44 protein-coding genes and 1 pseudogene (2 of these 45 cut by a window edge) are annotated in these 57,671 nt (G+C 62.3%); 25 read left to right on the top strand and 20 right to left on the bottom strand.

The window, feature by feature from the left end; translation table 11 throughout:
- From NPX02_RS03275 to aceB, 4 genes are all read right to left on the bottom strand, one after another.
- Positions 1 to 615: the 5' portion of a substrate-binding periplasmic protein gene (locus NPX02_RS03275; RefSeq protein ID WP_260291777.1), read on the bottom strand. Its footprint begins 174 nt before the window's first position; only the first 615 of its 789 coding nucleotides appear in the window; its start codon is at positions 613 to 615; the stop codon falls past the left edge of the window.
- A gap of 187 nt (positions 616 to 802) precedes the next feature.
- Positions 803 to 1,297 carry a ribonuclease E activity regulator RraA gene (gene rraA / locus NPX02_RS03270; RefSeq protein ID WP_260291776.1) on the bottom strand — a complete coding sequence of 165 codons (495 nt, stop codon included), beginning with the start codon at positions 1,295 to 1,297 and terminating at the stop codon, positions 803 to 805.
- A 288-nt stretch (positions 1,298 to 1,585) separates the two neighbouring features.
- On the bottom strand, positions 1,586 to 2,896 hold the full coding sequence (gene aceA / locus NPX02_RS03265; protein WP_260291775.1) for an isocitrate lyase: 1,311 nt from the start codon (positions 2,894 to 2,896) through the stop codon (positions 1,586 to 1,588).
- Between the two features lie 96 nt (positions 2,897 to 2,992).
- Positions 2,993 to 4,624, bottom strand: a complete 1,632-nt coding sequence (gene aceB, locus NPX02_RS03260) for a malate synthase A (RefSeq protein ID WP_260291774.1) — start codon at positions 4,622 to 4,624, stop codon at positions 2,993 to 2,995.
- Positions 4,625 to 5,032: 408 nt separating this feature from the next.
- Between aceB and aceK the strand changes: the two genes are divergently transcribed.
- Complete coding sequence (gene aceK, locus NPX02_RS03255) at positions 5,033 to 6,787, top strand: bifunctional isocitrate dehydrogenase kinase/phosphatase (RefSeq protein WP_260291773.1); 1,755 nt, start codon at positions 5,033 to 5,035, stop codon at positions 6,785 to 6,787.
- Positions 6,788 to 6,950: 163 nt separating this feature from the next.
- On the opposite strand, the pseudogene NPX02_RS03250 reads toward aceK, so the two are convergent.
- The 5 genes and pseudogenes from NPX02_RS03250 to NPX02_RS03230 form a co-directional block, all read right to left on the bottom strand.
- Positions 6,951 to 7,124: pseudogene (locus NPX02_RS03250) on the bottom strand (REP-associated tyrosine transposase); the annotation flags it as partial.
- Positions 7,125 to 7,150: 26 nt separating this feature from the next.
- Complete coding sequence (locus NPX02_RS03245; RefSeq protein WP_260291772.1) at positions 7,151 to 8,329, bottom strand: pyridoxal-phosphate-dependent aminotransferase family protein; 1,179 nt, start codon at positions 8,327 to 8,329, stop codon at positions 7,151 to 7,153.
- 247 nt (positions 8,330 to 8,576) lie between these two features.
- Complete coding sequence (locus NPX02_RS03240) at positions 8,577 to 9,293, bottom strand: type 1 glutamine amidotransferase (RefSeq protein WP_260291771.1); 717 nt, start codon at positions 9,291 to 9,293, stop codon at positions 8,577 to 8,579.
- A 282-nt stretch (positions 9,294 to 9,575) separates the two neighbouring features.
- Positions 9,576 to 12,701, bottom strand: a complete 3,126-nt coding sequence (locus NPX02_RS03235; RefSeq protein WP_260291770.1) for an EAL domain-containing protein — start codon at positions 12,699 to 12,701, stop codon at positions 9,576 to 9,578.
- A gap of 11 nt (positions 12,702 to 12,712) precedes the next feature.
- Complete coding sequence (locus tag NPX02_RS03230; RefSeq protein ID WP_260291769.1) at positions 12,713 to 15,142, bottom strand: extracellular solute-binding protein; 2,430 nt, start codon at positions 15,140 to 15,142, stop codon at positions 12,713 to 12,715.
- A 766-nt stretch (positions 15,143 to 15,908) separates the two neighbouring features.
- On the opposite strand from NPX02_RS03230, the gene NPX02_RS03225 reads away from it, so the two are divergent.
- The 9 genes from NPX02_RS03225 (at position 15,909) to NPX02_RS03185 (ending at position 24,404) form a co-directional block, all read left to right on the top strand.
- Positions 15,909 to 18,080, top strand: coding sequence for a TonB-dependent receptor (locus NPX02_RS03225; protein ID WP_260291768.1), 2,172 nt, complete (start codon positions 15,909 to 15,911; stop codon positions 18,078 to 18,080).
- 12 nt (positions 18,081 to 18,092) lie between these two features.
- Positions 18,093 to 18,923, top strand: coding sequence for a hypothetical protein (locus NPX02_RS03220; RefSeq protein WP_260291766.1), 831 nt, complete (start codon positions 18,093 to 18,095; stop codon positions 18,921 to 18,923).
- Entirely contained in the window at positions 18,920 to 19,972 is a 1,053-nt protein-coding gene (locus tag NPX02_RS03215; RefSeq protein ID WP_260291765.1) for a 4Fe-4S binding protein, read from the top strand. The genes NPX02_RS03220 and NPX02_RS03215 overlap by 4 nt, the downstream gene beginning before the upstream one ends.
- Positions 19,969 to 20,721 (top strand): urease accessory protein UreH domain-containing protein, encoded by a 753-nt coding sequence (locus NPX02_RS03210; protein WP_260291764.1) that lies wholly within the window; start codon positions 19,969 to 19,971, stop codon positions 20,719 to 20,721. The genes NPX02_RS03215 and NPX02_RS03210 overlap by 4 nt, the downstream gene beginning before the upstream one ends.
- On the top strand, positions 20,718 to 21,392 hold the full coding sequence (locus NPX02_RS03205; protein WP_260291763.1) for a MotA/TolQ/ExbB proton channel family protein: 675 nt from the start codon (positions 20,718 to 20,720) through the stop codon (positions 21,390 to 21,392). Before NPX02_RS03210 ends, NPX02_RS03205 begins: the two co-directional genes overlap by 4 nt.
- On the top strand, positions 21,382 to 21,783 hold the full coding sequence (locus NPX02_RS03200; RefSeq protein WP_260291762.1) for an ExbD/TolR family protein: 402 nt from the start codon (positions 21,382 to 21,384) through the stop codon (positions 21,781 to 21,783). The genes NPX02_RS03205 and NPX02_RS03200 overlap by 11 nt, the downstream gene beginning before the upstream one ends.
- Positions 21,780 to 22,484 (top strand): energy transducer TonB, encoded by a 705-nt coding sequence (locus NPX02_RS21450; protein WP_260291761.1) that lies wholly within the window; start codon positions 21,780 to 21,782, stop codon positions 22,482 to 22,484. Before NPX02_RS03200 ends, NPX02_RS21450 begins: the two co-directional genes overlap by 4 nt.
- Before the next feature lie 246 nt (positions 22,485 to 22,730).
- Positions 22,731 to 23,225 carry a TlpA family protein disulfide reductase gene (locus NPX02_RS03190; RefSeq protein ID WP_260291760.1) on the top strand — a complete coding sequence of 165 codons (495 nt, stop codon included), beginning with the start codon at positions 22,731 to 22,733 and terminating at the stop codon, positions 23,223 to 23,225.
- Between the two features lie 240 nt (positions 23,226 to 23,465).
- On the top strand, positions 23,466 to 24,404 hold the full coding sequence (locus tag NPX02_RS03185; RefSeq protein ID WP_260291759.1) for a hypothetical protein: 939 nt from the start codon (positions 23,466 to 23,468) through the stop codon (positions 24,402 to 24,404).
- A gap of 108 nt (positions 24,405 to 24,512) precedes the next feature.
- Here the strand turns inward: NPX02_RS03185 and NPX02_RS03180 are convergent, their stop codons facing one another.
- From NPX02_RS03180 to NPX02_RS03165, 4 genes are all read right to left on the bottom strand, one after another.
- Entirely contained in the window at positions 24,513 to 28,094 is a 3,582-nt protein-coding gene (locus tag NPX02_RS03180) for a hybrid sensor histidine kinase/response regulator (RefSeq protein WP_260291758.1), read from the bottom strand.
- A gap of 172 nt (positions 28,095 to 28,266) precedes the next feature.
- Positions 28,267 to 28,986, bottom strand: a complete 720-nt coding sequence (locus NPX02_RS03175) for a response regulator (RefSeq protein WP_260291757.1) — start codon at positions 28,984 to 28,986, stop codon at positions 28,267 to 28,269.
- Positions 28,987 to 29,072: 86 nt separating this feature from the next.
- On the bottom strand, positions 29,073 to 29,936 hold the full coding sequence (locus NPX02_RS03170) for a DMT family transporter (RefSeq protein WP_260291756.1): 864 nt from the start codon (positions 29,934 to 29,936) through the stop codon (positions 29,073 to 29,075).
- 105 nt (positions 29,937 to 30,041) lie between these two features.
- Positions 30,042 to 30,950, bottom strand: a complete 909-nt coding sequence (locus tag NPX02_RS03165) for a sulfurtransferase (RefSeq protein WP_260291754.1) — start codon at positions 30,948 to 30,950, stop codon at positions 30,042 to 30,044.
- A 266-nt stretch (positions 30,951 to 31,216) separates the two neighbouring features.
- On the opposite strand from NPX02_RS03165, the gene NPX02_RS03160 reads away from it, so the two are divergent.
- Positions 31,217 to 32,137 carry a pentapeptide repeat-containing protein gene (locus tag NPX02_RS03160; protein WP_260291753.1) on the top strand — a complete coding sequence of 307 codons (921 nt, stop codon included), beginning with the start codon at positions 31,217 to 31,219 and terminating at the stop codon, positions 32,135 to 32,137.
- 137 nt (positions 32,138 to 32,274) lie between these two features.
- Here the strand turns inward: NPX02_RS03160 and amrA are convergent, their stop codons facing one another.
- The 3 genes from amrA to NPX02_RS03145 form a co-directional block, all read right to left on the bottom strand.
- A complete protein-coding gene (gene amrA, locus NPX02_RS03155; protein WP_260291751.1) occupies positions 32,275 to 32,856 on the bottom strand; it encodes an AmmeMemoRadiSam system protein A in 582 nt (193 codons plus the stop codon).
- Positions 32,843 to 33,631, bottom strand: a complete 789-nt coding sequence (amrB, locus tag NPX02_RS03150) for an AmmeMemoRadiSam system protein B (protein WP_260291749.1) — start codon at positions 33,629 to 33,631, stop codon at positions 32,843 to 32,845. The genes amrA and amrB overlap by 14 nt, the downstream gene beginning before the upstream one ends.
- 369 nt (positions 33,632 to 34,000) lie before the next feature.
- The gene (locus NPX02_RS03145; protein ID WP_260291748.1) at positions 34,001 to 34,399 is read right to left on the bottom strand and encodes a PilZ domain-containing protein; all 399 of its coding nucleotides are present in this window, start codon (positions 34,397 to 34,399) and stop codon (positions 34,001 to 34,003) included.
- Between the two features lie 248 nt (positions 34,400 to 34,647).
- Between NPX02_RS03145 and NPX02_RS03140 the strand changes: the two genes are divergently transcribed.
- The 4 genes from NPX02_RS03140 to rdgC all read left to right on the top strand — a co-directional run bounded on the left by NPX02_RS03140 (position 34,648) and on the right by rdgC (position 38,996).
- Positions 34,648 to 35,319, top strand: coding sequence for a response regulator transcription factor (locus NPX02_RS03140; protein WP_260291747.1), 672 nt, complete (start codon positions 34,648 to 34,650; stop codon positions 35,317 to 35,319).
- 67 nt (positions 35,320 to 35,386) lie between these two features.
- Positions 35,387 to 36,838, top strand: coding sequence for a PAS domain-containing sensor histidine kinase (locus tag NPX02_RS03135; RefSeq protein WP_260291746.1), 1,452 nt, complete (start codon positions 35,387 to 35,389; stop codon positions 36,836 to 36,838).
- 74 nt (positions 36,839 to 36,912) lie between these two features.
- Entirely contained in the window at positions 36,913 to 37,998 is a 1,086-nt protein-coding gene (gene amrS / locus NPX02_RS03130) for an AmmeMemoRadiSam system radical SAM enzyme (protein WP_260291745.1), read from the top strand.
- 86 nt (positions 37,999 to 38,084) lie between these two features.
- Positions 38,085 to 38,996: a recombination-associated protein RdgC gene (gene rdgC / locus NPX02_RS03125; protein ID WP_260291744.1), complete on the top strand. Its 912-nt coding sequence runs from the start codon at positions 38,085 to 38,087 to the stop codon at positions 38,994 to 38,996.
- A gap of 288 nt (positions 38,997 to 39,284) precedes the next feature.
- On the opposite strand, the gene queF is transcribed toward rdgC, so the two are convergent.
- Positions 39,285 to 39,674 (bottom strand): preQ(1) synthase, encoded by a 390-nt coding sequence (gene queF, locus NPX02_RS03120; protein WP_260291743.1) that lies wholly within the window; start codon positions 39,672 to 39,674, stop codon positions 39,285 to 39,287.
- Between the two features lie 211 nt (positions 39,675 to 39,885).
- Between queF and smc the strand changes: the two genes are divergently transcribed.
- From smc to ihfB, 7 genes are all read left to right on the top strand, one after another.
- Complete coding sequence (gene smc, locus NPX02_RS03115; protein WP_260291742.1) at positions 39,886 to 43,392, top strand: chromosome segregation protein SMC; 3,507 nt, start codon at positions 39,886 to 39,888, stop codon at positions 43,390 to 43,392.
- A gap of 103 nt (positions 43,393 to 43,495) precedes the next feature.
- Positions 43,496 to 44,326, top strand: a complete 831-nt coding sequence (locus NPX02_RS03110; protein ID WP_260291741.1) for a cell division protein ZipA — start codon at positions 43,496 to 43,498, stop codon at positions 44,324 to 44,326.
- Complete coding sequence (ligA, locus tag NPX02_RS03105; protein WP_260291740.1) at positions 44,323 to 46,338, top strand: NAD-dependent DNA ligase LigA; 2,016 nt, start codon at positions 44,323 to 44,325, stop codon at positions 46,336 to 46,338. The genes NPX02_RS03110 and ligA overlap by 4 nt, the downstream gene beginning before the upstream one ends.
- Before the next feature lie 363 nt (positions 46,339 to 46,701).
- The gene (gene aroA, locus NPX02_RS03100) at positions 46,702 to 48,027 is read left to right on the top strand and encodes a 3-phosphoshikimate 1-carboxyvinyltransferase (RefSeq protein ID WP_260291739.1); all 1,326 of its coding nucleotides are present in this window, start codon (positions 46,702 to 46,704) and stop codon (positions 48,025 to 48,027) included.
- Positions 48,028 to 48,693, top strand: a complete 666-nt coding sequence (gene cmk / locus NPX02_RS03095; protein ID WP_260291738.1) for a (d)CMP kinase — start codon at positions 48,028 to 48,030, stop codon at positions 48,691 to 48,693. It abuts the gene before it with no gap.
- 103 nt (positions 48,694 to 48,796) lie between these two features.
- Positions 48,797 to 50,473: a 30S ribosomal protein S1 gene (gene rpsA / locus NPX02_RS03090; protein WP_260291737.1), complete on the top strand. Its 1,677-nt coding sequence runs from the start codon at positions 48,797 to 48,799 to the stop codon at positions 50,471 to 50,473.
- A gap of 79 nt (positions 50,474 to 50,552) precedes the next feature.
- On the top strand, positions 50,553 to 50,861 hold the full coding sequence (gene ihfB, locus NPX02_RS03085; RefSeq protein WP_260291736.1) for an integration host factor subunit beta: 309 nt from the start codon (positions 50,553 to 50,555) through the stop codon (positions 50,859 to 50,861).
- A 337-nt stretch (positions 50,862 to 51,198) separates the two neighbouring features.
- Here ihfB and NPX02_RS03080 read toward each other — a convergent pair whose 3' ends face one another.
- Positions 51,199 to 51,369, bottom strand: a complete 171-nt coding sequence (locus NPX02_RS03080; protein ID WP_260291735.1) for a hypothetical protein — start codon at positions 51,367 to 51,369, stop codon at positions 51,199 to 51,201.
- 843 nt (positions 51,370 to 52,212) lie between these two features.
- On the opposite strand from NPX02_RS03080, the gene NPX02_RS03075 reads away from it, so the two are divergent.
- From NPX02_RS03075 to NPX02_RS03065, 3 genes are all read left to right on the top strand, one after another.
- Positions 52,213 to 54,549, top strand: coding sequence for a Tex family protein (locus tag NPX02_RS03075; RefSeq protein WP_260291734.1), 2,337 nt, complete (start codon positions 52,213 to 52,215; stop codon positions 54,547 to 54,549).
- 340 nt (positions 54,550 to 54,889) lie between these two features.
- Complete coding sequence (locus NPX02_RS03070) at positions 54,890 to 55,732, top strand: polysaccharide deacetylase family protein (RefSeq protein WP_260291733.1); 843 nt, start codon at positions 54,890 to 54,892, stop codon at positions 55,730 to 55,732.
- 335 nt (positions 55,733 to 56,067) lie between these two features.
- Positions 56,068 to 56,409 (top strand): SET domain-containing protein, encoded by a 342-nt coding sequence (locus tag NPX02_RS03065; protein ID WP_260291732.1) that lies wholly within the window; start codon positions 56,068 to 56,070, stop codon positions 56,407 to 56,409.
- A gap of 223 nt (positions 56,410 to 56,632) precedes the next feature.
- Here NPX02_RS03065 and lexA read toward each other — a convergent pair whose 3' ends face one another.
- Complete coding sequence (gene lexA, locus NPX02_RS03060; protein ID WP_260291829.1) at positions 56,633 to 57,238, bottom strand: transcriptional repressor LexA; 606 nt, start codon at positions 57,236 to 57,238, stop codon at positions 56,633 to 56,635.
- 82 nt (positions 57,239 to 57,320) lie between these two features.
- A protein-coding gene (locus NPX02_RS03055; protein WP_260291731.1) for an ATP-binding SpoIIE family protein phosphatase crosses the window boundary here: on the bottom strand, positions 57,321 to 57,671 show its end. 1,374 nt of this gene lie beyond the right edge of the window; 351 of the gene's 1,725 nt are visible here — the last part of the coding sequence; its start codon lies off the right edge, out of view; it ends in the stop codon at positions 57,321 to 57,323.

Raw genomic sequence — 57,671 nt, 5'->3', positions numbered from 1 at the left:
CTCGCGTAGCGAGTAGGCGGCCAGGTCACGGGCGGTGAACCAGGCCTGTACCCGGCCGGCCCGCAGCATGCGGATCGGGATCGGCGCGGCGCTGGAGGTGACCACCAGGTTGGTGAACCCCTGCTGCCGCAGATACTGCTCGAACGGGGTGTCCTGCTGCACGGCGATGGCGCTGAGCCGGCGCGCTTGGGCCAGGTCCAGGCGCCGGCCGTTCAGGGTGACGAATACCAGGTGAATCGGTGCCACCTCAATGGCCCAGTCGAAATGAGGCTCCCGTTCGGGGGTGCGGGTGAGGGGGAAGATGACGTGATTCGGCGACAGGCGGGTGTTGCGGATCGCCCGTGACCAGGGCAGGAAGCGCACCGGCCGGTTGCTCCCCAGGCGCCGCTCGATCTCCCGCACCAGCTCCACCATGAACCCTTGCTCCCGCCCCTCCTGGATGCTGTAGGGCAGCAGGTGGGCCGTTACCAGGGCGATGGTCGGGTTGTCGGTCACGCTCCTGGCATGCCCCGTTGCGGGGGTGCTCTCCCCGGTCAGGGGATAAAGAGAGAAGGCCAGCGAGAAGGCCAGTGCAATGGCCTGAATTCCCTTCAGCGCCCTGGGGTGTCGCGGCATTGCGGATCTCTTGTTGCGATAGGGTAGCGGACCGCCGCGGCAGTCCGCCTGTTGAACAGGTAGGGCAAGTGTAGTGTGTCAGGATTGAAGTTGCTAGAGGGTTGTCTGAAGGTCGCTCTCCCTGACCAGACTTGACGGCTGGTCGGGTCAAAAACCCTTCGCAGTATGCCTGGCGGTGGCTGCGTGGTCACGCCCCGGCCGGCAGCACCACTACCCCGTCTTCATCGGCATACAGCCAGTCGCCGGGTTTGAAGGCGACCTGGGCGAAGGTGACCGTCAGGTCCGATTCGCCGGCGCCTTTTTTGATACTCTTTTTCGGTATAGTGGCCAGCGCCTTGACCCCCAGGGACATCTCGGCAATATCGCATGCATCGCGGATACAGCCGTACATCACTACCCCGTTCCAGCCATTATCGACCCCTTTTTGCGCCAGGATATCGCCCAGCATGGCGCAGCGCAGCGAGCCGCCGGCATCGACCACCAGTACCCGGCCGTTGCCAGGCTCGCCCAGCCGCTGCCCGACCAGTGAGTTGTCCTCATGGCATTTGAGGGTTGCGATTGGGCCGCTGAAGCGACGCTTGCCGCCGTAATCCCGAAAGATCGGTTCGCAAACCTGTATCTGCTGCTCGAACTGGTCGTAGATGTCGGCGGTTTTTTCCAAGGTGGTTGGCGCTTGGGTCATGTTTTTCTCCTCCTGGTAATTACTCACTCGGTCTGTAAGTGATTGTCCTGCCTTGCCGGCCTCACATGATGGCTTGCTTCCTCGAATCCGGCCCCTTTTTCAGCGCCTGCCCAAACTCGCTTCGCTCAAACAAGGACAGGCTTGAATCTGAAAAAGGGACCGGATTCGAGGCGCCATCAAGATCGGCCAACAAGGCAGGCCAATCACATCGTGAGTAGTTACCCAATTCCTAAGTAAAAACGGCCACACCCTTGCGGGAGTGGCCGGTCACGCTGTCATGAAAGTCGCTTAACCTTCAAACTGCTCCTCTTCGGTGGAACCGGTCAGGGCGGTCACGGAAGAGGCGCCACCCTGGATGGTGGTGGTCACGTCGTCGAAGTAGCCGACGCCCACCTCCTGCTGATGGGAGACGAAGGTGTAACCCTTTTCGCGGGCCGCGAATTCGGGTTCCTGTACCTTTTCGACATAGTGCTTCATGCCTTCGCCGCGGGCGTAGTCATAGGCCAAGTCGAACATGTTGTACCACATGTTGTGGATACCGGCCAAAGTGATGAACTGGTACTTGTAGCCCATGTCAGACAGCTCGTCCTGGAACTTGGCGATGGTGGCGTCGTCCAGGTTCTTCTTCCAGTTGAAGGAGGGCGAACAGTTGTAGGCCAGCAGCTTGCCGGGGTTGGCTTCCAGTACCGCCTCGGCGAACTCGCGGGCAAAACCGAGATCCGGGGTACCGGTCTCGCACCATACCAGGTCGGCATAGGGGGCGTAGGCGATACCGCGGGAGATGGCCTGCTCCAGACCGTTCTTCACGTTGTAGAAGCCTTCCGGGGTGCGCTCGCCGGTGACGAACGGCTTGTCGTTGGGATCGAAGTCGGAGGTCAGCAGGGTGGCCGCCTCGGCATCGGTACGTGCCAGCAGCAGCGTGGGTACACCGCAGACGTCGGCCGCCAGACGCGCGGCAATCAGCTTCTGTACCGCTTCCTGGGTCGGTACCAGTACCTTGCCGCCCATGTGGCCGCACTTCTTCACGGCTGCCAGCTGGTCTTCAAAGTGCACGCCGGCGGCGCCGTTGGTGATCATGTTCTTCATCAGCTCGAAGGCGTTGAGGACGCCGCCGAAACCGGCCTCGGCATCCGCCACGACGGGCAGGAAGTAGTCGATATAGCCCTGCTCCTCCGGGCCGATGCCACGCGACCACTGGATCTCGTCGGCCCGCTTGAAGGCGTTGTTGATGCGCCGCACCATGGTGGGCACCGAGTCGTAGGCGTACAGCGACTGGTCGGGGTACATGGTCTCGGAGGTGTTGCCGTCGGCGGCCACCTGCCAGCCGGAGAGGTAGATTGCTTCAATGCCCGCTTTAGCCTGCTGCATCGCCTGGCCGCCGGTGATGGCGCCCATGCAGTTGACATAGCCTTTCTTGGCGCTGCCGTGGACCAGGTCCCACAGTTTGTCGGCGCCACGCTTGGCGTAGGTGTACTCCGGCTGGACCGAGCCGCGCAGACGGACCACGTCCTCCGCCGAGTAGCCGCGCTTGACGGTTTCCCAGCGGGGATTCTCTGCCCAGTCTTTTTCCAAGGCTTCTATCTGTTGTTTACGGTTCATATCACAATCTCCTTCAGTATTGCTCTCATCGAACCTCCTCCGTTCAATCCTCCCGCCGGGTGGCAGGGGACCAACGGTTTTGGCTATACGGTTGTCTCAGGCCAGCGTTTGGTACGCAGGCAGTGTAAGGAACTCAACAAAGCGATCATTGGCGATTAGCTCGCTGAACAGGTTGGCCGCCGCCGGGTAGTGGCCGGCCGCGAAGGCCGCCGGCCCCACCTCCTGGCGGATCTGTTCCAGTTCTTGCGCAACGCCCTCGCTGAACAGCTCGAGGGTGATGTTGCGTCCATCTTCCAGGATCCCTTTGGGGTAGCGTATCCACTGCCAGATCTGGGCTCTGGCAAACTCGGCGGTGGCGACGTCTTCCATTAGATTGTGGAGCGGTACGGTGCCCCGTCCGTCCAGCCAGGCAGCCAGGTAACGCAGGCCAGCACTGATATTGTAGTCAAGACCCGCCGCGGTGATGCGGCCCGTCGGCGGCTCCAGCAGATCGGCTTCGCTGACGCTCAGTTCATCCAGCTGCCGGTCCAGCTGATTCGCCCGCGGCATGATCCGGTCGAATACCGCCTTCGCCAGCGGAACCAGGGCCGGGTGGGCCACCCGGGTGCCGTCGTGGCCGTCGTTCGCCTCGCGCGCCGTGTCGGCGCTGGCTTGGTTCCTGGCCGCGGCGGCCGGGTCATCCTTGAGCGGAATCCGCGCGGCCATGCCGCCGATGGCGTGGGCGCCGCGGCGATGGCAGGTCTTGATCAACAGCTGCGAACAGGCCCGCAAAAAGTCCGATTCCAGGGGGATCTGGCTGCGCTCCGGGAGTACCCACTCGGGGTGGGCGTGGAGTCGTTTAATGCAGCTGAAGAGGTAGTCCCGGGGGCCGCTGGCCAGCCCGACCGCGTAATCCCGCAAGGTGTAGAGCATCTCCTCCATCTCGAAGGCCGCCGGCAGGGTCTCGATCAGCAAGGTGCAGCAGATGCTGCCGTGATTCAGGCCCAGGCTCTCTTCGGCATAGGCGAAGACATCGGCCCACAGCTGGGCCTCGATGTAGCCCTCCAGCTTGGGCAGGTAGAAATAGGGGCCGCTGCCCTGTTCCAGCAGTTGCACACCGTTATGGAACATGAACAGACCGAAGTCGAACAGGCTGGCGGAGACCGGCTGGCCATCCACTTCCAGGTGTTTCTCCTCCAGGTGCCAGCCCCGGGGGCGCACCATCAGGGTGGCGCGTCGCTCCTGCAGCCGGTAGCGATGCCCGTCCGGCTCCTGGTCTGGCTCAGGGTCCGGCTCAGGGTCGCCGAGGGTGCCACGCACCGCCTGGTACAGGTTGAGCTGGCCCTCGATCGTGCCGCGCCAGGTGGGGGAGTGGCTATCCTCGAAGTCGGCCATGAAACAGTTGGCCCCGGAGTTGAGGGCGTTGATCACCGACTTGCGCTCCACCGCGCCGGTGATCTCCACACGACGGTCCTGCAGATCGGCCGGCGCCTGCTTGACGCGCCATTCGCTGGCCCGCAGTTCCGCGGTCTCTACCCGGAAACCGGGCAGCTCGCCGGCGTTGAGCCGGCGTTGCCGATCCGCGCGCAGCCCCAGCAGCTGTTTGCGTCGCTTGCCGAAACGGCGCTCCAGATCGGCGACCAACTGGAGGGCCTCCGGGAGCAGAATCCGCTCGTGGCCCTCGGCCAGTGGGGCGTTCACTCTGATGCGTTGACCGGTCGTCTGGGTACTGAGCTGAACCGCTGTCATGGTGGTATCTCCCCTGATGCTTATTAGGGAAATACCCAAGGAATCAGGTAAAACCTTAGAAATAACAAGCAAATAGATGGTTGGAACGGCATAGAGCATACGCAATTGTGAACTATTAAGAACCATAAATACTTTAATAGTTTGTATTGAAATTCTTTATGCTGCGATGCGGAAGAAAATAGGGTAGTAATAAAACCGTAACCACCATGCAATCTCTCTTTCAGATCGGCAATAGAGTGATTTACCCGAGAGTCTGTCGGGCTTGACCGGGCAGGTTGGGCGTCGGGGCGCTACCCCTGGCGGCGCGGTTTTTTCATGGATCGGGGGGCTGATAAGTTAATGTATTGAATTTGAAAGCTATATTTATATCAAATTGATCCGAGACCGCGTTTCCAGGAGTATGGGTACATGACAGATCTGGCACAGCAGCTTGCCCGCACCATTTTTACCGGCTTCGAACGCCACTTCTCCTTTTTTCAGGAGATCACCCGCCAAGTGCGCCAGAGTTACGAGCAGGCTGACTGGGAGGCGATCCGGCAGGCCTCGGTGGACCGGATCAGTTTCTATGACCGACGGGTGCAGGAGGCGATCGATAAGGTGCGCTCCACCTTCGATGTCTCCCAGGTGGATGATGCCCTGTGGCAGCGGGTGAAGACCCAGTATCAGCAGTTCCTGGTCAACTACCGGCGCCCGGAACTGGCCGAGACCTTCTACAACTCGGTCTTCTGCAAGATGTTCGCCCGCCAGTATTTTGATAATGACAAGATCTTTATCGAGTCCGGGGTGGACCGGGAGGAACTGACCCGGCGCGACCGGGTGTTCATGTCCTTTCATCTCAAGGACGGCGGCCTGGAGACCTGTCTGCGGGAGATCCTCTCCGGCTTCTATTTCCGCATCCCCTATCAGGATATGGAGCGCGATATCCAGCATGTCGCCCACGCCTTCCGCACCCGTTCCCCCTTCGGCCAGTTGGCGGATGACGGGCTGCGCATCGACGTACTGGAGGCCCCGTTCTATCGCAACAAGGCGGCCTACCTGATCGGCCGGGTGGTGAGCAGCGAGGGGGTGCGGCCGCTGGTGCTGCCGCTGCTGAACTATCGCGGCACCATCTTTGTCGACAGCCTGCTCACCAGCCACGAGGAGGTGGAGGCGCTGTTCAGCTTCGCCCGCGCCTATTTCATGGCCAACAACTCGATTCCGGCGGCCACGGTCAGTTTTTTGCAGAGCATCATGCCCAACAAGCCGCTCGCCGAGCTCTACATGAGCATCGGTTTCCACAAGCAGGCGAAGAACGAGTTCTACCGCGACCTGCTGCGCCATCTGAACAACAGCAACGACCGCTTTATCGTAGCGCCGGGCGTGCGTGGACTGGTGATGATGGTGTTCACGCTCCCCTCCTATCCGTTCGTCTTCAAGGTGATCCGCGACCGCTTCGCGCCGCAGAAGAACATTACCCACGCCCAGGTGAAGCAGCGCTACCTGCAGGTCAAGCTGCACGACCGGGTGGGGCGCATGGCGGATACCCTGGAGTTTTCCAAGACCGCCTTTCCGCGGGATCGCATCGACCCGGAGCTGCTGGCGGAGCTGGAGGCATCAATCCCGTCCCAGTTGGAGCGGGACGGCGACAAGCTGATCATCAACCACCTCTATATCGAGCACCGCATGACCCCGCTGGATATCTGCCTGGCGGAGGGATCAGCGGAGACAGTACGCAACATGCTCGACGACTGGGGGCTGGCGGTGAAGCAGCTGATGGCGGCCAATATCTTCCCCGGCGACCTGCTGTTCAAGAACTTCGGCGTCACCCACCAGGGCAAGGTGGTGTTTTACGATTATGACGAGATCTGCAAGATGACCGAGTGCAATTTCCGCCAGATCCCGCCACCGCGCACCCCCGAGGACGAGATGAGCAGTGAGCCCTGGTACTCGGTGGGGGAGGCCGATGTGTTTCCCGAGGAGTTCCTCACCTTCCTCAGCGCCAGTCCGCTGATCCGCAAGACCCTGCTGGAGCTGCACCCGGAGCTGTTCGACGCCCACTACTGGCGCGAACGCCAGCAGGAGATCGGCCGCGGCATCCACGCCGACGTATTCCCCTATTCGCAGGATATCCGCTTTATCAACCAGTATCGCGAAGCGTTCGAGAAGAGCACGGCCACGGCTTGAGGTTTGCCACGCGAGCGCTGGCGTGGAGGGCGGTTGGTGCGGTTCGCAAGCTCACCGGCACCCTACGTGGTGCGGTTGACGCGGCTCGCCGCGCTTACCGGCACCCTACATCGGGGTGTATCGCCGCCGATGTCGTAGGATGCGGTGAGTGGTGCGAACCGCATCATTCATAAGCTTCCCCTGTCTCCATTTCATCCAATGAACTGCCTGCCCAGTCGATGGGATACACTCCTTTCTCGACATGGCGATGGAAGCTCGAGTATGGCCAATCGGAAACCCGTGGTACCCAGCCATGTTTTACCGGGTTCCAATGGATATAGTCGGTGTGATGGGCGTAGCGAACCGCAGCAACGGGCGTGGCGGTCAGGCCAGCACCTCCTCCAGGGCGGCCTGGGGGGCCGCCCGGCCGGTGTCGGCGCCCAGGTCGGAGAGGATGGTCTCCAGGGCGCCGGCGCAGAGCAGGATGTTCTCCGCGCGGCTGGCGTGACCCATCAGGCCGATGCGCCACACCTTGCCCGCCAGGGCACCGAGGCCGGCGCCGATCTCCAGGTTGTACTCATTGAGCAGGCGGTTGCGCACCTCGGCGTCATCGATACCCGCCGGAATGGAGACGGCGTTGAGCTGGGGCAGGCGGTCCGCCTCGTTGACGATGAAGGTCAGACCCAGCGCCTCCAGACGGGCGCGCAGCGCCAGGTGGTTGTTCATGTGCCGCCGCCAGGCATTCTCCAGTCCCTCCTCCCTGAGCATCAGCAGCGCCTCGTGCAGACCATACAGGGCGTTGATCGGCGCGGTGTGGTGGTAGGCGCGCTTGGCGCCGCTGCCCCAGTAGCCCATCACCAGGTTCAGGTCCATGAACCAGCTCTGTACCTTCTGCTTGCGGTTGCGGATCTTCTCCAGGGCGCGCTCGCCGAAGCTGACCGGAGACAGGCCCGGGGTGCAGGAGAGGCACTTCTGGGTGCCGGAGTAGATGGCGTCGATACCCCACTCATCCACCTTGACCGGGGTGCCACCCAGGGAGGTGACCGCATCCACGATAGTCAGGCAGTCGTACTGGTGGGCCAGTTTCACCAGGGTCTCGGCGTCCGATTGGGCGCCGGTGGAGGTCTCGGCCTGGACGAAGGCGACGATGCGCGCCTCCGGGTTGGCCTTCAGGGCCTCCTCCAGCTTGTTCGGATCGATCGCCTCGCCCCAGGTGTCCTCCACCATGATCGCGCTACCGCCGCAGCGCTCCACGTTCTCCTTCATGCGCCCGCCGAAGACGCCGTTCTGGCAGACGATTACCTGGTCACCCGGTTCCACCAGGTTGGCGAAACAGGTCTCCATGCCGGCGGAGCCGGGGGCGGAGACCGGCATGGTCAGCTCGTTTTTGGTCTGGAAGGCGTACTGCAGCAGTGCCTTCACCTCCTCCATCATCTGCACGAAGGCGGGGTCCAGGTGGCCGATGGTGGGCCGGGACATGGCCTCCAGGATGCGCGGGTGGACATCGGAGGGGCCGGGGCCCATCAGGGTGCGAACGGGGGGGTTGAAGGAGCGAAATTGCATAGCTGTAGTCCTGACTGGTTATCACTGATTGGGTAAGCCGCCGTCGGAAGACAGGCCTGTTGCAGGCGCGGCAAAGCCGCATTCTAACCGAAACTGCCGGTCTGTCGCGCCCCGTTGGAAGATTCCTATCGGGGTCGGAGTCAAATTTGATGGATATTGTCGTATCAAATGCTCCGTTTCCTTGATCAAATTTGACTCCGACCCCTGTCCTGCGGTGCGCACCGCCGGGAAGAAGTGTCTGTGTCGTTTATCGAGAATTGTTCGTCAGGCCCACCTGGCCAAGCCACCAGTCGAACAGGTTGTCGGCCATCTGGCGCATGGCGGCGAGTTTCAGCGGCAGGTCCAGCAGAATCTCCTGCGGGTCCTGTACGCAGACGGTCGGCTTGCCGACACAGGCCTCGTAGCGGGCCACCCACTCGTGGATGATCTCCTCGGTGACCTCGGGGTGGAACTGGACCGCCAGGCAGCCGCGATGCAGGAAGCCCTGGTTGCCGATGCAGTCGCCGTTGAACAGGGGCACGGCGCCGGCGGGCAGGGTGAAGCTCTCCTCGTGCCACTCGAAGGCGCTGAAGTGTTCCGGCACCGGGGTGCCGTTGAACAGGTGCCGGGTCTGCTCGGTGATGGTGATCGGGTGCCAGCCGATCTGCATCGCGGGGGCGGCGAACACCTCACCGCCGAACGCCTTGCTGATCAACTGGCCGCCGAAGCAGATGCCGAACACCGGTATCGCGCGCGCGGCGCAGTCGCGGATCAGCCCCAACTCCTGCTCGATCCAGTGCTGGTCGCTGTTGACGCTCACCGGGGCGCCCAGCAGCACCAGTCCGGACAGTTCGTCGGGAGAGGGCAGCGCTTCGCCGGATTCGATGCTGAAGCGCCGATAGGCCACGGACTGCCGGTCCAGGTAGTCACACAGATAACCGGGACGGCTGCAGGCGACGTGACTGACGATGAGTAGCGGTTTCATGGCTTCGGTTACTTGTGGGCCAGGATACAAGCTCCTGGAGTCTCATCAGTGTATCAACAGGCTGGCTGGCCATCTACCCACCTGTTTTTCTTCACGCCCAGGTTCGTAGGTTGGGGTGAGCTTGCGAACCCCAACGGGGGTTCATGGATGTGCGTGATGATGTTGGGGTTCGTTCCTCACCCCAACCTACGGGCTTTTTTTGTACCCGCGCGGGCGGTGCGGCACCGGGCAAAAAGGTGGGCACGGACGAAGTACCCACCCTACGCGACTGAGTATCCCAGGCTATGTGTATTCGCGCCCCAGGTATTTTTCCGCCAGCAGGGCCGGGATCTGCTCCGCCGGCACGGGGCGGGCGTAGAAGTACCCCTGGACCTGATCGCAGCCGGCCTCGGTCAGGATGTCGGCCTGACGCTGTTCTTCGACGCCCTCGGCAATGACGCGCAGGCCGAGGGCTTGTCCCATGGCGATGATGGCCCGCGCGATCGCCTCGTCGTTGGGATCCACTGCCAGGTCGCGCACGAAGGAGCGGTCGATCTTCAGCAGGTGGATCGGCAGTCGCTTCAGATAACTGAGGGAGGAGTGGCCGGTGCCGAAATCGTCAATCGCCAGGCTGACGCCCATGGCGCGCAGGTTGTCGAGCATGCGTACGGTCTGTTCCGGCTGATGCATGATGAAACCCTCGGTCACCTCCAGTTCCAGGTGGTCGGCCGGCAGGCCGGTTTCTGCCAGGACCCGGGTAACCACCTGTTCCAGATCGCCGCGGGTGATCTGCTGACCGGACAGGTTGACCGCCACGCGGCCGTCCAGCAGGCCGGCATCGAGCCAGGTACGCGCCTGTCTGCAGGCGGTGCGCAGGACCCACTCGCCGAGGGGGAGAATGAGTCCCGCATCCTCGGCGATGGGGATGAAGCGGTCCGGGCCGACCGTTCCCCAGTCGGGGTGGGTCCAGCGCAGCAGTGCCTCCAGGCCGGTGATGCGTCCGCTCAGGAGATCACACTGGGGCTGGTAGTGCAGCTCGAACTCCTGACGCTCCAAGCCCTGGCGCAGGCTGTTCTCCAGGGCGTAGTGCTCGATGGCGGTGGCGGTCATCTCCGAGGTGTAGAAGTGGAAGCCATTCCTGCCGTGCTCCTTGGCGCGGTACATGGCGGTGTCGGCGTTCTTGATCAGCTCGTCGACACTGTTGCCGTCGTCCGGGTAGAGGCTGATGCCGATACTGGCACTGAGGAAGAAGCGACGCTTTTCGATGACGATCTCCCGGGCCAGCACCTCCAACAGCTTCTGCGCCACCAGGCTCACCTCCTGCAAATGGTGCACCCCTTCCATTATCACCATGAACTCGTCGCCGCCCAGCCGGGCAACCGTATCCTGCGCGCGCACGCTCTGCGCCAGCCGCTCCGCGACCTTGCGCAACACCTCGTCACCGACACCGTGGCCGAGGGTGTCGTTGATGTTCTTGAAACGGTCCAGATCGAGGAACAACACGGCGATGCGATGCGCCTCGCGTTGTGCCCGCTCCATGGCATGAGCGAGCCGGTCGTTGAGCATCATGCGGTTGGGCAGGTCGGTGAGCGGGTCGTGGTGCGCCAGGTGGTAGATGCGCGCCTGGGTCTCCTTGATGGCGCTGATGTCGGAGAACACACCGACATAGTGGCTGACCCGCCCGGCCTCGTTTTTCACGCTGCTGATGGTGAGCCACTCTGGATAGGGCTCGCCATCCTTGCGCTGGTTGAACACCTCGCCCTGCCAATGGCCGCTCTCTTTGAGACTCTGCCACATGTGCTCGTACACCGTGGGTGACTGGTGGTCGGCCTTGAACATGCGCGGGTTCCGGCCGATTACCTCGTCCGGCTTGTAGCCGCTGATCTCGCTGAAGGCGGGATTGACCGCCTGGATGTTGGCGGCGTCGTCGGTGATCAGGATACCCTCGTTGGTGTTTTCGAACACGATCGCCGCCTGGCGCAACGCCTGTTCACGCCGCTGCAGCGCCTGGATGGTGATCAGGGCGATCAGCTTGATCAGCAGCAGGCCCACCAGGCCGACAGAGTACAGGATCCAGCTGCTGGTGGTGCGGTTGCGCTCCACCTCGCGCGACAGCTGGCCGGTCTCGCCCTGCATGCGCTCCACCAGCTCCTGGGTCAGCCCGGTCAGGCGCGCGGTCAGTTCGCGCTGGGTGTTCAGCAGCTGGCTGATACGCCGTTCCAGCTCCAGCTCCCGGTGGCGCAGGCGGAACGGGTTCTGGTCGCTTTCCCTGGCTTGGGGCAGGTAGCCGGCGATACGTTGCACGTTGTCCGCCAGCACCGGATTGCGTTGCGCCAGGGGGATATGGCTGAACGCTCGGGTGGCATTCTGGAAGGTCTCCAGGGAGCGGTTGTAGCGCTCCTCCAGAATCACCAGTTCGTTTACCGCCGTCACATCCTTTACCGCGCTCAGCAGGGCGAACAGCAGGTTGCCCTCCGACTTGATGTCGATCGCCACGCCCAGTTCTCGGGTGGTGTTCTCCACCAGCCGCGCGGGGGAGCCGCTGAGTTCCACGGCGATGTCCTGCAACGCCTCGGCATGCGCCTCCTGCGTCGCTGTGAGGGCGTTTTCGGCCAGAAGGTGCAGCTGCTGCCATTCCGCGGGCAGGCTGTCGTCCCGCTGCAGGAGCGCCAGACCGGTTTCGCTCAACTGTCGCCACTCTTCGCCAAGCAGCGGGTGCAGCCGCTCAAGTAACCGGCGCAACGCCTCCCGGCGCCCGGGCGGGGCGCCGTCGCCGGTGGTCAGGGGGATGAGCTCGATCAGCCCCTGGATCAGCGGCTGCTCCCGCTCCAGCAGGCGGCTGAGGCTGGCCTGGAAGCGGCGTTCGAAGCGCCGCGCGAACAGCTGGTTCAGGGAACTGACGCCGTACACCACCGGGCTCACGGTGTCGATCAGCTCGCTGTGCGCCCGCTGCAGCCGTACCAGTTCCCCCTGTTGCCGCAGTCGCAGCTCGATCCGCTCGGCATGGGCCGCGGTCAGCTCCAGCAGGGCCTGGCGCATCAGTTGCACCTGGTCGCGTATGCGGCCGGTAACCGATTCCCGGGTGCCTGCGCTAAGCCGGTTCAGCTGTTGCTCCAGGTCCACCAGCAGTTGTCGCAGGTGGCGGTCGATGCCGGCCAGCTCCTCCCCGCTGGTGGTGCCACTCAGCAGCGGGGCCGCCGCCGTCAGCTGGGCGCTGCGTTCGGACAGGCGCAGGGTTGCCAGCAGCTCGGGAAGCAGTTCGCCGCTGGTGCGCTGTACCGATCCGGCCATCCGACCGTGGGTGTAGAGCGCGGTGCCCACCGCGGCCGCCAGGATGGTAGCCACGCCGATGAAGGCGATGCCCAGGCGGCGCTTGAGGGCGGCGCCGCCGAGGGTGCGTGTATTCAGCAGGCGATCCAGCAGTCGCATCGCCTATCCCCCTAATCCAGTCCGTGGCGCTGCAGGATCTGGTTCGCGTTGCCGCGGTCGATGGTCAGGGTCGGCAGGGTGAGCCGGGCTGGCACCGCCTCGCCGCCCAGGTAGCGCAGTGCCTGCCGCACCCCCTCTTCGCCCGGGGGCTTGTAGAGGAAGGTGGCGGTCAGCTTGCCCTCTTTCACCCAGCGCACCCCCTCCGCCGGGATGCCGTCGATGCCAAGAAAGAAAATCTCCTGTTCACGCCCCACCTCGCGTGCCGCCAGGTGGGCGCCGTGGGCCATGGGATCGTTGTGGGCGTAGACCAGATCGATCTTCGGATAGTGGGTCAGCGCCTCGGCCATGAGGTCGTAGCCCAGGTCCTGTTTCCAGTCGCCATCCTGAGGAGGGTTGAGGATGCGGATGCCGGGTTCGGGTCCGACGATCTCCATGAATCCCTGGTGCCGCTCGTGGGCCGGAGTGGAGGCCATGCCGCCCCAGATCTCCACCAACTGCCCCTTGGCATTTCCGGTGCCGCCGAGCAGCCGCACCGCGTAGCGGCCCGCTGCCCGGCCGATCGCCAGGTTGTCACCACCAATGAACTGGGTGTAGCGGTCGCTGGAGACGTCACGATCCAGCACGAACACCGGGATACCGGCATTGAAGGCGCGGTTCACCGCCGGTGTCAGGGCCTCGGCCACCTTCGGTGAGATGAGGAGGGCGTCCACCCGCTGGTCGATCAGTTCGATCACGTCGGCGGCCTGCTTGTCGGCCCGGTCCATGCCGTCGCGCACCAGTAGCTTGATCTCCGGGTGGCGCGCCGCCTCCTCGCGCAGCTCCTTATTGAACAGCCGCCGCCACGGCTCGGTGGTGGTGGCCTGGGAGAAACCGATGACCAGCTGCTGTTTGCCCCGGCCGCCACCAGGGCGGGGGCCGGCCGGCTGCGGGTCCAGCCCCATGGCGGTACGGTAGAGGGCGAGTTGGCGCTTGCGGCCCAGGCTGTCGGTTATGCCTTCCCACGCCTCGGCGACCCGGCGCAACGTCGCCTCGACCTCGACCTCGACCTCGACCTCGACCTCGCCGCGCAGCAGTTGCGCCAGCCCCGCGTCGAGTGCCGCCGTGTACCGATGGAAGCCGGGCAGACGCAGGTCCGATGCAACATGAGGCGAGTCCAGGCTGGTGCGCAGCACCTCCAGGTATTCAGAAGCCGCGCCCTGGGGAAAGGCCCGGTTCCAGGTGTCGATCTCGCTGAAGTGGGTCAGCCGGTAGGGGTTGATGCCGGTGCCGGCGGTGACCACGTCATGCAGCGAGTTCTCCGCACTGCCCAGCCACAGGATGTAGTCCCAGGCCGCTTCGGGGTGGCGGCTGTTGGCCGGCACGCTGGCCACCCAGCCGCCGAAGGCGAGGAAGGGGGCCTTGTGGACCTCGTCCGTCCGCTCCCAGCGCCAGTCCCGGCCGTTCCAGACCTGCCGGGTACCGGGCAGCACGAAATATCCCACCTGCCCCCTGATGCGGGAGAGTTCGGGGTCGTTGGCCAATTGGGCGGTATCGCCCCAGTCCAGGATCATCGCCGTCTGCCCGGAGAGGAATGCCCGGCGCGCCTCGACGATGCCCTGGTCGCGGCTGTCCGGCGGACAGAAGGTGCGGATCTCAAGATACTCCCGTACCGCCCGCACCCAGCCGGGGCTGTCGATCTGCGCCTGCATGGTGTCCGGGTCGAAGAACTGGGCGCCGGGGAAGGTCGGCGGGTTGGTATAGGCCGAGGCCCGGCTGAACACATTCCAGAACTGCTGGCCGCCGCTGGCGAAGGCCTCGGCGGTGCCGTACAGCGGTCTGCCGTCGGCGTCCTGGCGCCCGGTGAAAAACTCGGCGATGTCCCGGTACTGCCCCCAGGTGTCCGGCGGCGCCAGCTCGTAGCCGTAGCGGGCGCGGAACTGTGCCCGGTGGGCGGGATCGGCAAACAGATCCTTGCGGTAATAGCCGCTGAACAGGTCGCCATCGATGGTCACAGCGATCCACCTGTCGTTCCAGGTCATCAGCCGTTCGCGGTAGGTGGGGTGGATGTCGTCGAGGCTCTCGTGCCCGGAGATGCTGCGCGGCAGCTCCCTGAGATAGGGTGCGAAATCGCCCGCCCAGGCCGGGGCGTAGAGGATCACGTCATACACCGGCTCCGTGGCGGTCAGGGATTCCAGGTAGGCTTCAAACAGCTTGCCGAAGGGCTTCTGTATCACCCACGCCCGCCCGCCGGTGCGCGCCTGCCAAGTAAGGGCATGGGCCTTTGCCGGAGCACCGATGGCCGAAACGTCTTGTACCCCGACAGTGATCTCGGTACCGGTGAAATCGGCGGGTGGGGTGGCGGCCGAGACCATTGAGCCGGCCAGCCAGGTTCCCAGCCACATCCCCAGCCACATCCCCAGAAAGCGCAGCCAAACGGATAACCGGAAATGGCGGGTAGTCATGAACGATACCTTTTGTCGCATGGATTCAAGTGCGCGTCACTTGCCGAAATAGCGGCAATCCATGCCGGCCTCGTTAAGGGCTCGCGCAAAAATAAGTTTCGGTATTCGGTCGCCACTGGACCCCGCTGGCGGCGTTACGCTTTTTGGCAAGGGAACAGCCATTGCCTGCAAAGCGTGCCTTGCCAGCGTGGCCCAGTTACGCCCTCGGTACTGCGAAATTATTCTTGCGCGAGCCCTAACCAGTGTAACGGCTGAAGTGCGGAACAACTTGATAGACGCCTGTTAGAAAGGCGGGTTTGCCGTTCCCCCCGTTCCGGGATCCGCCTGATCCGGGTGGATTGGACCTGTGGCGGCGCTGTTGGGCGGCTGTGCGTTGCCGGCCTGGTCCGATTTACTGGGGCAATTAACGCACAAATTGTGTTGTTTCGCCCAGCTGATCGTCTGGTCCGGCTCGTCGGTATTTATTAACTTATTGAATAACAACGCTTATCTGTATGGTTGCCTCTCTCGGGCGGTCGCCTGGCCCTGAACATTTCGCGGCGGCGGGGATACCATTCTACCGCTCCAATCCCAAGGGATTTTTACCGTCGCCGGTTACTGGCGTCCGTATGTCCAGGGATGGACGTATGTCGCGAAAGCCATGAGGAGTGGTACAGGGAAGTACCGTCTACGGAGCCGGGGATGCAATGGCCGGGAGCGGCGCTGCCGGGGACAACACGTTTGCCGGCCTCTCCTTTTGTCCAGACTGACAGGTTGCAAAGCAGTTATGCATCTTAATAAATATAACAGTGTCATCAGAACAACTCTCGCCACTTCCCTATTGATTATCAGCCCGGCTCTGCTGGCGGAGGATGCCGTAGAGGCGGAGCCGGTGTCCGCCGAGTCGGTCGACACCATCAGTGTCACCGCCTCGCGGATTGCCCGCGGCACCCGGGAGGTGCCGGCGGCGATCAGCGTGATCGACACCAGGCGCATCGATGCCGAACAGATGCAGAACATCAAGGATGCGATCCAAGGCACCCCCGGGGTGCTGATCGAATCGAAAAACGGTGGCTATGACGCGCGCCTGATCATCCGCGGTGCCGGACAGAAGGCCAATTACGGCGTGCGGGAGATCATGGTCCTGCGCGACGGCGTGCCGATGACCGACCCCGACAGTTTTTCGCGCTTCGATTTCATCGACACCCAGGATATCGAGCGCATCGAGATTACCAAGGGGCCCGGGTCGCTGTATGGCAGCGGTTCGGCCGGCGGCACCATCCAGATCATCTCCAAGTCGGTATTCGATGTGGACGGCAACCGGGTCAAGATCGGCGTCGGCGAGGCGGGGCAGGAGAACCTGCATTTCCGCTACAGCCAGGAGCTGAACGACAGCAACAGCGTGCTGCTGACCGGCTCCCATCGGACCGCCGAAAACAGCTGGCGCGAGTGGAACGAATTCGATACCCAGCAGTTGAGCCTGAAGCACGGTCTGCTGCTGGATGGCGGCGCGACGCTGGAGACCGAGCTGAGCTACTCCCGGGCGGACCTGCAACTGCCCGCCTCGTTGACCGAGAGCGAGTTCGAGGCGTACCGCGACAGCGGCAAGCAGCGCGATACCAGCAGCCAGTGGCAGCACAGCGGGCGCTACTCCACCATCTGGTTCTTCAACAGTCGCTTTGAGCAGGCGTTCGGCGACCTGGTGTTCAAACCGCGCGTCTATTTCAACCGCTGGGACCACTACCATCCGGTCACCGGCGCGATCAACGACAACCCCGGCACCAACGTGTTCGGCAGCGACCTGGAATTCGCCTACAGCCACCGGCTGTGGGGCGACAGTACCCTGGTGGGCGGCGTGACCGCGCGCCTGGACAAGACCGACGGGGCGGAGAAGTACCAATACGCGGATCTCACCACGACCCTGTTTGATCCCCCCGGACCCACGCCGCCGGTCAACCGGATCGTCCGCACCCTCTCCGACCGCAAGGGTGACCTGCTCTCCACCGAGGACGCCGCCAACACCCTGTACGGCCTGTTCCTGCAGGAGACGCTGCGACCGAACGATCGGCTGACCATCGATGCCGGTTTCCGCTTCGACCGGATGAATTTCGATATCGAAGAGATTGCCTATGGAGAATACGACTGGGGCACCAGGAGCTACGACACCTTTGCGGCTCCGGTGACCACCCGGACCGACACCACCTTTGACCTGTTCTCCCCCAAGCTCGGGCTCAGCTATGCCCTGAACGACACCTTCAGCCTCTACGGCATGCTGGCGCAGTCCGGCCAGGTGCCGTCGGAATCGGAGATCCAGAGCAACCCGGACCTGGACGCGGCCAACGCCCGCAACCTGGAGGTGGGACTCAAGGCGCGGGCCCGGGCGTGGAGCCTCGATCTGTCGCTCTACCAAACCCGCGTCAGCGACGAGATCGTCTCGGTGCTCCAGCCCAGCGGCGAGAGCGAGTTCCAGAATGCGGGAGCGACGCTGAAAAAGGGCCTCGAACTGAGCGGCAAGCTGGCCTTGGGCCGGCATCTCTGGCTGGGCGCCAACTACGCCTACAGCGACTACCGGTTCGAGGAGTTCGAGGAGCTGGTGCGCAGCGGCGCCACCCTGACCGCGGTGGACCGTTCGGGCAACCAGACCCCGTTCGTGCCCAATCACCAGTTCAGCCTGAGTCTGGACTACGACCACCCATCGGGCTTCCGGGCGCGTCTGCAGGCCGACAGCTGGGGGAGTTATTACATGGACAACGCCAACACGGAGAAGTATGACGGCTACGACTTCCTCACCAGCCTGATGCTGGGCTACGCATCGAGCCCCCACAGCGTCTCGCTGAACGTGGACAACCTGTTCGACAAGCGTTACGCCACCGAGGTGAAGAAGGACACCAGCGGCACCAAGACCTATTACGCCGGGGCGCCACGCGCCGCCATGCTTACCTACACCTACAGCTTTTGAGCGGAGCGTCGAATGATCAGCTTCAATTGTCGTCCAGCCACTTGGCTCTTTTCGCTACTGCTGTTCGCTGCCACCGGTCCGGCGCCGGCCGGCGCGCAAACCGGAGTCCCCGCCGGCACCGAAGCGAACAAGCCGCCAGTTCCGGCCATGCAACACGGGCGCGGGCCCAAAAAACTCGCGCTGTCCAACGCGGAGGGCGCGCTGGTCACGCTCTGGAAGCCCGATCTGAGCCGGCGTGAACTGGTGCCGAAAATGGGCATGGTCAGCATTCCGCCAACCGGGGTGGATAACTACCACGCCGTCGTGGTGGAGCGTGACTGGTGCAACGTGCGGGAGGCCATCGTGCGCTACGAGTACCTGCGGGGCAAGCCCAGCGGGGAGAGCCCGGGCAAGCTTGCCGCGGCCATCAAGACCCCACTGGAGATCGTGCCGGATCCGATACCCCGGGAACATCATCGCTACTACGCCCGGGCCGAGGCGGGATTCATCGTGCGTTACCGGGACCGGGTGCTGCCCGGCCATCCGGTCGAGCTGACCACCAGCAACGGCACCTCCCTGCACGGGATTTCCGATGGCGACGGACGCGTGGTGTTGCGCATACCGGACGATTTTCCCGACATGGTTCCCGGTGAGCGGGACCGACGCAGCGCCGAACTCAGCATTGCCACGGAGTACCAGACCGGGGGCGTCCGCTACCAAAGCGCCCTGACTGCGGCGTACCGGGTCTCGCCAGAGCACTGGCAGTCGCAGGGCTGGGGCCTTGCCGTGGCCGGTGTCGGTTTCGCCTTCGGCGGCCTGTTGAGCGGCCGGCTCTCGCGTGACCGGAAAGGGGGTGCGAAATGAACCCGCTGAAAAATGTCTCGGTGATTCGCAAGCTGGTCCAGCTCGGCGCCTTCCTGCTGCTGGTCTATGGCAGCACCCTGGGCACCTTCTACCTGGCCGACAAACTCAGCGGCGCGCTGCCGGCCCTGAGCTGCGCCTTCGACATGAACGGTGCCGATATCTGCGCCCTGATCCCGTTTCAGCACCAGATGGACCACCGCCTCGGGCCGGTGATCAGTGCGGGCGGGGAGATTCTCCAGGGGCTGCTGCCGACGCTGATCACCCTGGGTACCTTCCTGCTCTTTTTCGTGGTGCTGAACAAGGCGTTCTGCGGCTGGATCTGTCCGCTCGGCACCTTTCAGGAGCTGCTGCAGATCGCCGGACAGAAACTGGGGCTGCGGCGCAGCGAGTCGCTGGCACCCGGCGTGGTGCAGCGCATGCGACCGGTGAAATGGGCGATCCTCGGTCTGCTGGTGTTCGGTTTTCCGCTACTGACCGGCCTGGGCTACCTCAATCACGACCTGGGGGACCCCTACTGCAGGATCTGCCCCAGCCGTCTCCTCACCACCCTGGCCAACGGCGACAGCAGCGAGCTGGTGGTGGATACGGCGAGCACCACGACCCTCATCCTCTCGCTGATCGCGGACTTCCTGTTCGGGCTGATGGTGGCCCTGGCGCTGACGTTGCGCCAGCCGTTTTGCCGTGTTTGCCCCATGCTGGCGCTGCATGCCGTGTTCAGGAAGCTCGGCCTGCTACGGCTGGTCAAGCAGGCCTCGCCACGCTGCGGCAAATGCGGGTTCTGCGCCAAGGCCTGTCCGATGGATATCCGCGAGATCCACACCGAGATGGAGCAGCGGGATGTCACCTTCGAGGATTGCACCCTGTGCGGTCGTTGCGTGGAGTTTTGCCCTGACCGGGGGGTGTTGCAACTCAAGTACGCCGGGTTACCGCTGTTCCGGGCCGATTCGCACTACTTCAAGCAGCGCAAGAAGGCGCAGGGTGCCTGGGAGAAGGGCAACCTGCGCGCCCTGCTGGCGGCGAAAAAACCGCGCCGGGAGAGCGGCTCATGATGCCCCTGGAGCCGGTGGTGCTCAGCTTCGGCGCCGTGCTGCTGCTCGGCCTGGGGTTCGGTGCCGGGCCGTGCAATATCGCCTGTCTGCCCTACCTGGGGCCGGTGTTCGTGGCCACCGGCAGCGGGCCGCGTAACGCCTGGCGTATCCTGCTGCCGTTCACCGCCGGGCGCCTGAGCGGCTACACCCTGCTGGGGGGCGGCTCCGGCCTGCTCGGCCTGATCGTGCAGGAGTGGATCGCCGCCCCCTGGGTGCGCTGGCTGCTGGGGGCGGCCACCGTGGCGGTGGCGCTCTCCCTGTTGTGGCGCCGCCGGCGCCGCGGGGGAGGGTGCGTCGCCCACCCGGCGAGCGCCGGCCCGACCCGGGTCGCACCGCCGGAAATCCGGATGACAAACGGGGTGGCAACCGGGGCGTCCCTCGGGGCGGCATCCGGACAGGCACAGGCGTTGCTCCCCGGCGGGCTGTTCCTCATGGGGACGGGCATGGCGCTCAATCCCTGCGCGCCGCTGACTACCGTCATCCTGGCGGCGGCGACCAGCGGCAGCGCGTCGGCCGGCCTGCTGCTCGGCTTCGGTTTCGGCAGCGGCGCGGTACTGGTGCCCTCCCTGGTCTTTGCCCTCGGGGTGGCGCATTTCAGTCAACAGCTGACACAGCACATGAATCGCTGGGGCAGCGCGCTGGAGCATGCCAGCGTCGGCCTGCTGTTGCTGATGGGCATGGGCACGGCATTGGGGTGGATCGCACCATGAATATGAGTGAACTGTTGACCCGGGGCGGGCCGGTGGTCTGGGTGCTGGTCGCCTACTCGGCCGTTGGACTGGCCATCGTGCTGGAACGGACACTGCTGTTCCTGCGCCAGCGCGGCCTGCCGCGGCCGCTGCGGGAGCGGCTGCCACGGCTGCTCGAACAGCCGGCGGAACTGGTGGCGAATCGGGTGGCCGCGGATGCCGGACAAGGGCCCGAGTCGCGGATCGTCGAGGCGGTCGTGCTCGCCGACGCCCAGGGTGTGGACGACCTGCGCAGCGTCGGCAATCGCGTACGCGGCCAGGAGTTGCAGCGGATGGAGTTCGGCCTGCGCACCCTGGGCATCCTCGGCAACACGGCGCCTCTGCTCGGACTGCTCGGCACCATCACCGGCATGATCAAGGCCTTCATGGTGATCGAGCAGGCGGGCGGCAAGGTGGATGCCCAGGCGCTGGCCGGGGGCATCTGGGAGGCGATGATCACCACCGGTGTGGGGCTGGCGGTGGCGATACCGCTGCTGATCCTGCTGCATTTCCTGGAAGGCGCGGTGGAGCGACGCAACCAGTCCATGGAGCGGGTCATCGCGCTGCTGCTGGAGCGCCGCGGCGAGGCGTTGCCGGGTGCAACCAGCAGCGAACAGCCGCATCGCTGGGAAGGCATCACCGATGGCGTATGAGCCGCGGCGCCACTCCAGCGGTGTGCTCAACCTGACCCCGCTGATTGATATCGTGTTCCTGCTGCTGGTGTTCTTCATGCTGACCGCCCACTTCATCGAGGAGGAGCGAATCGATATCCGCTTGCCGCAAGCGAGCAGCAGCGATCCGCTGCCGGATGAGCGCTACGTCACGGTGACCCTGGCGCCGGACGGGCGGCTGCTGGTGGACGGAATCGCCACCGACATGGCGGAGCTTGCGGAGGTACTGCGCGGTGCGCTGCACTCGCTCGGGAAGCAGTTTGTGCGGCTGAAGGGGGACCGGCAGGCGGATTTCGGCCAGGCGGTACAGATTATCGATGCCGCCCGCCTGGCCGGCGCGGAGGCCCTGGATATCCAGACCGAGAAGCCGTGATCGCGGGGGATATCAACTGGCGGCTGCTGGCTATTGCCGGTTCCCTGCTGATCCATTTCCTGGTGTTTGGGGATATCTGGCGGAGCCAGGTGATCAGCGCCCCGGAGAACTCCGCGCTGCCCGAGCCCACCACGGTCAGAATCCGTTTCGCCTCAGCGGAGTCGGCTGTGGAACCGGTGGCGGCCGAGCCCGAGCCCGAGCCAGAACCAGAACCGAAACCCGAGCCGAAACCCGAGCCGAAGCCGAAGCCAAAACCGAAGCCGAAGCCCAAACCTGAAGCGGAGCCGGAGCCGCCAGCGGAACGGGCACGGCTGGTCGAGAGTGTCCCAGCGGACGCGGCGCCGCCCGCCCGGTCTGCGCCGCCGGCACCGACCGTCGCGGACCGGCCCGATCCGTCCGCGTTGCGGGAGCACTACATCGCCCGGCTGTTGCGGCATATCGAGAAATACAAACACTATCCGCTGCCGGCGCGAAAGCGCGGTATCGAGGGGCTGGTCCAGGTGAGTTTCACCCTGTCGGCGAATGGCCGGATCGATGACCTGCGGGTTGAGGGCGAGCACAACCTGCTCAACAAGGCGACCCGGCGCGCCCTGCAGCAGGCGCTGCCGCTGCCCGAGTTGCCGGCGGCCCTGGCGCTGCCGGTGCGGCTGGGTTTCAACCTGAAATATTCGCTGTCGCGTAACTACTTATCCGGTCGGTAAGTGATTGGTCTGCCTTGCCGGCCTCACACGATGGCTTATCCCCTCGAATCCGGCCCCATTTTCAGCGCCTGCCCAAACTCGCTTCGCTCAAACAAGGGCAGGCTTGAATCTGAAAAAGGGACCGGATTCGAGGCGCCATCAAGATTGGCCAACAAGGCAGACCAATCACCCCGTGAGTAGTGACGCTGTCGCTATGAAGGGGGAGGGGCGGCCCGGCGTTTGGAACCGAACTCGGAGGCTTGAGTGATGAGACGTGTCAGAGGTATTTTTCGCCGTGCCCGCATGCTGCTGGCCGGCCTGCTGTTGCCGCTCGCCGGCCAGGCGGCCGAGCCGAGGTTCCACGACCTGCAGGGAAACGAGCGCCATTTTGGCGAATTCCGGGACAAGTGGGTGCTGGTCAACTACTGGGCCACCTGGTGCGCGCCCTGCCTGGAGGAGATCCCCGAACTGGCCCGTTTCCATGCGCGACACCAAGACAGGGATGCGCTGGTCGTCGGCGTCAACCAGGAGGGGTTTGACCCGGAGACCCTGGCCACCTTCATGCGCGAGCAGGGCATCAATTATCCCGTCTGGACCTCGACCCCTTCACCGCGGACCGCGCTGGGCCCGCTGTCCGGATTCCCCACCTCGTTCCTGATCTCGCCCCGGGGCAAGGTGGTTGCCAGGCAGGCCGGTGCGGTCTCCGCGCGGATGATCGAGCGCTTCATCGAGCAATACGATTCCTCTACACCCGGCTTCTGAGCCGACGCCGATTACCCGGTTATGGGCCGACCAAACCATTATCGCGGGTGCAGCCACTGGGGCAACAGAGTGTAGAGATCCAGGCCATCGGCGCCGCTGACCGGAGCGCCATGCCGGAAACATAACGATACAAAGCGACAACTCAATATCAACCGGCCGGAAACGTCACGGCGTTAACCTGTTCCTCGCTGAATCTGTAAACGGGCGAAGGCCCATAATCGAGTGACAAGGAGATCCATCATGGAAACCGCAGTGGCAGAACAGATTGAAAACGGGCGTTATGCGCAGTGTATCGCGGCATCGAAAAAGGTCTATTGGGATATCGATAATGATGTGATTCGCGGACGCGAATTCGATTTTTCCAAGCGCTTCCTGCCGGATACCCTGTCGAAGGTCGATGAGCTGGAATTTCTGGGCGAGGACGAGAAGCGCTTCATGACCCAGGTGCAGGGGCGAACCTACGCCAACACCTTCGGCTTGGTGGAACGCTTCATCAGCGCCAAGGTACTGGAGGTTAGCCGTGATCACTGGCTGGGTGACCAGACGGCCCTGGAGGCGCTGGTCCGTTTCAGCAATGAAGAGCTGAAGCACCAGGAGCTGTTCCGCCGCATCGAGCGGATGGTGGGACGGGGTATGCCCGCGGGCTACTCCTACCGGCCGCAACCGAACGATGTCGCCGGGGCGGTGCTGAGCAAGTCCACCTGGTCGGTGCTGGCGCTGACCTGCCACATCGAAATCTTCGTGCAGGCGCATTATCGGGAGAGCATCGATCCGGTGCAGCAGGTCGATGGCCTGTTCAAGGATGTGTTCCGCTATCACTGGATGGAGGAGGCCCAGCATGCGACCCTCGATGAGCTGGAGTGGCAACGCGAGGATGACAAGCTGAGCGCGGCCGAGCGTGACCAGGCGGTGACCGATCTGATCGCGCTGGTGGGGGCCGTAGACGGCATCCTGCAGATGCAGTCAAAGGCCGACACGGAATATTTTGTCGCTGTCAGCGGTCGTATGTTCAGCGCTGACCAGCGGCAACGTATCGAGGATACCGTGCTCAAGGCGTACCGCTGGCAGTACATCGTCTCCGGCGTGCAGCATCCGCGATTCGCCGCCAGGCTGGGTAGCCTGATCAGCGAGGCGCAGATGCAACGCATCGGCGAGGCGTTGGCCGGTATCATGGGCTGAGAGCGGTTTGCCGGGTGCCGGGCACCCGGACGAAGCAAGACGGGAGGCGCTGCCTCCCGTCTTGCTTCGCTATGCCAGGCGACGCCGCCGCTGTCGCAGCGCGGGCCCTTAGTGCTGCAGTATTTCCTGGATCATCTCCAACAGCTCACGCTGATCGACCGGTTTGTTGAGCAGACCGTCCACCCCCAATTCGGCAGGCGTTTTTCCCGTCAGGATGTCGCTGAAACCGCTGAACAGTATGACCGGCAGGCCCGGACGGGTGGCCTTGAGCCGGTAGGCGAGTTCCATGCCGGTCATTTGCGGCATGATCTGATCGGTGATCACCAGATCGCAGCCCAGGTTGTCGTCCTGGAGCAGATGCAGCGCCTGGACCCCATCGCGGACCTCGGTGACATCGAGTCCGCGGATTTCCAACAGCTCGCGCATGAACTCCCGCACGCTCGCTTCGTCATCGACCACCATTACCTTGCCCCGCAGGCCCCGGGTGGCCGCTTCGTCCGCATCCTCAGCGTCGGCGGCGGGATTGGGGATCGCGCCAGTTGCGGCAGGGAACAGTACGCGAAACCGCATCCCGCCCTCGGGCCTGTTCTCCACCATCAGGTGGCCGCCGTGGTCGTGGACGATACCGTGGGTGGTCGACAGGCCCATCCCGCTGCCCTGGCCCACCTCCTTGGTGGTGAAAAAGGGCTCGAACATCCGCTCCAGCACCTCCGCGGAGATACCGGGTCCGGTGTCGGCGACCGCCAGCTCGACAAACCGTCCCTGCAGGTCCTGGCGGCACGAGGCGCAGATCGCGTGGTGTTCCAACCGCTGGCTGATGCCGATGCTGATCTCGCCGACGCCCTGCATGGCATCGCGGGCATTGATACAGAGATTCATCAGCACCTGTTCGAATTGAATCGGATCGATCATCACCGGTGCCACCCCGGTGTCGGCGTTGATATGGATGCGCACCGACGACGGGAAGGTGGAGCGGAACAGATTGACCGACTCCTCGACCAGGCGCGGCAGCGCCAACGGGCGTGGTTCCCCGCGCTGGCCGCGGCTGAAGGTGAGCATCTGGCGGATCAGATCGCGTGCCCGTTCCCCGGCGGTGAGAATCTGCCGCAGATATTTCCCCAGTTTCTCGTCGCCGGCCGGTGCGGCGTGCTCCATGCCGATCTGCGCGTAGCCGAGAATGCTGGTGAGAATGTTGTTGAAATCGTGGGCGATGCCGCCGGTGAGATGCCCGATGGCCTCCATCTTTTGCGCCTGACGCAGTTGTTGTTCGAGCCGGGAACGGTCGGCTTCGGCCTTGCGCTGCTCGGTGATGTCGCGCAGGTAGCCGACAAAAATATCCCCATCCGCTCCCTGGGCGACCGCGATGGCCAGTTCGGCGGGGAATTCGCTGCCGTCGGCGCGCAGCGCGTTGACCTCGACCCGCCGACCCAGAAACGGTCCGCCACCGGATTCCCAGTAGCGCTGCAGCCCCCGCTGGTGCGCCTCGCGGTGGGCCGGCGGGATCAGCAGTTCCGCCAGCGGTTTGCCGATGACTTGCGCACGCGGATGGCCGAAGCAGCGCTCCGCTGCCGGGTTGAACTCGATGATGCGGCCCTGGGAATCCATACTGATGATGCAGTCCAGTGCCGCCTCCACGGTGGCGCGCAGCCGGTCCTCACTCTTGCGTATTGCCGCCTCGCGCAGTTTCCGCTCGGTGATGTCGCGTTTGATCGCCAGTACATGGGGCGTGCCTTGATAATCCATGGCCACTAGATGGGCCTCCATGTCCAGGACCCGTCCGTCCTTGGTGATCTCGCGGGTCTCTTCTATATGGTCCTTGCCGGCATTGGCCGGTTCTGCATACCAGCCGCTGCGCACGCGGCTGATAAAACGCTCCAGTACCGGGTGGGCATCCGGGTGAAAGCGCTGGTGCGGATCCATATTGAGGAGCTCCTGTTTGGAGTAGCCGTAGAGGTTGACGAAGGCCGGATTGATGTCGACGATGCGGCCTTGAGAACTGTACAACACCATGCCGTCAGCGGATGCCTTGAAAATGGCGCGATACTGCTCCTCGCTGGCGCGCAGCGCGTCTTCGCGCAGCTTGCGTTCCGAGATATCGCGTACAAAGGCCAGCAGATGCGGTTGGCCTTGATACTCCATCGGCACACCGTTGACCTCCACGTCAAACAGCGTGCCGTTCTTGCGCCGGTTGATGGTGACGACATGAAACGGCTTGTCGGCTTTTACCGTTTCGATAAATCGATCGAACTCCTGGCGATGGTTGGGATGAATCAGCAGGCGTGGATCGAGCGCCAGCAGTTCTTCTTTCGAATAGCCGTACATCCGCATGAAGACCGGATTGACATCCACCAGCTGCCCCTCCGCGCTCCACAGCGTGACCCCGTCCACCGAGGCATTAAAAATGGCGCGGTACTGCTCTTCGCTGGCGCGCAGCGCCTCCAGTGCCTGCTTGTGTTCCGATACATCCCGTGAAAAGGCGAGAATGCGTCGCTGCCCGGCAAGCACCGCCGGTTTCAGCACCACATCATCCCAGTGCAGGCTGCCGTCCTTGTTGCGCCGGTGCCATTCGAAACGTACCGTCTCATTCCGTCTGGCGCACTCAATCAGACGCAGGGCATCTTCCGGGGTATACGGCGGTTCGCCGGAGCTGAGCATGCCGATATCGATCTGCCGCATCTCTGCGCGGCTGTAACCATAGTTGGCGCAGGCCTTGGGATTGACGTCGACAATGGCTCCGGTAGCAAAATCATGAATGAAGATGGCGTCTTCGCTGTTTTCGAAAATCTCTCTATAGTTGGCCTCCGAGATGCGCAATGCCCGATCGCTGCGCTGACGCTCGATCTCCGCGGCAGCCCGTACCGAGTAGATCCGTAACATGGACTCGGTCACCTGCCGGTCGCTGAGTGCCTTGTCGTGGGCCACGCCGATCAGTCCCAGGGGGCTGCCGTCGGAGCCATACAGGGGATAGGCGGCATAACTCTCGAAGTCGAATTCGCGCATCATCCGGTCGGCGGGAAACCGTCGCTGCAGATCGCGGGGAATGAACTCGAAGTGCTTGCCGAAGACCTTTTCACAGGGTGTCCCGGCCAGCGCATACTCCACATCATAGAAGAAACCGCCGCGCAGATAGGCGGCGATAATGCGGGCGCTCCCCGGCTGCCCGCTGCGCAACCGGGCGATGAATGCAAATTCCGTGTCGAGTGTCACGGCGAGATATTTCACCAGCTGTTCGAAGACCTCGCTGCGTTTGGCACCCGACACCGCCAGTGCGGCGTTACTCAACGCGTCCTCGGTGCGCTTGCGGGTGGTGATGTCGGTGGCGATGGTACAGAGGGCATTAATTTTTCCGTCGCCATCAAACAGGGGTATACGTGAGGTGAGGTAGGTGCGGCGTATCCCCCCGGTAATCAGCTGTTCCTCGGTTTCGGAATGTCGCCCGCTAGCCAGCACCTGTTGATCATGCAGATGGATCTGCTCGGCGAGCTCCGGCGGCAGCACGTCAAACACCGTCTTGCCCAGGGGCTGGATGCCGGCGGCGGCGAAGATACGTTCGAGCCGCTTGCTGACCCGCAGAAAATACCCCTGGGGGTCGCGCAGGGCGATGATCAGGTTGGAGTTGCGAAGCAGCTGGACGATGAAGGATTCGCCCGCCGGATCGGCGGCGCTATACACGATCTTATAGGATTCCACCTGCGTCTCCTTCAATGCACCTGACGGTTTCCGGATAAGTTTAGCGTGCAACGGTCCGGACGCTGATCGCCGATACAAAACTGAAACAATCGAAACCCAACGGTAACCCGGGCGGCCGGCAACGACCGGCCATGGCCGCGTCACCCTGGCGCAAGGCGTTTAGGCCGGAGATTCAAACGGCAGCGGTGGGAACAAACATATAGCCCGCGCCGCGCACGGTGCGAATCACCTGGGGTTTGCTTGGGTCGGGTTCGATCTTGCGGCGCAACCGTGCAATGCGGATGTCGATGCTGCGATCGTAGGGGTCCCAGTCGCGGTTCTGGGTCAGGTTGAGGATCTGGTCGCGGCTCAGCACCCGGTTGGGTCGGGTACCGAAAATCCTCAGCAGGTCGAACTCCATGCTGGTGAGGGCGATCTCCATCCCGTCCGCGTCAAACAGGCGCCGGGAGTCGAGATGCAGGCGACAGGGGCCAATGCGAATCTGCTCCGGTTCAGCGGCCGGTACTGTCGGGGCGACGGCCGGCCGGGCGCGACGCAACACGCTCTTGATGCGGGCCAGCAGTTCCCGGGTATCGAACGGTTTGGCGACATAGTCGTCGGCACCGATCTCCAGGCCGATGATGCGATCGATCACCTCTCCCGAGGCGGTGACCATGATGATCCCGGTATCGTGACGCTCGCGCAGGTAGCGGGCCAGGCTGAGCCCATCCTCGCCGGGCAGGGTGATATCCAGCAGCACCAGGGCCGGGGTCTCCGATTGCAGCAGGGCGCGCATCGACTCGCCGTCGGCCGCCCCGAGCACCCGATAGCCCTGGCTGGAGAGATAGTCGACCAACATCTCCCGTACCTGGGTGTCGTCGTCCACGACTAAGAGGGTCTCGCGCTCACCCATCATGGCAAACCGGCAGCTGACATTAGCCAATGTATAGGCAGTGGGCCGGGAAACTGCAAGGGGCGGGGTGGGCGTGCCCCGGTCCGTCAGGCCGGTGCGGGGCGGCGCCGGGTGAGCACGATGGCAATGCCGCCAAGAATGGCGATGGAGGCGATCAGCAGGCGCGGGGTGACCGCCTCCGAGAGCAGCAGCACGCCGCCAAAGGCGGCGATCACCGGTACCGAGAGCTGTACCGTGGCGGCGCTGGTGGCGCTCAGTCCGCGTAACGCCGCGTACCAGAGCACGTAGCCGAGGCCGGAGGCGATGGCACCGGAGGCGACGGCAATCGCCAGGCCGTGGCTACTGAAATGGAACCGGTCAAGAAACAGCAGGCTCAGCAGCAGCCCCAGGGGTACCGCCAGCAGAAAATTGCGGGCGGTGGCGTGCAGCGGGTTGGCCACGCCGCGTCCACGCAGCGAGTAGATGCCCCAGCCGATGCCCGCCAGGCCCATCAGCAGCGCGCCGGCCGGCTCCGGCGCGGTCACCCCGGGTGAGACCAGATAGACCAGTCCGGCCATGGCCAGGGTCAGCCCGACCCAGGCCATGGCCGGGAAGGATTCGCCAGCGCGCAGGCCGGCGAAAAACATGGTCAGCTGGACCACGCCGAACAGGACCAGGGCGCCGGTGCCGGCGCTCAGCGTGAGGTAGGCGAAGGAGAATGCGGCGGCGTAGAGAAACAGCATGCCGGCAGCCAGCCAGTCGCTGGACTGGGTGCCGTTTGCCGGGCCGCCGCGCCAGCGCACGATCAGCCACAGCATCAACGCCCCCGATGCCAGCCGCACCGTGGTGAAGCTGGCCGCGTCAATGGCCTGTTCCCCCAGGGCCAGGCGGCACAGCAGGGAGTTGGCGGCAAAGGCCAGCATGGTCAGCGCGGTGAGTGACAGGGTCTTCAGATCGGCTGTTTGGGTCATCGGATTATCCTGTCGACTTTGTCGGACTCCGCCGCTGTTTCCGATATGGGGCGGCTAGCTTTCGGGTGGGAGGAAGCCGCTCCGAGGCAATCTGAAAAAGTGGGCCTAATCGAGCCGGATCTTCTGCTCCATCGGCAGGGCCGGATTCGGCGCCCACTCGGCGGTGGAGCCGTCATAGAGACGCGCCTGGTCGTTGCCCAGCAGTTCATGGGAGACGAACCAGGCCAGTGAGGTGCGGTGGCCGGTATGGCAGAAGGAGATCTGTTCACCCTGCAACGGCACCCCGGCGGCCTGATAGATGCGTTGCAGGTTTTCTGGGCTGTGGAAGCTCGCCCCGCCGTTGACGGTGAGCCAGTCGAAGGGCAGGTTCAGCGCCCCGGGCAAGGTGCCGGGGCGTGCCTTGGGGTCGCTGCGCAGCCCCAGGTACTCGCCGACACTGCGGTTGTCGATCAGGGTGACACTGCCCAGCGCGGCGTTGACCTGATCGGCCGTGACCAGGTACTCCGTGCGGGGTTGCGCCTTGAAGGTTTTTTTGACCGGTGGGTTGGGCTGGCTTTCCAGCGGGTGGCTGCGCTCCTGGGCATAGGCGATGAGACCGCCATCGAGGATGGAGACGGCATCATGGCCCAGGGCCTTGAGCGTCCAGTAGACCCGGGTGGCGGAGGCCAGTTCGCCGGCACCGCGTCCGGTCACCACCAGCACCACCCGGGTTTGGTTATCGATGCCCAGGCCGCCGATGAGCTGTTCCAGTGCCGCCACCGGCGGCAGCATCTGCGGGGTTCCCTTGGCATCGGATTTGCGCCAGTCGGCGTAGTTGCTGTGGACGGCGCCGGGGACATGGAATTTCTGGTAGGCGGGCGGCGGTTGCAGATCCAGCACCAGCAGATCCGGCTTGCCCAGATTGCCGGCCAGCCAGGCCCCATCCACCAGCGGCTGGCCGGCCAGTAGTGGCGACGCCACACAGAATAACAGTACCAGTAACAGGTAGAAGGGGCGGAAGGGCTTTGTTTTCATTGCATAGGTTCCTGTACGGTAAATACTCACGGGGTGATTGGCCTGCCTTGCCGGCCTCACACGATGGCTTGTCTCCTCGAATCCGGCCCCATTTTCAGCGCCTGCCCAAACTCGCTTCGCTCAAACAAGGGCAGGCTTGATCTGAAAAAAGGGCCGGATTCGAGGCGCCATCAAGATCGGCCAACAAGGCAGGCCAATCACTCACAGACCGGCTGAGTAGTTTGTCTGGAACCGCGTGTATCGGCGATCGGCAGTGCAGAGACCCTATGACAGAGACAGATAAAGAGATCGAATCGCAAAAGCGGAACCTCTGGTATATCCGCCGTAATGGCCAGATCAAGGGGCCCTACCCCTGTGGCGGCGTGCGGCGTTTCGTCCTGCTCGGGCGGGTCACCCTGGAGGATCAGGTAAGCAACGACCGGAAACAGTGGCGTCCCGTCTCCCAGGTACCGGAGGTTATCCCCCCGGAAATCAGGAAGGCGCTGGCGAATGGTGAAACGGATCTGCTGATCGCATCGCGTCTGCGCGAGGATGAGCGCAATGGCCGTGAGCGCAGAGTCAGCGGCGATGATGCGGAATTCAAAAAGCGCAGAAAGGGCGAGCGTCGCCAGGCTGAACTGGAAATCATGCAGCACCATCGCCAGGCCAAGACCGATCTGCTTGAGCGGCGGCGTAAAAAGCCGTTGCCCGTGACCGCCATGGGAGTGGTCGGTGCCCTGGTGGTGCTGGCGGTTGGTTTTGGGCTCTATCTGGGGGCGCCTGAGCCGATCCCTGATCCGGACTGCAGCGCCCAACCGGTCCCCGGGGTCAACTGGCGTAACTGTAAACTGGAAGGTGTACAGCTGGGTGCCGCCGAGCTGGATCGCGCGCTGCTGAACAATAGCCTGCTCCGTCAGGCCGGACTGTCGGGCAGTAAACTGAATGACAGTGACATGCAATATGTCGATCTGTCCGGGTCCGACCTGAGCTATGCGGAACTGAAGCGTGCCCTGATGAAGGGGGCCTCCCTGAGAAACGCCGATCTCTCCTATGCGGACCTGAGCGAGGCGGATCTCAGTTTTGCCGATCTCACGGGTGCCAATTTCGGCGGCGCGAAACTGCAGCAGGTGCGCCTGGATAACGCCATCTGGATCGACGGCGCGCAGTGCCTGCCGGGATCGGTCGGAGTCTGCCGGGTCGGAAAATAACCTCCGCCACGCGGCGACTTCAACCGCGAAGAGGCAACAGACGTAGGGTGGATAAGCGACAGCGCATGCCATCCTCAGGTCCGTAAACGGTACATCCCTGTACCACTCCTCACCATGGCTACTGCCGGCGCAGGGCATCAGGGAAAGGATTCGGTGGTGTAGCGCGAGACGCGCATTTTTTCCGACCAGTAACCGGCCGGCAGGCCGGCCTTGAGCTTCAGTTGTCTGACGAATTCCCGTGGCTCCGGCAGCTGTCTCCATACGGACGGAAGAAAGGTGCCGCGATGCAGATCCTCCTCCAGGATGAGGCCGTCTTCCCCAGGGTGCAGCATGCCGATCAGCTCCTCCTCGGAGGCGACGGTCAGCGGGTATGCCGGCGTCAACAGGGAGATATGGATCTCCAGTTGGGGCAGTTCGGCGGCGCAGAGCGCAGTAAACCGCGGGTCATCAAACGCCGCCGAGTAGGCGTTGGCCGCCACATCCAGAACGGTCGCCTGGGTCGCCTCCAGGTGGCCTATGCAGCCGCGCAGCTGTCCCTGCAACAGCAGGGTGACGAAGGAGGCACGCGGCTCCTGCAGCGGGGGTGGGTAGGCGGCGCTGTCCACCGGCAGCGGGTGATGATGCTGCAATCCGTAGCGGATGGATTGTTCGGCAAGCCACAGGAGCGTTTTCCTGTCTTTATCGCAGAGTGGGGGGGTGTCGGTATCAGGAGAAGACATAGGCCCCGTATCCAACTACCCGGTCCCGGGAGCCGGCGGTATCTCCCGAATTGCGCAGGTCGATCGTGCGGGCCTTCAGGCCATGTTTTTTCGCCACCAGCAGCAGGCCGCTCACCGGGGTTCTGCCACAGGCACTGTGATAGGTGAGGTCTTCCGGACGCAACGCCTCAATGGCCTGGGAGGTCTCCCGGTCCATCGCCGCTGCACTGGCGTAATCCAGGTAGTGGCTGAGGTCCGAGCTGATGACGATCAGGCTCTCGTCGCCACCCCAGAGCCGTTCGATGATCTCCGCCACCTGCTCGGCAGTGGCATCGCCTACCAGCAGGGGGACGATGCTGAACCGCTCCAGCGTCTCCTGCAGGAACGGCAGATGGACCTCGATACTGTGCTCTTCCTGGAAGGCCGGATCATTCAACTGCAGAGACTCCAGTCCGTTCAGTTCATCCAGGGCGCCACGGTCGACCGGAATCAGCCCCAACGGGGTCTGGAATTGGCTGGCCGAGCTGTAGGCTATACCCGCGAAGGCGACCCGGTGTGACGGTGCCAGGAGTATCACCCGGGTGATCCGCGAGGCGGCCAGTTTCAGCCTGGCATAGGCGCTGCCGGCAACCGGACCGGAGTAGATATAGCCGGCATGGGGGGCGATCAGCGCCTTGGGTGCGGGCTCGGGCCCGCCGGCAGCCGCGGCGAGGTATTGCTCGATCTGTTGATGAAGTACCGCGGCCTCTGCCGGATAGAAGAGGCCGGCCACGGCGGGTGATTTGATCCTGTTCATGCGTGCGGGTCCTGGTTCTTATCGGCAGGAAAAACAGCCGATGTTTCACTCATTAAAATATAGCAGTCAGGTGACCCGGCTACAGGCGGCGCCCGACAGACACCTGGATGCGCTTAGTTCTACTTTGTCAGATTCTGGTGCTGTGCGGAGAGCTTCCGGGTGAAAGGATTTCAAGACACGCCATAATCCCTGGGGGCTCGGCGGCGGCATGGCATCCTCGGCTCCGTGAACGGTACATCCCTGTACCACTCCTCCTGCCGCCGACGGTCTTGGAATCCTTCCCCCCGAAAGCCCTGAGGAAGCCGATCCGAATTAATCTGACAAAGTAGAATTAGGGCCGAACCGGGTTCGGCGTAGCGATCATCGCCCTTACCAGATACTGCCGCTGATCGAGGGTGGAGGGTGGTCATCCTGATTGCCATGGCGTACGCCATTCTGCGTCAGCGACTGCAATTGCCGGTTAAGCAGCTTCAGGAACGTATTGGTATATTCAGTATCGGGCGGGGCCAGCATCAGTCCCAGGCCCTGCCCCGAGCGGTGCACCACGAATGCCGACATGCAGTGTCGGGTGCCGAGGCACTCCACGCATATCTTTACCAGCGGATTGCGCCGTAACCTGACGATCTCGTGCTTGTCCATCGGACTGATCTGCAGAAACAGCCCGTCCAGACTGATATTCTCAGTGGTGTAGGTTCCCCACCACTCTCCGCCATGCCAAAGGCTGACGGAGAGGGATTCCTTGATTCTCGGGCAATAGCGGTGTTCCATACGGTAGCGTCTCCATGATTGTGCTTCCTTTTTGAGGGTTCCCCGGGCCCTTTTCTGGCACTAGCTTTGCAACTGGTGCGTCAGCCTATTCTGGCAAATAGAACTGCCCCTCCCGATAGGGGAATCCCCCATTCATGGATCGGGGGATTATCTTAACCGTACATTTATTGATGTATATCTGTATTTCTGCTTATCGGCTGTCTCTAGAATAGGACATCACGCGCAACCGGACGCTACGGTGGACAATCATGGCAATGAAAAAAAATGACTTGATACCACCTGCAGGGCAGGCGCGGATTCTCATCGTCGACGACCACCCCCTGGTGCGCGCCGGCTTCCGGGCACTGATCGGCGACGAGCCGGACCTGGCGGTCTGCGGCGAAGCGTCCGGTTTCACGGATGCGATGCGCCTGGCAGCCGACCAGCAACCGGACGTGGTGATTGTCGATCTCTCCCTGGCCGAGGGCAGTGGCCTGGAACTGGTCAAACATCTGCACACGCGTCTGCCGGAGGTGCGTCTGCTGGTCTGTTCCATGCATGACGAATCCCTGTTCGCCGAACGCGCTCTGAAAGCGGGCGCCCGTGGTTACATCAACAAGCAGGAGGCAACCGACCATGTGGTGGACGCCGTGCACCAGGTGCTGCGCGGGGAGATCTACCTGAGCGATGCCATGACCCAGCGCGTACTGCAGGCGGAGGGGGGCGTTCAGCTGGGTTCCGTGGAGGCGCTCACCGACCGTGAACTGGAGGTATTCAGCTTGATCGGCCAAGGCATCGGCACCTCACGGATCGCCGAGCAACTGCACCTCAGCGTCAAGACCGTGGAGAGTCACCGGGAAAAGATCAAGAAAAAGCTCAAACTCCTCTCCGCCACCGAATTGTCACGCTACGCCACCCAGTGGTCGCTGGAACGCAACTGACCGGTTATGTGCGGCAATCCGGGTGCTCATATCAAAACCCCGCGCCGGTCCCATCCGATGATCGGCCATGATTGACCGGCACCCGCCCTCCATGACGGACCCGTGGCAGCGGATTGCCGCACTGGAAGCGGAGAATCGACGCCTGTGCGAGAGCGAGGGGGGATTCCGCGCCCTGTTCGAGCAGGCACCGGTCGGCATCTGCCGGGTCTCCCCGGAGGGTAAACCCACCCATGTGAACCGGGCGCTGCAACGGATGCTCGGTTATAGCGAGGCGGAGCTGTGCGGCCGCCACGTCACCGAGTGGACCCCTGCCGAGGACGTGACACAGGGATTGCGCTGGATCGATCGGGTGCGCAAGGGCCGGATCGACAGCTTCAGTATGGAAAGTCGTTTCCGCTGCAAGGACGGCCGGACCTTCTGGGCGCGGACTTCGCTCGCCGGGGTACGCGATGCGCGGGGTAAAGTGACCTGCTTCATCGCGGTCATGGAGGATATCCAGGCGCGCAAGCAGGGCGAAACGGCGCTCGCCGAACAGGAGGCACGCTACCGCGCGGTGATCGAGACCGCCGCGGACGGTTTCTGGATGCTGAACAGGGAGGGCCGCCTGCTGGCCGTCAATGATGCCTATGTGAGCCGCTCGGGCTACAACCGGGAGGAGCTGCTCGGCATGACGGTTGCCGACCTGGGAACCCGGGAGTCACAGGAGGAGATAAAAAGACATATCGAGACCGTGGTGTACCAGGGCTGCCATCTGTTCGAAACCCGCCATCGCAGCCGGGATGGCAAAGTGTGGCCGGTGGAGATCAACGTCTCCTACTCGCCCGGGGGTGGGGGTCTGCTGTTTGCCTTCGTCCGTGATATCAGCGAACGCAAATCGTTGGAGCGGCGGATTATCGAAGCGAGCACCGCCGAGCAGGAGCGTATCGGCCGCGAGATCCACGATGGTCTCGGTCAGCAGTTGACCGCGCTCTCCATGTTGGCGCGCAGTATCCAGCACCGGCTGGATGCCAGTGGCCTGAATAAGCTGGCGGGGGATCTGCAGGAGCTGGGGGGACATCTGCAGGCCGCACTGGAAGAGACCCGCGCCATCGCCCGCGATCTGATCCCGGTCGAGTTCGATCCCGAGGGGCTGGTGGACGCGCTGGTCAAACTCACCGATCGGGTCCGCCTCAGCAGTGGCATCGCGTGTTGCTGTCGGCAAGCGGGCCCGGTACGGGTCGAGAACAGCACCGTGGCGATGCAGCTCTACCGCATCGCCCAGGAGGCGCTGCACAACGCCATCAGGCACGGGCGGCCGCAACGGATCGAGGTCGGTCTGGAGGGCGGCTCCGACGGCCTGTTGTTGAGTGTGCAGGACGACGGGATCGGCATCGGCCCGGAGCGGGACCACGGGAAATGCCTGGGGTTGCGTACCATGCGCTATCGGGCGAATAGCATCGGTGCCCGGCTCAGCATTTCCCCGGCCGCTGGCCGGGGGACCCTGGTACGTTGCGCGGTACCGGTCGCGGAGAGCTGGTGATCAATGCCCCATTGGTCTAGGATTTTGATAGAGGGTCTGCATCCACAGCGTGGTTCAGATCGCGGAGGTTGAAAATGCCGGCACCGATCACTGATTATCCCACCAAATACTGGCATCGGGTCGATGAGACCCGGGTGCAATGCGATCTCTGCCCGCGTGAGTGCAAAATCAAGGAGGGGCAGCAGGGACTCTGTTTCGTGCGCGCCTGTCATGACGGCAAGATCGTCCTCACCACCTATGGGCGTTCCAGCGGTTTCTGTATCGATCCGATCGAGAAGAAGCCGCTGAACCACTATCTGCCGGGCACCCCGGTGCTGTCATTCGGCACGGCGGGCTGCAACCTGAGCTGCCGGTTCTGCCAGAACTGGGACATGAGCAAATCCCGCGAAATGGATACCCTGGCCGATGCCGCCATGCCGGCGGATATCGCCGCCAGGGCCAGTCGGTTGGGCTGCCGCAGTGTCGCCTTTACCTATAACGATCCGGTGATCTTCATGGAGTACGCCGTGGATACCGCGATCGCCTGTCATGAACTGGGAATCAAGGCCGTCGCGGTGACGGCCGGCTACATCTCGCCGGAACCGCGGGTGGAGTTTTACAAGCACATGGATGCCGCCAATGTCGATCTGAAATCCTTCAGCGAGAAGTTCTACCACAAATTGACCGGCGCCCACCTGCAGCCGGTACTGGACACCCTGGTCTACCTGAAGGAGCAGACCCGGGTCTGGTTCGAGCTGACCAACCTGCTGATCCCCGGAGAAAACGACAGTGACGAAGAGCTGAACCAGATGACCCGCTGGGTGGTGGAGAATCTCGGCCCCGACGTGCCGATGCACTTCTCCGCCTTCCATCCGGACTGGAAGATGCTGGATCATCCGCCCACCCCGCCGGAGACCCTGACGCGCGCCCGGGAGATCGCCCTGAGTAACGGGGTGCACTATGCCTACACCGGCAATGTGCATGACGCCAGTGGCGGCAGCACCTACTGCACCGGTTGCGGCAAGCTGCTGATCGAGCGTGACTGGTACGAACTGGGCGAGTGGCACCTCACGGCGGATGGTCACTGTGAGTACTGCGGTACCGCCTGTCCGGGCGTATTCGAGGAGACCCCCGGAAGCTGGGGTGCGAAACGGGTACCGGTGCGGATGGGCGATTGGTGATTAGGGCTGCAGATCACAAGATTGACGCTGGATAGGCGAGCCCGGTTCCGGGATAATGCCGGCTTTTTGCAGGAAACTATACCGGCATGTGGTTCAAGAACCTCCAGATTTTCAAGCTCCTCACCCCTTTCGAACAGACCCCCGAAGCACTGCATGAACAGCTGACCGAACGCGCGGCAAGGGATTGCGGCAGCCTCGAACTCTCTTCCTTCGGCTGGCAACCGCCACTCGGCCGGGGTGCGGAGTTGCTGACCCATGCGGCAAACGGCTGCATCATGATCTGCGCGCGGCGCGAAGAGCGACTGCTTCCCGCCTCCGTGGTCCGCGAACTGCTGGACGAGAAGATTGCCGCGCTCGAAGAGGCGGAGGCGCGCAAGGTGCGGCGCAAGGAGCGCGAAGAACTCAAGGATGAATTGATTTTCGAGCTGCTGCCGCGCGCCTTTGTCAAATCATCCCGCCACTACGCCTATATCGACACCGAAGCAAACTGGCTGGTGGTGGATGCCTCCAGCGCCAAGCGGGCGGAGGAGTTGGTCAGCCTGTTGCGCGAGACGCTGGGTACCTTGCCGGCCAAGCCGCTGGATGTGGCCCAGGCACCGGCGTCGATGATGACCGCCTGGCTGAACGGCTCCGAATCATCGGCGGAGTTCCTGATTCAGGATGAGTGCGAGCTGCGGGATACGGTCGAAGAGGGGGGGATCATCCGCTGCAAGCGGCAGGACCTGGAAGGTGATGAGCTGCGAACCCACCTGGAGGCCGGCAAGCAGGTGGTGAAACTGGCCCTGGAGTGGGGCGAGCGGCTGGGATTTGTGCTGTCCGATGACCTGTCGATCAAGCGCCTGAAGTTCCTCGATCTGATCCTGGAGGAGGCGGCTTCGTCCGAGGCCGAGGACGCCGCCACCCGCTTCGATGTGGATTTTGCCCTGATGAGCCTGGAGCTGCGGCGCTTCATCGCCCGGCTGGTAGAGACCTGCGGCGGGCTGGCCGAGGAGACCTGAGCCGTCGGCCACTGCGAGGTGATCTTGGCGGACACGCTCCGCCCTGTGGGATCATGATGACCATGGAGCGCACTATGACCGGTTTTAGGGATGCCGGTGAGGCACGAACCGCATCGTTCGCTGGCCTCCGAATCGATGCGGTTCGCAAGCTCACCGGCATCCTACAAGCCCCTTGTGGATATGTGGCGTGGGCACATTTTTTGTGCCCACGCGAATAAAACTTTTCGGGTGATTCGCCCAGCCAAATCAACACCAGCAGATGACTGGGACAGGGCCTGGAAAACTCGCTCAGGGCAGGGTGACCGGCACCGGCGGCTGCCAGTTTTCCGCCCGGTGTTCGGCTACCACCGTGGTATAGATACCGCCACGTACATTGAAGTCGGCGGTCAGGCGCATGAAGCGGGGCTGGGTGGCCGCCACCAGATCACTCAGGATCCGGTTGGTCACCGCCTCGTGAAACGCCCCCTCATCGCGGAATGACCAGGCGTACAGCTTCAGTGACTTCAGCTCGACGCAGAGTTTATCGGCAATGTACTCGATGGTGAGCTCGGCAAAATCGGGTTGCCCGGTCTTGGGGCAGAGACAGGTGAACTCCGGCACCTCGATGCGGATGGTGTAGTCCCGGTCCGGCTGTGGATTGTCGAAGGTTTCCAGGGTCTTGCTGGGTTGGCTTGGCATGTGCGAATCTACTCGATCTGTGGAAGAAATTCGGCGATTATACGGGAGTTGCGGGCCGGTCTGAAGCAAGCGCCCGCACCGACCGGATAAATATTAACTATTACAAGTAATTATAGTTAATAAACAATAAGATAAATACACTACTTAAAGTAAAATAACCTGGCCCGGTTCGCTTGTGCCCAAGGCCGCCTGTCTGTATGTTACCGAGTCTATGCGATTAGAGAAAATCAAACTGGCCGGATTCAAATCCTTTGTCGATCCGACGACCGTGTATATACCAAGCAATCTGGTCGGCATTGTGGGACCGAATGGCTGTGGCAAATCCAACGTGATCGATGCGGTACGCTGGGTGATGGGGGAGAGTTCCGCCAAGATGCTGCGTGGCGAGTCGATGGCGGATGTGATCTTCAACGGCTCCACCAGCCGCAAGCCGGTCGGCACGGCCAGCATCGAGCTGGTGTTTGACAACAGCGACGGCACCGCCGGCGGCCAGTATGCCCAGTACAGCACCATCTCGGTCAAGCGCCAGGTCTCCCGCGACGGTCAGTCGAACTACTTTATGAACGGAGGGCGCTGCCGCCGGCGCGACATCACCGACCTGTTCCTTGGCACCGGCCTCGGTCCGCGCAGCTACTCCATTATCGAACAGGGCATGATCTCACGGCTGATCGAGGCACGGCCGGAAGACCTGCGCGCCTTCCTGGAGGAGGCGGCCGGCATCTCCAAATACAAGGAGCGGCGGCGCGATACCGAAAACCGGATTCGTCGCACCAAGGAGAACCTGGACCGGTTGAACGACCTGCGCGAGGAGATCGCCAAGCAGCTGCAGCACCTGCAGCGCCAGGCCAATACCGCCGAGCGTTACAAGGAGTATAAGGAGCAGGAACGGCGCCTGCAGGCCGAGCTGCTGGCCCTGCGCTGGCGCGGTATGGATGACGACATCAAACGCCGCGACCAGGAGATCCTGGAGCAGGAGACCGACCTGGAGGCGGCCATCGCCCGGCAGCGGCGTCTGGAAGCGGAGATTGAAAAGGATCGCAGCGGTCACACCGAGGCCAATGACAATTTCAACGAGGTGCAGGGGCGCTTCTATGCGGTCGGCAGCGAGATCGCCCGCCTGGAGCAGTCGATCCAGTACGCCAGGGAGAGTCGTGCCCAGTTCGAACATGATCTGCACCAGACCGAGCAGGCGTGGCAGGAGTCCAGCGACCACCGCCAGCAGGACGAGGCACGCCTCGAAGAGCTGAACGCCAGCCTGGAAGAGCAGGAACCGCTGCTGGAACAGGCGCGGGAGATAGAACTGGAGTCCGCCACCCGGCTGGCGGACGCCGAGCAGGCCATGCAGGCCTGGCAGAATGAGTGGGAGCGCTTCAATCACCAGGCGGCGGAACCGGCCCAGACCGCCCAGGTCGAGCGTACCCGCATCAATCACCTGGATGACAAGGGCAGCCAGACGCAGAAACGGCTGGAACGCTTCATGGAAGAGCTGGAACGGCTCAACGACCAGCCGCTACTGGAGAGTATCCAGATCCTGGAGCTGCAGGAGCAGGAGCGCGAAGAGCAGTCGACGCTGCTGCAGGAGAATCTGACCACAGCGGCCGACAGCATCACCACGATTCGCCAGGCCAACCTGCAGACCGGGCAGCTGCTGGACGAGGCCCGCGCGGCACTGCAGACGGCACGCGGCCGACACGCCTCGCTGGAGGCGCTGCAGCAGGCTGCCCTGGGCAAACAGGAGCACGCGGTTACCGAGTGGCTGGAGGACCAGGGTCTGGGAAAGGCCTCCCGGCTGGCCCAGGAGATCGAGGTGGAATCCGGCTGGCAGCGGGCGGTGGAGACCGTTCTGGGCTTCCATCTGCAGTCGGTCTGCCGTGCCGGACTGAACGACCTGCAGGGTGTCCTGGACACCTTTGAGAGCGGTGCCCTCAGCCTGTTCGATACCAGCATCACCGGGGAGGCCCCGGCTGCCGCGGCCGATGCGCTGCTGCACCGGGTCCAGGCGCCCTGGTCACTGGCCGGGCTGCTGGGCAAGGTGCGCACGGCGGCCGACCTGGCCCAGGCCTATGCCCTGCGCGGCAGCCTGCAAGCCGATGAATCGGTAATCACCCCGGAGGGCGTCTGGCTGGGCCGCAACTGGTTGCGCCTGAGCCGGGGCGAGGACGAGACCTCCGGTGTGCTGGCGCGGGAACAGGAGATCCGCCAGCTGGGTGAGCGGATTGACCAGTTGGAGGCACAGGCAGAGCAGGCCGCGGCGGCGCTGGCCGAGGGGCGTGAGCGGCTGCATGCGGCGGAACAGGAGAAGGAACAGGCCCAGAAACAGCTCAACGAGGTTAACCGGGGACTCTCCGAGCTGCGCTCGCAACTGACCGGCAAGCGCACCCGTGCCGAGCATCTGAAACACCGGGGTGAAACCATCCAGCGCGAGATGGATGAACTGCGCGAGCAGGCCGAAGCGGACCGGGAGGAGCTGGAGCTGTCGCGGGCGCGACTGCACGCCGCCCTGGACGAGATGGAGACCCTGGGCGAAAGACGGGAACTGCTGGTGCAGCAGCGGGAGACCCTCAGCCGGACCCTGAATGAGATCCGCGAGGAGTCCCACCGGCAGCGCAACCAGGCCCATGCCGTCGCCCTGCAGATTGAATCCATGCGCAGCTCCCACGCCTCCCTGACCCAGAGTCTGGAGCGCATGCAGGGCCAGCTGGCGCACCTGACAACGCGTCGCGAGGAGCTGATGCAGGCCCTGGAAGAGGGGCAGGAGCCGCTGCTGGAGAAGGGCGAGGCCCTGGAACGGCAACTGGCCCTGCGGGTCGAGGTGGAGGCGGAGCTGGGCAGGGCGCGCGCCACCCTGGAAGAGATCGATGTCCGGGTCCGGCGGCTGGAGCAGGAACGTTCGGCCTGCGAACAGGAGGTGATGCGTCAGCGTACCATTATGGATCAGGCGCGGATGGGGCGGCAGGAGGTGCTGATCCGCTGCAAGACCGTGGAAGAGCAGTTGAAGGAGACCGGCTTCCAGCGTGAACAGCTGTTCCTGGAACTGCCGGGCGAGGCCGGTATCGAGGCGTGGCAGCAGCAGGTGGAGCAGATGGATGCCCGCATTCGCCGCCTCGGCCCGATCAATCTGGCGGCCATCGATGAGTACCAGGAGCAGTCCGAACGGATGAACTACCTGGACGCCCAGCATGCCGATGTGACCGAATCGCTGGAGACCCTGGAGAATGCCATCCGCAAGATCGACCGGGAGACCCGCACCCGCTTCAGGGAGACCTTCGACAAGGTCAATATCGGCCTGCAGGAGAAGTTTCCGCGCCTGTTCGGTGGCGGGCACGCCTATCTGCAGCTGACCGGGGAGGACCTGCTGGACACCGGCGTCACGGTCATGGCGCGGCCGCCCGGCAAGCGCAATTCCAGCATCCATCTGCTGTCGGGCGGCGAAAAGGCACTCACCGCGGTGGCCCTGGTGTTCGCCATCTTTGAACTGAATCCGGCGCCGTTCTGTATGCTCGACGAGGTGGATGCGCCGCTGGACGATGCCAATGTGGGACGTTTCTGCGAACTGGTGAAGTCCATGTCGGAGCAGGTGCAGTTCATCTTCATCAGCCATAACAAGATCACCATGGAGATCGCCAACCAGCTTACCGGTGTCACCATGCATGAGCCGGGCGTATCGCGCCTGGTCTCGGTGGATATCTCGGAGGCGGCCGCACTGGCGGCCATGTAGGCGCGCCCGTGGGCCTTGCCGAATTGACGAAAAGCGTACAAAAAACGCCAGGGGCGCTGTACTATCAATCGCACGACACCAACTCCAGTGAATCTGTAAACGAATGGATGCCGATATACTTCGTCTGATCTTGTTTGTCTCCGGCGTGGGCCTGATCCTGGGGATCTATTTCTGGGATCGCCACAAAAAGATCAATGCCCGGGTGCATGCCATACGCAAGGCGCAACTGGAGACGGCTGACTCACCCGGGGCAGCGACCGAACGGGTCGACCCCCGATGGAGCGAAACACCGGAAAGCGAGGGTTCGGGCGAACCGCTGGTTGGCCCCGGGGCGGTCGCCGCTGCCCATGATGAGGCGTTGGAGGCCGACCTGGAACAACTCGGTCGGGTGGTGCATGAACCCTACCTTGAGGCGGAGCCAAAGCGACGTCAGGAGTCCTTTTCGTTTACCGCCGAGGACCCCGATGAGGTACGGGACGAACTGCTCCGGGACGGGCTCCCGTGCCTGATACTGCAGATCAACGTCGTCGCCTCAAACGGGACTTTTTCCGGGGAAGATATATTGCGGGTGGCCGGTGACGTGGAGCTGGAACACGGCGATCTGAACATTTTTCACCGCTATGACACCACCGGCCGCCGGCCGCGGGTGATTTTCAGTATGGCGAGCATGCTCGAACCGGGCGTGTTCCCGCTGGATAAAATGGACACCTTCCGTACCCCCGGTCTGGTGCTGTTTGGCCAGCTGCCGGGGCCCAAGGATGGTCTGGCCGCCTTCGCCGACATGCTGTTTACCGCCGAGCGCCTGGCGGCGCTGCTGGAAGGTGAGCTGCAGGATGAGACCCACAGCGTGCTCAGCAAGCAGACCATCGAACATATTCGCGGGCGCATCCTGGAGCACCGCCGACAGCTGCAATTAGCTCTCAGTAAACGATGAGCATTCCCGCGGAGATTTCACAGCGTGCGGCCGAGCTGCGCGAGCAGCTCGATCTGCATAACTATCGCTACTATGTGCTGGATGACCCGCTGATACCGGATAGCGACTATGACCGGCTGATGCGGGAACTGCAGTCGCTGGAGCAGCAGCACCCCGAGCTGATTGTGCCGGACTCGCCGACCCAGCGGGTCGGGGCCGAACCGTTGGGGTCGTTTGGCGAGGTGCGGCATCGGGTGCCGATGCTGTCGCTGGACAATGCCTTTTCCGATGCCGAGATGGTCGACTTCGATCGCCGGGTGCGGGAACGGCTGGGCGCGCACGATCCCATCCGCTACGCCGCCGAGCCGAAGCTGGACGGGCTGGCCATCAGTCTGCGCTACGAGTCGGGCCTGCTGGTGCAGGCCGCCACCCGCGGCGACGGCAGCCGGGGCGAGGACGTGACCCAGAACGTGCGTACCATTCCCTCGGTGCCGCTGCGGCTGCTGGGTGATGACTGGCCGGCGGTGCTGGAGGTGCGGGGGGAGATCTATATGCCCCTGGCCGGCTTCGAGCGGCTGAATCAGCGGGCGTGGAGCAACGGGGAGAAGGGGTTTGCCAACCCGCGCAATGCCGCCGCCGGCAGCCTGCGCCAGCTCGACCCCCGGATCACCGCGCAACGCCCGCTGGCCATGTACTGCTACGGCTTTGGCGAGATTGCCGACAGCCCCCTGGCCGAAACCCAGAGCGAGAGTATCCGCCGCCTGACCCGCTGGGGACTGCGTATTTCACCGGAAATGCGCACCGTCGAGGGTATCGACGGCTGTCTCGGCTATTACCGCGAGATCGGTGAGAAACGCGACCGGCTGGACTATGAGATCGATGGCGTGGTGTTCAAGGTGGACAGCCTGGCGCAGCAGCGGCAACTGGGCTTTGTCTCGCGCGCGCCGCGCTGGGCCATCGCGCGGAAGTTTCCCGCCCAGGAGGAGATGACCCGGCTGCTGGCCATCGATATCCAGGTGGGTCGGACCGGCGCCCTCACCCCGGTGGCGCGGCTGCAGCCGGTCACTGTGGCGGGCGTCACCGTCACCAATGCCACGCTGCATAACGAGGACGAGATCCGCCGCAAGGACATCTGGATCGGCGACAGCGTGATCGTCCGCCGGGCCGGGGATGTCATACCCCAGGTGGTCCGCTCGCTGCCGGAACGGCGTCCCGCCGATGCCCACCCGTTTACCATGCCGCAACAGTGCCCGGTTTGCGGCGCCGACGCGATACGCGATGCGGACGAGGCGGCGGTGCGTTGCAGCGGCGGTCTGTTCTGTCCCGCGCAGCGACGCCAGGCGATCCGCCATTTCGCCTCGCGCCGGGCCATGGATATCGAAGGGCTGGGCGACAAGTTGGTGGACCAGTTGGTGACCCTGGGCATGGTGGAGACACCGGCCGACCTGTTTGGTCTGCAGCTCGCGGCGCTGGAAGGGATGGAGCGCATGGGCCGGAAGTCGGCGGAAAATCTGCTCAACGCCCTGGAGAAGAGCAAACAGACCAGCCTGGGACGTTTCCTGTTCGCCCTGGGTATCCGCGAGGTGGGCGAGACTACGGCGCAGTCGCTGGCCAACTATTTCGGTGAGCTGGAGCCGGTGATGCAGGCCGATGTCGAGGCGTTGCAGCGGGTCCCGGACGTGGGACCGGTGGTGGCCGAACATGTGTTCACCTTCTTTCGTCAGGCGCACAACCAGGAGGTGATTCGGGCGCTGATCGACGCCGGGTTGCGCTGGGAGCCCATCGCCGTACCGGATGCGGCCAGCCAGACCCTGGCGGGCAAGGTGTTCGTGATCACCGGTACCCTCAGTCGGCCGCGGGAGGAGATCAAACAGCAGTTGATCGCCCTCGGCGCCAAGGTGAGCGGCAGTGTCTCGAAAAAGACCGATTACCTGATCGCCGGCGCCGAGGCGGGCTCCAAGCTGACCAAGGCCGAAACCCTGGGGGTGGCTGTACTCGATGAGGCAGGCCTGAACCGGCTGCTGGAGGTATAGAGGTGTAGGATGCGGTGAGTAACACGAACCGCATCAAGGCGGCTGCCGTTCCCGGTGAGGCTTGGTGCGGTTCGCGAGCTCACCGGCACCCTACATCAAGGTCGGGTGGGTGTCCGTTTGCGTTTATTCCATCCTTAGGTCCGTAAACGGTGCATGGCATCCTCGGCTCCATAAACGGCACATCCCTGTACCACTCATCCTGCACCACTCCTTGCGGCTATATAAAAGGCATTTGGTCATGGCTGAGTCTGAGGGGTAATAAGGTAACCCATTGTTTCATATTGTTGTTTGGTGTTTACTTGCGGCCCGTTTGGGGCTAAGCTGTGCGCCCTTTTCCTCCCTGTCGCTATTCTGGAGACTCCGTTGAGTTCAGCCGAAAATCTGGTTTTTCATGTCCGTCCGGGGGGCTGCCTGAGCGGCACCCTGCGCGTGCCGGGCGATAAATCGATCTCGCACCGTTCCATCATGCTCGGCTCGCTGGCGGAGGGAACGACCCGCATCAGAGGCTTTCTGGAGGGTGAGGACAGCCTGGCGACCCTGCGGGCGTTTCGTGACCTGGGGGTGGATATCACCGGTCCGGTAGCCGGGGCGGTTACCATTCAGGGAGTGGGCATGCATGGCCTCCAGCCCCCGGCGGGTCCGCTGGACCTGGGAAACTCAGGCACCTCCATGCGCCTGCTGGCCGGCTTGCTGGCCGGTCAGGGTCTGGAGCTGACACTGATCGGCGACAGTTCCCTGTCGACCCGGCCGATGCGCCGCGTGACCGATCCGCTGCAGCGCATGGGCGCGCGGGTGGAGACCACCGAACTGGGCACTGCACCACTGCGGATCCATCCGGTCGGAAGCCTGAAGGCGATCGATTACCCGCTGCCGGTGGCCAGCGCCCAGATCAAATCCTGCCTGCTGCTGGCCGGGCTCTATGCCGAAGGGACCACCCGGATCACCGAACCGGCCCCCACCCGGGATCACACCGAGCGCATGCTCAGCGGTTTCGGCTACCCGGTTGAGCGCACCGGGGCCAGTGTCTCCGTCGAAGGCGGCGGAACACTGACCGCCCGCGACATCGACATACCGGCGGATATCTCCTCGGCGGCGTTCTTCCTGGTCGGCGCCAGTATCGCGCCCGGCTCGGATATCCTGCTGCAACACGTGGGAATCAATCCGACCCGGGACGGGGTGATCAATATCCTGCGCCTGATGGGCGCGGATATCGAGATCCTCAACCGGCGGGATGTGGGAGGGGAGCCGGTGGCGGACCTGCGGGTACGCTCTGCCGGTCTGCGCGGCATCAGAATACCGGTGGATCAGGTGCCGCTGGCGATTGACGAATTTCCGGCGCTGTTTGTCGCCGCCGCCTGTGCCGAGGGTGAGACCGTGCTGACCGGGGCCGAAGAGCTTCGGGTCAAGGAGAGCGACCGGATCCAGGTAATGGCCGATGGCCTGACCGCGCTGGGGGTACGTGCAACGCCCACGCCGGATGGGATCGTGATTCAGGGCGGGAATATCCACGGTGGCCGGGTCGGCAGTCATGGTGATCACCGGATCGCCATGGCGTTTGCCATGGCCGCGCTACGTGCCGAGGGTGAGATTTTGATCGATGACTGCAGTAACGTGAACACCTCATTCCCGGGATTCGCCGAACTGGCCGCCAACGCCGGCCTGGCCATAGAAGGCAAAAAGGAGAACTGAATGGCACCTGTTATTACCATCGACGGGCCCAGCGGCTCCGGCAAGGGGACCATTGCCAGCCGGCTCGCCGAGATACTGGGCTGGCGTTGTCTCGACAGCGGGGCGCTCTACCGGTTGCTGGGATACTCGGCAGAGCGGGCCGGAATCGCTTTCGATGATGTGAAACAATTGGCGCAGATGGCACTCAAAATGAATATCGAGTTCCGTGAGGGACGTGTCCTGCTCGATGGCGAGGATGTCAGTCTGGCGATTCGTACCGAACAGGCGGGCAACGCCGCCTCGAAGGTCGCCGCGTTACCTGAAGTACGCGAGACGCTGCTGACCTGGCAGCGGGCGTGTGCCGTCGAGCCGGGACTGGTGGCCGATGGCAGGGATATGGGCAGCGTGGTTTTTCCCGCGGCGGAGGTGAAGATATTTCTCGATGCCAGCGCGGAGGAACGTGCGCAACGTCGATATAAGCAGTTGATAGAGAAGGGTTTAAGTGCTAACCTTACGAGTCTGATTGCGGAGATTCGCGAACGGGATGACCGGGACCGGAACCGCAGTGTGGCGCCACTGAAGGCCCCTGATGGGGCGTTGATCGTGGACTCAACGGCACTCTCCATTGATGAGGTGCTGAAACGGGTGCTGGCAAGGGTCTATCAGGTCCTGCCGGAACTCGAGTAACTGGTGGCCCGTTACAGGGCTGTTTTTTTTAACATCAACCCACGTCGACCGTGATGTATTCAGGTCGATATTTAATCGGTTCGCCGATTAGGATTATTAACCCATGACCGAAAGCTTTGCTGAACTTTTTGAAGAGAGCGTCGCGCAAACTCAGCTGCGCACCGGTGCCATCATCGTTGGTACCGTCCTGGAGATCACCAATGACGCCGTGATAGTCAATGCCGGACTGAAATCTGAAGGTGTTATCCCCAGGAGCCAGTTCCTGAACCTGAACGGAGAGCTCGAAGTCTCCGTGGGTGACCAGGTCGAGGTAGCTCTCGACGCTGTGGAAGATGGATTCGGTGCGACCCGTCTTTCCCGTGAAAAGGCCAAACGCCATCACGCCTGGAAGGTCCTCGAAACAGCGTTCGAGGCGGAAGAGAATGTCACCGGCCGTATCAACGGCAAGGTTAAGGGCGGATTCACCGTCGAACTCGGCGAGATTCGTGCCTTCCTACCCGGTTCACTGGTGGACGTCCGTCCGGTTCGGGATACCACCTACCTTGAAGGTAAGGATCTTGAATTCAAGGTGATCAAGCTGGATCAGCGTCGTAACAATGTCGTGGTTTCACGGCGTGCGGTGGTCGAGACCGAATACAGTGCCGAGCGTGAAGCGCTGCTGGAAAGTCTGCAGGAAGGCATCGAGATCAAGGGTATTGTCAAGAATCTCACCGACTATGGTGCCTTCGTCGATCTCGGCGGCATCGATGGTCTGCTGCACATTACCGATATGGCCTGGAAACGCGTCAAACACCCCTCCGAGGTGGTTGAGATCGGTGAAGAGATTGCCGTCAAGGTTCTCAAGTTCGACCGCGACAAGCAGCGTGTCTCCCTCGGCCTGAAGCAGATGGGCGATGATCCCTGGACCAATCTGGCGCGTCGTTATCCCGAGAACACCCGTCTCTTCGGCAAGGTGACCAACCTGGCCGACTACGGCTGCTTCGTTGAGATCGAAGAGGGTGTCGAAGGCCTGGTTCACGTCTCCGAGATGGATTGGACCAATAAGAACATTCATCCTTCCAAGCTGGTTCAGCTGGGTGATGAAGTCGAGGTCATGGTGCTTGATATCGACGAGGAGCGTCGGCGTATCTCCCTGGGCATGAAACAGTGCAAGAACAACCCCTGGGAAGAGTTTGCCGAGACCCACAAGAAGGGCGATCACGTCACCGGCAAGATCAAGTCGATCACCGACTTCGGTGTGTTTATCGGACTGGACGGTGGTATCGATGGCCTGGTTCACCTGTCGGATATCTCCTGGGATGAGGCTGGTGAAGAGGGCGTGCGTGACTACAAGAAGGGTCAGGAACTGGAGACGGTTGTCCTCTCGGTTGATCCCGAACGTGAGCGTATCTCCCTGGGCATTAAACAGCTCGACAAAGATCCCTTCTCCGCTTACCTGGCAAATAATGCCAAAGGCGATATCGTCAAGGGTGTAGTGAAGGAAGTGGACAAGCGCGGTGCGGTCATTACCCTGGCCGAGGGGATCGAGGGCTACATCCGTGGCTCGGAAATCTCCAGGGAGCGTATCGAAGATGCACGTTCCGAGCTGAAGGAAGGGGATGAAGTCGAGGCCCGCTTCCTGGGTGTGGACCGCAAGAACCGCACCATTACCCTCTCTATCAAGGCGAAGGACTTTGCTGAAGAGCAGGCGGCGATCAAGTCCTATTCAAGTGCTCCAACAGGTACCGCTACTCTTGGCGATATGCTGAAGGCACAGATGGACGAAGCATCCAAGAAGTGATCCGTTGCGGTAAACGCAGTTGATCTGGTAGCCGGAACCCGGAAACGGGTTCCGGCCTCATCAAGGGGATTCAAAAAGAATGACAAAATCTGAATTGATTGACGTCATCGCAAAAGAACAAAGCCACCTTGCCTACCGTGACGTGGAGTTGGCTATCAAATGCATGTTGGAACAGATGAGTCAGACCCTGGCCTCCGGGGAACGCATTGAGATTCGGGGCTTTGGGAGTTTCTCGCTGCACTTTCGCCCGCCGAGACAGGGACGCAATCCGAAGACCGGTGCGTCGGTGGCGCTGGCCGGAAAGTATGTTCCACATTTCAAACCGGGTAAGGAGCTACGTGAGCGGGTGAATGAAAGTGCCGCCGGCGGATCCAAAATAACCGGCTGATCAACAAATACACCCTGAATTTTTTAATCTGGCGGATTGCTTAATCTGCCGGATTATTTGATCTGGAAGTCACGCTTCCAGATCAAATAATGCTGGCGTCCCGCGGCAGCATTTCACGGTCCTTTTTCCAGGCGACCCGCCACCTCACCTGCAGCTTGCGCTGGTTAACTACCTCCGGCAAAGCCGGGGCTTAGGGCCTGTCACTCAATAACTATTTCGCCTTGTTGGTCTTTTCGTCCGCCTTCGGCGTTACGGCAAGGCTTACATAGTGTGACGGCGCCGAACCACGGATACACACAGATGAACACGGATGGGATAGGTCACGCCCGACAGACTCCTAGACGGATATCGCCATGGCCAGGAAATAGACCGAGGTGACCACCGCGACCGAAACCAGGTGCAACCGCGATTCCGATCGGGAAGGTTTCCTGCTTAGATTGCATGCCATCAAACTGGGTATCTGATTGCGAACCTGATCCTGCATGATATAGCCGTTTTTATAGCTCATTGTGCTCACCTGATAGGTCAACTGTGGGGGCAATTGCGACGTTCACTCCCTGCGATGGTCGCACATCAGGACAGTCCTTGTTCTCTAGTGGTTCTATCCTAGCATCGATAGAACAAAAAGAGAACCACTATTTTGTGCCGGGTCAGGGCCTGGGATAAAGGAACAAAACCGGGCAGAGTCGATGATTTCCATAGACTTTGCGTGATCTGCGTATCAGGGAGTTTCACGCCGGTCAGATGCAGGCCGGACAGAGTCCTGGCAGGGGCCGAATAATCTCCTATATAATTGCTGCAGTATTTTTAAATGCTAACGACGCTATGCGGAACATGACTATCGATGCCTGTATAGAGGCCATTTGTAGAAACGGGTGCCAGGAGGTACGGCGTAAAATCCAGTTGCTGGAGCAGGGTCAGGCCTTGCCGGAACTGTCACACCTCAGGCCGGAGGCGCAACAGGCGGTGCTGGACGAACTCAAATCAATCATGTCCGTTTATACGGATAGCTGCAGCGTCTGAATCCCACCGGCTGCTTTTATTCAGGCACCTGGCGGGCATTTTCGCTCCTGGCGAGGCCAGGTCCGACAGGTGCCTGGGATGGGCAATTAGCGATTCATCGTCATAATGAAAACTGTATTGAGCCGAGCCAGTTGGCCCGGCTCTGTTTTGTCCAGGGATGGACTTATGCCGCGGAGGCCAGGGATGGCCGTAGGGGCAACCCCCCGTGGTTGCCCGGACAAAGGGCAGGCACAGGGGCCTGCCCCTACGGGCCGCGAAAACCCTGACTGGCCGGAGCGGCTTTGTACGCCTGCCTGACGACAGCATATAACCGAGATCGTAAGTTGTGATGCAGAAAATTATTAGTCAGATCGCCGAAGAGTTGAGTGTGGCCATGCCCCAGGTGATGGCCGCGGTAGGGCTGCTGGATGAAGGTGCAACCGTGCCATTCATCTCCCGCTACAGGAAGGAGAAAACCGGTGGCCTGGACGATGCGCAACTGCGGAATCTGGAAGAACGCCTGGGTTATCTGCGCGAACTTGAGGAGCGGCGTACGACCGTGCTCAACAGCATTCGCGAACAGGGCAAACTGACCGAGGCGCTGGAGAAGGATATTGTCACCGCCGAGACCAAAACCCGACTGGAAGATCTCTACCTGCCTTACCGACCCAAAAGAAGGACCAAGGCACAGATCGCACGGGAGGCCGGGATCGAGCCGTTGGCACTGAAACTGCTCGCCGATCCGACACTCGATCCGCAGGCGGAGGCGTCAGGATATATCGATCAGGAAGCCGGTTTTGCCGATGAAAAGGCGGTGCTTGAGGGGGCGCGGCAGATCCTCATGGAGCGCTTTGCTGAGAATGCGGAACTGCTCGGCACATTGCGCGACTACCTCTGGAATCAGGGTGTCGTCAAGTCTCAGGTGGTCAAGGGAAAGGAACAGGAGGCGGCCAAGTTCAAGGATTACTTCGAGTATGCCGAAGCGATTCGCCAGATCCCGTCCCATCGGGCATTGGCGCTGTTTCGCGGGCGCAACGAGAGTCTGCTGAATCTGGAACTGGTTGTTGATGAGGCTATCCAGGGCACCTCTCCCTGTGAAATGACCATCGCCCGTCAGGTGGGGGTAGAGGATCAGGGGCGTGCGGCGGACGCCTGGTTGAAAGAGTGCGTGCGCTGGGCATGGCGGGTCAAGATTTTCAGCCACCTTGACCTGGAGCTGAAGATGCGCCTGCGTGAGGCGGCGGAAGAGGAGGCTATCAAGGTATTTGGTCACAATCTCCATGACCTGTTGTTGGCGGCCCCGGCAGGCAACTTGCCGATTCTCGGGCTCGACCCGGGTCTGCGCACCGGGGTCAAGGTGGCCGTGGTGGATGCCACCGGAAAAGTACTGGATACGGCCACCATCTATCCGCATGCCCCGAAATATCAGTGGGACGCCTCCATCGCATCACTGGCGGTGCTTGCCAAGCGCCACGGGGTTTGTCTCACGGCCATCGGCAATGGCACGGCCTCTCGGGAAACCGACCGGTTGGTGGCTGACATGATCAAACGCCATCCCGAGCTGAAGCTGCAGAAGGTGATGGTGAGCGAGGCTGGGGCGTCGGTCTATTCCGCTTCCGAGTTGGCATCGGCCGAACTGCCGGAGCTGGATGTGACCCTGCGCGGGGCCGTGTCGATTGCCAGAAGACTGCAGGATCCGCTGGCGGAACTGGTGAAGATCGATCCCAAGGCGATCGGCGTCGGCCAATACCAGCACGATGTCAATCAGACACGCCTGGCCCGGCAGCTGGATAATATTGTGGAAGATTGCGTGAACTCGGTGGGCGTCGACATCAATACCGCCTCGCCCGCGCTGCTCGGCCAGGTTTCCGGATTAAACAGAACCCTGGCGGAAAATATCGTCCGCTACCGGAATGAACATGGTGCCTTCGTCGATCGGCGCCAGCTGCTGAAGGTGCCCAGGTTGGGTGATAAGAGTTTTGAGCAGGCGGCCGGTTTTCTCCGTATCAATGCCGGAGACAATCCCCTCGATGCTTCCTCGGTGCACCCTGAAGCCTACCCGGTTGTGGAAAAGATTCTGCGCAAGGCGGGGCGCCGTATCCAGGATGTGATCGGCGACCGGTCATTCCTCCGCACGCTCCGGCCGGAGCAGTTTACTGATGAACGATTCGGCGTGCCGACAGTGACCGATATCATTGCTGAGCTGGAGAAGCCGGGACGGGATCCCCGGGGTGAGTTTAAAACCGCCAGTTTCCAGGAAGGCATCGAAAAGGTGGCCGATCTGAAACCCGATATGGTGCTGGAGGGGGTGGTCACCAATGTGACCAATTTCGGTGCTTTTATCGATATTGGCGTCCATCAGGATGGGTTGGTCCACATCTCCGCCATGGCGGAAAAATTCGTCAAGGATCCGCGTGATGTTGTCAAGGCCGGCGATCTGGTCAAGGTCAAGGTGATGGAGGTGGATGTGGTGAGAAAACGCATCGGCCTCTCCATGCGGTTATCCGATCAGAGCGATAGCGACGACGTTAATCGCGGACAGGGGAAGCGAGGACGGGGTGTCTCCTCGGGTGAAACAGCCGCCAAGCCGAAACAGAAGCCGGCCAGGCAGCAAAAGCCGAACACTCCGGTCGCCGGGGGTGCCATGGCGGCCGCACTTGCGGATGCGTTGAAAAAGAGAAGTTAGGTCTGCCCTTTCTCCATAGGTGGGCCGGACTGCATCTGGGCGTAGAATGGGTGGAGCACCCCCATGAACTCTCTGCTGGCTCCCTCTCCGGCGCGCAACCCATCACGCACCCGCATCCGCACCCGAAGATGGGTTACGGCGCGCCCAGCCGCCATGGACAGCCTCCAACAACGGCGGCGCGCGCCTCCACCCATCCTACACACTGTTCATCGGTATTTGTGGGATAAAGGGTGGAGCCAGGTCCAATTTTCAATCCGCTGTGTGTATACTTTTCAGCGAACGGTGCAGGAATCGCTGTCAACCGGGTTTCAAAACGTGTAATCAAGGGTGTATTTAGAAATTGCGACTGTCACTTAGAATCGAGGTAGGATCAGAGAAAGGTGCGCTTGAAGGGGTACCAGCCCTGTTGCGCCTGCTGGATGAGCACCAGGTAAAGGCCTCGTTCTTTTTCAGCCTGGGTCCCGACTATACACGCTACCCATTCGCGCATCTCATCCCGACACTCATCAGACAGCGGCTGCCGGTCTCCTATATCGGCAGGCGCTGCAGGGACAATCTCCTGGCGGTGGCAAATGCCGGCCACGATATCGGCCTCTCTTCCTTCACTGCCCTGGATTGGCAACGTGATGTGGCCTTCCGAACGGCTGTCTGGACCCATAACGAGGTGGCCCGGGCGGTGGAAAACTTCACCGGTCTGTTTGGCCGAGAGCCGCGTTATTACGCTGCCAGGGGGTGGCAGGTCAATCCCCATCTGCTGACGGAAGAGGAGGGTTTCGGGTTTGAGTTCGCATCCGATGTACGGGGCCATCACATCTTTCTGCCGGAACTGCAGGGAGCCCTCTCCCGTTGTCCACAGATACCGACGACACTGCCCACGCTGGATGAACTGCTGAGCCAGGAGGAGATCAACCAGGACAATCTGCATCAGTATCTCTATGCCGCCTGCCAGCGCATCATGCCCAATGGTGAGGTCTTCAGCCTGTCCGCCGAGCGAGAAGGGGGCGAATTGCTCGAGGTGTTCGAGCGGTTGCTGGTGATGTGGAAGGGGGGGCAATGGGAGATCCGGTCCATGAGTGAGCTTTTCGGCAGGATCGGGGAGGCGCCACTGAAGCGGCATCGCATCGGCTGGGGAACCGTGGCCGGGGAGACGCGGCATCTGGCCATGCAGAGCAGTGCCCTGTGAGCGGATTGCGGGATGACCGGGCTGTGGATTGCCGGTTTCCGGACCTGCCCCGATAAATAGGGCCATTTGTTCCATACGGGTAACTACACACGGGGTGATTGGCCTGGAAAGAAATAACTGTTACATATTGCGCCGGATTTTTGTTTGCCTTCAAGGCACGGCAAGGCGCGCATAGTCGTTCTATGTAAGTCTTGCCGTAACGCCGAAGGCGGACGAAAAGACCAGCAAGATGTAATAGTTATTTATTGACAGGTCCTTACAGTCCGGGTGAGTAGTTGCCCATACGGAAAGGATATGCATGAGCCGGCAATGAAGAATCTGCGAGAGGAGGCGGCATGCCATTACAGCCTCGGGTAACAAACTGTGAGCTCAGGGAGTTGATCTATGTGGCTCCCTCAAACATCCATGGCACCGGTGTTTTTGCCAGACAGGAACTGAAAAAGGGCGATTATATAGGGACCTATCACGGCCCGACTGCCAGCCGGAATGGCACGTACGTACTCTGGGTCTACGATACGGATGATGAAGCGAACGCAATCGGGCGTAGCGGTAAAAATCTCCTGCGGTATCTCAACCACAAAATACCGGGCAACGCCGAATTTTACGGCTTTGATCTTTACGCCAGAGTCAGGATTGCTGTGGATGAGGAGATCACTTTCAATTACGAACCGACGTAGCTCCGCTGTAACTACTCACGGGGTGATTGGCCTGCCTCGCCGGCCTCACACGATGGCTTGTCTCCTCGAATCCGGCCCCATTTTCAGCGCCTGCCCAAACTCGCTTCGCTCAAACAAGGGCAGGCTTGAATCTGAAAAAAGAGCCGGATTCGAGGCGCCATCGAGATCGGCCAACAAGGCAGATCAATCAATTGTAAACTGGGTGAGTAGTTACGCTCCGCTATCAGTGATAGCGTCGCATCTGGCCGACAAGGATCCCTTGTATCCGCACCTGATCCGGTGCGTAGGTCATGGGTGACATGGTGGAATTGGCGGGGTGCAGAATCACGCAACCCGGCTTCTGCTCGATGCGTTTGAGCGTGGCGTCACTGCCATCCACCAAGGCAACGACTATCTCTCCGTTGCGTGCATGATCTCGTTGTTCGATGACGATCTGGTCACCATCGAGAATTCCCTCTTCGATCATTGAATCGCCTTTTACCTGCAGGACATAACAGGGCCGGCCGGAATGTAAAAAGTCCGGCACCTGCACCCGCTCATGCTGTTCAACCGCCTCGATCGGCCGGCCTGCGGCGATATAACCCAGGAAGGGGAGTCCCTCCATTTCATCCTGCCCCTCACCGGCGAGACGTATGCCGCGGCGACGGTTATTCATCGGCTCTATCAGGCCCGCATCGATCAGGGCCTGAATCTGCTTGTGCAGCGACCCCTTGGAGCTGAGTCCCAGGGCGCTGCAGAGCTCATCAAGTGTCGGGGGGTGGGGGAACTTGTCCAGATTGTCTTGCAGGTAGTCATATATCTCCTGCTGTCTGCGTGTCAGATGTTCTATCATGTTGTCCCCCACCTGTTCTCTAGTGGTTCTATTATAGCTTAGAGAGAACAAATAGGAAACAGTTGGTCGGGAAATCGCATCAGATGGCCGCTTCGGTGGCCCAGGAGAAGACGATCGTCACTTTGTTTCCCGGTTCTTCATAATTTACCGAATCACAGAGGGAGTGGAGAAATTGAATGCCCCGGCCACTCGGAATGTTCAATTCCGGTTGTAGATAGGCATTGATAATCGAAAGATCGAAGCCGGGACCGCTATCTTCAACCCGTATTTTTATCTTCCCGCCCTGCGCCGTTTTATAGCTCTGAATAGCGATGTTGATGAACCCCTGATCCAGATGCTGCAGACGCTTCTCGCGCTCGGCAAAATACTCGGCGAACCCATCCGTTGTACTCTTTATCTCCGAGTTCAGGTTAAGTAGCCCATGGTCAAG

It is taken from the genome of Sedimenticola hydrogenitrophicus, assembly GCF_025175675.1.
Taxonomy (GTDB): Bacteria; Pseudomonadota; Gammaproteobacteria; order Chromatiales; family Chromatiaceae; genus Sedimenticola; species Sedimenticola hydrogenitrophicus.
This window is presented reverse-complemented; position numbering and strand designations above follow the sequence as displayed.

Bases quoted from the DNA above. Each gene is read 5' to 3' on its own strand.
- amrA (WP_260291751.1), bottom strand. From the start codon at position 32,856: ATGTCTTCTCCTGATACCGACACCCCCCCACTCTGCGATAAAGACAGG.
- NPX02_RS03135 (WP_260291746.1), top strand. From the start codon at position 35,387: ATGATTGACCGGCACCCGCCCTCCATGACGGACCCGTGGCAGCGGATT.
- NPX02_RS03200 (WP_260291762.1), top strand. From the start codon at position 21,382: ATGGCGTATGAGCCGCGGCGCCACTCCAGCGGTGTGCTCAACCTGACC.
- NPX02_RS03165 (WP_260291754.1), bottom strand. From the start codon at position 30,950: ATGAAAACAAAGCCCTTCCGCCCCTTCTACCTGTTACTGGTACTGTTA.
- NPX02_RS03230 (WP_260291769.1), bottom strand. From the start codon at position 15,142: ATGACTACCCGCCATTTCCGGTTATCCGTTTGGCTGCGCTTTCTGGGG.
- NPX02_RS03205 (WP_260291763.1), top strand. From the start codon at position 20,718: ATGAATATGAGTGAACTGTTGACCCGGGGCGGGCCGGTGGTCTGGGTG.
- NPX02_RS03185 (WP_260291759.1), top strand. From the start codon at position 23,466: ATGGAAACCGCAGTGGCAGAACAGATTGAAAACGGGCGTTATGCGCAG.
- NPX02_RS03240 (WP_260291771.1), bottom strand. From the start codon at position 9,293: ATGAAACCGCTACTCATCGTCAGTCACGTCGCCTGCAGCCGTCCCGGT.
- NPX02_RS03220 (WP_260291766.1), top strand. From the start codon at position 18,093: ATGATCAGCTTCAATTGTCGTCCAGCCACTTGGCTCTTTTCGCTACTG.
- aceB (WP_260291774.1), bottom strand. From the start codon at position 4,624: ATGACAGCGGTTCAGCTCAGTACCCAGACGACCGGTCAACGCATCAGA.
- NPX02_RS03175 (WP_260291757.1), bottom strand. From the start codon at position 28,986: ATGGGTGAGCGCGAGACCCTCTTAGTCGTGGACGACGACACCCAGGTA.
- aceA (WP_260291775.1), bottom strand. From the start codon at position 2,896: ATGAACCGTAAACAACAGATAGAAGCCTTGGAAAAAGACTGGGCAGAG.
- rdgC (WP_260291744.1), top strand. From the start codon at position 38,085: ATGTGGTTCAAGAACCTCCAGATTTTCAAGCTCCTCACCCCTTTCGAA.
- NPX02_RS03245 (WP_260291772.1), bottom strand. From the start codon at position 8,329: ATGCAATTTCGCTCCTTCAACCCCCCCGTTCGCACCCTGATGGGCCCC.
- amrB (WP_260291749.1), bottom strand. From the start codon at position 33,631: ATGAACAGGATCAAATCACCCGCCGTGGCCGGCCTCTTCTATCCGGCA.
- NPX02_RS03160 (WP_260291753.1), top strand. From the start codon at position 31,217: ATGACAGAGACAGATAAAGAGATCGAATCGCAAAAGCGGAACCTCTGG.
- NPX02_RS03075 (WP_260291734.1), top strand. From the start codon at position 52,213: ATGCAGAAAATTATTAGTCAGATCGCCGAAGAGTTGAGTGTGGCCATG.
- NPX02_RS03235 (WP_260291770.1), bottom strand. From the start codon at position 12,701: ATGCGACTGCTGGATCGCCTGCTGAATACACGCACCCTCGGCGGCGCC.
- NPX02_RS03210 (WP_260291764.1), top strand. From the start codon at position 19,969: ATGATGCCCCTGGAGCCGGTGGTGCTCAGCTTCGGCGCCGTGCTGCTG.
- rraA (WP_260291776.1), bottom strand. From the start codon at position 1,297: ATGACCCAAGCGCCAACCACCTTGGAAAAAACCGCCGACATCTACGAC.
- rpsA (WP_260291737.1), top strand. From the start codon at position 48,797: ATGACCGAAAGCTTTGCTGAACTTTTTGAAGAGAGCGTCGCGCAAACT.
- NPX02_RS03065 (WP_260291732.1), top strand. From the start codon at position 56,068: ATGCCATTACAGCCTCGGGTAACAAACTGTGAGCTCAGGGAGTTGATC.
- queF (WP_260291743.1), bottom strand. From the start codon at position 39,674: ATGCCAAGCCAACCCAGCAAGACCCTGGAAACCTTCGACAATCCACAG.
- NPX02_RS03215 (WP_260291765.1), top strand. From the start codon at position 18,920: ATGAACCCGCTGAAAAATGTCTCGGTGATTCGCAAGCTGGTCCAGCTC.
- NPX02_RS03140 (WP_260291747.1), top strand. From the start codon at position 34,648: ATGGCAATGAAAAAAAATGACTTGATACCACCTGCAGGGCAGGCGCGG.
- NPX02_RS03080 (WP_260291735.1), bottom strand. From the start codon at position 51,369: ATGAGCTATAAAAACGGCTATATCATGCAGGATCAGGTTCGCAATCAG.
- NPX02_RS03190 (WP_260291760.1), top strand. From the start codon at position 22,731: ATGAGACGTGTCAGAGGTATTTTTCGCCGTGCCCGCATGCTGCTGGCC.
- NPX02_RS03225 (WP_260291768.1), top strand. From the start codon at position 15,909: ATGCATCTTAATAAATATAACAGTGTCATCAGAACAACTCTCGCCACT.
- NPX02_RS03170 (WP_260291756.1), bottom strand. From the start codon at position 29,936: ATGACCCAAACAGCCGATCTGAAGACCCTGTCACTCACCGCGCTGACC.
- ligA (WP_260291740.1), top strand. From the start codon at position 44,323: ATGAGCATTCCCGCGGAGATTTCACAGCGTGCGGCCGAGCTGCGCGAG.
- NPX02_RS03145 (WP_260291748.1), bottom strand. From the start codon at position 34,399: ATGGAACACCGCTATTGCCCGAGAATCAAGGAATCCCTCTCCGTCAGC.
- smc (WP_260291742.1), top strand. From the start codon at position 39,886: ATGCGATTAGAGAAAATCAAACTGGCCGGATTCAAATCCTTTGTCGAT.
- NPX02_RS03110 (WP_260291741.1), top strand. From the start codon at position 43,496: ATGGATGCCGATATACTTCGTCTGATCTTGTTTGTCTCCGGCGTGGGC.
- ihfB (WP_260291736.1), top strand. From the start codon at position 50,553: ATGACAAAATCTGAATTGATTGACGTCATCGCAAAAGAACAAAGCCAC.
- amrS (WP_260291745.1), top strand. From the start codon at position 36,913: ATGCCGGCACCGATCACTGATTATCCCACCAAATACTGGCATCGGGTC.
- cmk (WP_260291738.1), top strand. From the start codon at position 48,028: ATGGCACCTGTTATTACCATCGACGGGCCCAGCGGCTCCGGCAAGGGG.
- aceK (WP_260291773.1), top strand. From the start codon at position 5,033: ATGACAGATCTGGCACAGCAGCTTGCCCGCACCATTTTTACCGGCTTC.